The 57671-nt window shown below is 69.0% G+C and carries 47 protein-coding genes (1 of these 47 cut by a window edge); 36 read left to right on the top strand and 11 right to left on the bottom strand.

Annotated features, from left to right (window positions below; genetic code table 11):
* Positions 1-99 precede the first annotated feature (99 nt).
* Positions 100-1008: an HAD-IIA family hydrolase gene (locus NI1_RS25255; RefSeq protein ID WP_067825221.1), complete on the top strand. Its 909-nt coding sequence runs from the start codon at positions 100-102 to the stop codon at positions 1006-1008.
* Between the two features lie 15 nt (positions 1009-1023).
* Here the strand turns inward: NI1_RS25255 and NI1_RS25250 are convergent, their stop codons facing one another.
* A complete protein-coding gene (locus NI1_RS25250) occupies positions 1024-1782 on the bottom strand; it encodes a class I SAM-dependent methyltransferase (RefSeq protein ID WP_067825219.1) in 759 nt (252 codons plus the stop codon).
* Positions 1783-1971: 189 nt separating this feature from the next.
* Between NI1_RS25250 and NI1_RS25245 the strand changes: the two genes are divergently transcribed.
* Genes NI1_RS25245 through NI1_RS25225 form a run of 5 tightly spaced genes read left to right on the top strand, consistent with a single transcriptional unit; the run spans position 1972 to position 6288 of the window.
* Positions 1972-2232: a hypothetical protein gene (locus NI1_RS25245; RefSeq protein WP_245663390.1), complete on the top strand. Its 261-nt coding sequence runs from the start codon at positions 1972-1974 to the stop codon at positions 2230-2232.
* 1 nt (position 2233) lies between these two features.
* Positions 2234-3181 carry a TlyA family RNA methyltransferase gene (locus NI1_RS25240; protein ID WP_067825217.1) on the top strand — a complete coding sequence of 316 codons (948 nt, stop codon included), beginning with the start codon at positions 2234-2236 and terminating at the stop codon, positions 3179-3181.
* Positions 3178-4149: an NAD kinase gene (locus tag NI1_RS25235; protein ID WP_067825215.1), complete on the top strand. Its 972-nt coding sequence runs from the start codon at positions 3178-3180 to the stop codon at positions 4147-4149. Before NI1_RS25240 ends, NI1_RS25235 begins: the two co-directional genes overlap by 4 nt.
* Positions 4127-5899, top strand: coding sequence for a DNA repair protein RecN (recN, locus tag NI1_RS25230; RefSeq protein WP_067825213.1), 1773 nt, complete (start codon positions 4127-4129; stop codon positions 5897-5899). Before NI1_RS25235 ends, recN begins: the two co-directional genes overlap by 23 nt.
* 11 nt (positions 5900-5910) lie before the next feature.
* On the top strand, positions 5911-6288 hold the full coding sequence (locus NI1_RS25225; protein ID WP_067825211.1) for a hypothetical protein: 378 nt from the start codon (positions 5911-5913) through the stop codon (positions 6286-6288).
* A gap of 57 nt (positions 6289-6345) precedes the next feature.
* Here the strand turns inward: NI1_RS25225 and NI1_RS25220 are convergent, their stop codons facing one another.
* The gene (locus NI1_RS25220; protein WP_067825209.1) at positions 6346-6765 is read right to left on the bottom strand and encodes an SRPBCC family protein; all 420 of its coding nucleotides are present in this window, start codon (positions 6763-6765) and stop codon (positions 6346-6348) included.
* Between the two features lie 168 nt (positions 6766-6933).
* Between NI1_RS25220 and steA the strand changes: the two genes are divergently transcribed.
* The 11 genes from steA (at position 6934) to der (ending at position 19554) form a co-directional block, all read left to right on the top strand.
* Complete coding sequence (steA, locus tag NI1_RS25215) at positions 6934-8145, top strand: putative cytokinetic ring protein SteA (protein WP_067825208.1); 1212 nt, start codon at positions 6934-6936, stop codon at positions 8143-8145.
* 8 nt (positions 8146-8153) lie between these two features.
* Complete coding sequence (locus tag NI1_RS25210) at positions 8154-9074, top strand: copper transporter (RefSeq protein WP_067825206.1); 921 nt, start codon at positions 8154-8156, stop codon at positions 9072-9074.
* A gap of 141 nt (positions 9075-9215) precedes the next feature.
* The gene (gene pyrG, locus NI1_RS25205) at positions 9216-10943 is read left to right on the top strand and encodes a CTP synthase (protein WP_067825204.1); all 1728 of its coding nucleotides are present in this window, start codon (positions 9216-9218) and stop codon (positions 10941-10943) included.
* Positions 10940-11614 (top strand): NUDIX domain-containing protein, encoded by a 675-nt coding sequence (locus tag NI1_RS25200; RefSeq protein WP_067825202.1) that lies wholly within the window; start codon positions 10940-10942, stop codon positions 11612-11614. Before pyrG ends, NI1_RS25200 begins: the two co-directional genes overlap by 4 nt.
* 211 nt (positions 11615-11825) lie before the next feature.
* The gene (gene xerD / locus NI1_RS25195; protein ID WP_067825428.1) at positions 11826-12746 is read left to right on the top strand and encodes a site-specific tyrosine recombinase XerD; all 921 of its coding nucleotides are present in this window, start codon (positions 11826-11828) and stop codon (positions 12744-12746) included.
* Positions 12747-12940: 194 nt separating this feature from the next.
* The gene (locus NI1_RS25190; RefSeq protein ID WP_067825426.1) at positions 12941-13837 is read left to right on the top strand and encodes a ParA family protein; all 897 of its coding nucleotides are present in this window, start codon (positions 12941-12943) and stop codon (positions 13835-13837) included.
* A gap of 71 nt (positions 13838-13908) precedes the next feature.
* Entirely contained in the window at positions 13909-14805 is an 897-nt protein-coding gene (locus tag NI1_RS25185; RefSeq protein ID WP_218026828.1) for a segregation and condensation protein A, read from the top strand.
* A 122-nt stretch (positions 14806-14927) separates the two neighbouring features.
* Complete coding sequence (scpB, locus tag NI1_RS25180) at positions 14928-15665, top strand: SMC-Scp complex subunit ScpB (RefSeq protein ID WP_084523659.1); 738 nt, start codon at positions 14928-14930, stop codon at positions 15663-15665.
* A gap of 924 nt (positions 15666-16589) precedes the next feature.
* Entirely contained in the window at positions 16590-17408 is an 819-nt protein-coding gene (locus tag NI1_RS39500) for a pseudouridine synthase (RefSeq protein ID WP_439957295.1), read from the top strand.
* 65 nt (positions 17409-17473) lie between these two features.
* Positions 17474-18142 carry a (d)CMP kinase gene (cmk, locus tag NI1_RS25170; protein WP_067825418.1) on the top strand — a complete coding sequence of 223 codons (669 nt, stop codon included), beginning with the start codon at positions 17474-17476 and terminating at the stop codon, positions 18140-18142.
* The gene (der, locus tag NI1_RS25165) at positions 18139-19554 is read left to right on the top strand and encodes a ribosome biogenesis GTPase Der (protein ID WP_067825200.1); all 1416 of its coding nucleotides are present in this window, start codon (positions 18139-18141) and stop codon (positions 19552-19554) included. Before cmk ends, der begins: the two co-directional genes overlap by 4 nt.
* Positions 19555-19688: 134 nt before the next feature.
* Here der and NI1_RS25160 read toward each other — a convergent pair whose 3' ends face one another.
* Positions 19689-20426, bottom strand: coding sequence for a TetR/AcrR family transcriptional regulator (locus NI1_RS25160; RefSeq protein WP_067825198.1), 738 nt, complete (start codon positions 20424-20426; stop codon positions 19689-19691).
* Between the two features lie 100 nt (positions 20427-20526).
* Here NI1_RS25160 and NI1_RS25155 point away from each other — a divergent pair, with 100 nt between their 5' ends.
* Together NI1_RS25155 and NI1_RS25150 are read left to right on the top strand one after the other, a co-directional pair.
* Positions 20527-21480: an ATP-binding cassette domain-containing protein gene (locus NI1_RS25155; RefSeq protein ID WP_067825196.1), complete on the top strand. Its 954-nt coding sequence runs from the start codon at positions 20527-20529 to the stop codon at positions 21478-21480.
* Positions 21477-22244: an ABC transporter permease gene (locus NI1_RS25150; protein WP_067825194.1), complete on the top strand. Its 768-nt coding sequence runs from the start codon at positions 21477-21479 to the stop codon at positions 22242-22244. Before NI1_RS25155 ends, NI1_RS25150 begins: the two co-directional genes overlap by 4 nt.
* Positions 22245-22356: 112 nt before the next feature.
* Here NI1_RS25150 and NI1_RS25145 read toward each other — a convergent pair whose 3' ends face one another.
* The gene (locus tag NI1_RS25145; RefSeq protein ID WP_067825192.1) at positions 22357-23676 is read right to left on the bottom strand and encodes a hypothetical protein; all 1320 of its coding nucleotides are present in this window, start codon (positions 23674-23676) and stop codon (positions 22357-22359) included.
* A gap of 422 nt (positions 23677-24098) precedes the next feature.
* Between NI1_RS25145 and NI1_RS25140 the strand changes: the two genes are divergently transcribed.
* A complete protein-coding gene (locus NI1_RS25140; protein WP_169815630.1) occupies positions 24099-24947 on the top strand; it encodes a 1-acyl-sn-glycerol-3-phosphate acyltransferase in 849 nt (282 codons plus the stop codon).
* Between the two features lie 15 nt (positions 24948-24962).
* On the opposite strand, the gene NI1_RS25135 is transcribed toward NI1_RS25140, so the two are convergent.
* Together NI1_RS25135 and NI1_RS25130 are read right to left on the bottom strand one after the other, a co-directional pair.
* Entirely contained in the window at positions 24963-26180 is a 1218-nt protein-coding gene (locus NI1_RS25135) for a cytochrome P450 (protein ID WP_067825188.1), read from the bottom strand.
* 76 nt (positions 26181-26256) lie between these two features.
* The gene (locus NI1_RS25130; RefSeq protein ID WP_067825186.1) at positions 26257-27144 is read right to left on the bottom strand and encodes a LysR family transcriptional regulator; all 888 of its coding nucleotides are present in this window, start codon (positions 27142-27144) and stop codon (positions 26257-26259) included.
* Between the two features lie 111 nt (positions 27145-27255).
* Between NI1_RS25130 and NI1_RS25125 the strand changes: the two genes are divergently transcribed.
* Together NI1_RS25125 and NI1_RS25120 are read left to right on the top strand one after the other, a co-directional pair.
* A complete protein-coding gene (locus NI1_RS25125; protein WP_084523633.1) occupies positions 27256-28629 on the top strand; it encodes an MFS transporter in 1374 nt (457 codons plus the stop codon).
* A gap of 139 nt (positions 28630-28768) precedes the next feature.
* Entirely contained in the window at positions 28769-29635 is an 867-nt protein-coding gene (locus NI1_RS25120; protein ID WP_067825183.1) for a GNAT family N-acetyltransferase, read from the top strand.
* A gap of 57 nt (positions 29636-29692) precedes the next feature.
* Here NI1_RS25120 and NI1_RS25115 read toward each other — a convergent pair whose 3' ends face one another.
* A complete protein-coding gene (locus tag NI1_RS25115; protein WP_067825414.1) occupies positions 29693-30538 on the bottom strand; it encodes a 3-hydroxybutyryl-CoA dehydrogenase in 846 nt (281 codons plus the stop codon).
* Positions 30539-31231: 693 nt separating this feature from the next.
* On the opposite strand from NI1_RS25115, the gene NI1_RS25105 reads away from it, so the two are divergent.
* The 6 genes from NI1_RS25105 (at position 31232) to NI1_RS25080 (ending at position 39321) form a co-directional block, all read left to right on the top strand.
* Entirely contained in the window at positions 31232-32314 is a 1083-nt protein-coding gene (locus NI1_RS25105) for a polyprenyl synthetase family protein (RefSeq protein ID WP_067825412.1), read from the top strand.
* Positions 32315-32639: 325 nt separating this feature from the next.
* On the top strand, positions 32640-33668 hold the full coding sequence (locus tag NI1_RS25100) for a polyprenyl synthetase family protein (protein WP_067825179.1): 1029 nt from the start codon (positions 32640-32642) through the stop codon (positions 33666-33668).
* 89 nt (positions 33669-33757) lie between these two features.
* A complete protein-coding gene (gene ispH, locus NI1_RS25095) occupies positions 33758-34750 on the top strand; it encodes a 4-hydroxy-3-methylbut-2-enyl diphosphate reductase (RefSeq protein ID WP_067825177.1) in 993 nt (330 codons plus the stop codon).
* Entirely contained in the window at positions 34747-36771 is a 2025-nt protein-coding gene (locus tag NI1_RS25090) for a 1-deoxy-D-xylulose-5-phosphate synthase (RefSeq protein ID WP_245663389.1), read from the top strand. Before ispH ends, NI1_RS25090 begins: the two co-directional genes overlap by 4 nt.
* On the top strand, positions 36768-37883 hold the full coding sequence (ispG, locus tag NI1_RS25085; protein WP_067825175.1) for a flavodoxin-dependent (E)-4-hydroxy-3-methylbut-2-enyl-diphosphate synthase: 1116 nt from the start codon (positions 36768-36770) through the stop codon (positions 37881-37883). The genes NI1_RS25090 and ispG overlap by 4 nt, the downstream gene beginning before the upstream one ends.
* Before the next feature lie 13 nt (positions 37884-37896).
* Positions 37897-39321 (top strand): glycoside hydrolase family 76 protein, encoded by a 1425-nt coding sequence (locus NI1_RS25080; RefSeq protein WP_245663395.1) that lies wholly within the window; start codon positions 37897-37899, stop codon positions 39319-39321.
* Positions 39322-39329: 8 nt separating this feature from the next.
* On the opposite strand, the gene NI1_RS25075 is transcribed toward NI1_RS25080, so the two are convergent.
* A complete protein-coding gene (locus tag NI1_RS25075) occupies positions 39330-40124 on the bottom strand; it encodes a VOC family protein (RefSeq protein ID WP_067825171.1) in 795 nt (264 codons plus the stop codon).
* Between the two features lie 91 nt (positions 40125-40215).
* Complete coding sequence (locus NI1_RS25070; protein ID WP_084523632.1) at positions 40216-41979, bottom strand: sigma-54-dependent Fis family transcriptional regulator; 1764 nt, start codon at positions 41977-41979, stop codon at positions 40216-40218.
* 477 nt (positions 41980-42456) lie between these two features.
* Here NI1_RS25070 and NI1_RS25065 point away from each other — a divergent pair, with 477 nt between their 5' ends.
* The 5 genes from NI1_RS25065 (at position 42457) to NI1_RS25045 (ending at position 49633) form a co-directional block, all read left to right on the top strand.
* The gene (locus NI1_RS25065) at positions 42457-43944 is read left to right on the top strand and encodes a serine/threonine-protein kinase (protein ID WP_067825169.1); all 1488 of its coding nucleotides are present in this window, start codon (positions 42457-42459) and stop codon (positions 43942-43944) included.
* A gap of 22 nt (positions 43945-43966) precedes the next feature.
* On the top strand, positions 43967-45214 hold the full coding sequence (locus NI1_RS25060; protein WP_157535320.1) for a DUF7373 family lipoprotein: 1248 nt from the start codon (positions 43967-43969) through the stop codon (positions 45212-45214).
* Entirely contained in the window at positions 45215-46723 is a 1509-nt protein-coding gene (locus NI1_RS25055) for a serine/threonine-protein kinase (protein WP_245663388.1), read from the top strand.
* 30 nt (positions 46724-46753) lie between these two features.
* Positions 46754-48343 carry a serine/threonine-protein kinase gene (locus tag NI1_RS25050; protein ID WP_245663387.1) on the top strand — a complete coding sequence of 530 codons (1590 nt, stop codon included), beginning with the start codon at positions 46754-46756 and terminating at the stop codon, positions 48341-48343.
* Between the two features lie 123 nt (positions 48344-48466).
* Positions 48467-49633 (top strand): serine hydrolase domain-containing protein, encoded by a 1167-nt coding sequence (locus NI1_RS25045; RefSeq protein WP_245663386.1) that lies wholly within the window; start codon positions 48467-48469, stop codon positions 49631-49633.
* Here NI1_RS25045 and NI1_RS25040 read toward each other — a convergent pair.
* Positions 49626-50810, bottom strand: coding sequence for a PucR family transcriptional regulator (locus NI1_RS25040; RefSeq protein ID WP_169815629.1), 1185 nt, complete (start codon positions 50808-50810; stop codon positions 49626-49628). The two genes, NI1_RS25045 and NI1_RS25040, sit on opposite strands and share 8 nt — an antisense overlap.
* A 126-nt stretch (positions 50811-50936) precedes the next feature.
* Positions 50937-52130, bottom strand: a complete 1194-nt coding sequence (locus NI1_RS25035; protein ID WP_067825162.1) for a PucR family transcriptional regulator — start codon at positions 52128-52130, stop codon at positions 50937-50939.
* A 373-nt stretch (positions 52131-52503) separates the two neighbouring features.
* Here NI1_RS25035 and NI1_RS25030 point away from each other — a divergent pair, with 373 nt between their 5' ends.
* From NI1_RS25030 to NI1_RS25020, 3 genes are all read left to right on the top strand, one after another.
* Positions 52504-54306, top strand: coding sequence for an AMP-dependent synthetase/ligase (locus NI1_RS25030; protein ID WP_067825160.1), 1803 nt, complete (start codon positions 52504-52506; stop codon positions 54304-54306).
* Positions 54307-54320: 14 nt separating this feature from the next.
* Positions 54321-56075 (top strand): acyl-CoA dehydrogenase family protein, encoded by a 1755-nt coding sequence (locus NI1_RS25025; RefSeq protein WP_067825158.1) that lies wholly within the window; start codon positions 54321-54323, stop codon positions 56073-56075.
* 177 nt (positions 56076-56252) lie between these two features.
* On the top strand, positions 56253-57671 hold the 5' portion of the coding sequence (locus NI1_RS25020; RefSeq protein WP_084523628.1) for a thiamine pyrophosphate-binding protein. 576 nt of this gene lie beyond the right edge of the window; the window shows 1419 of its 1995 coding nt (coding positions 1-1419); the start codon lies at positions 56253-56255; its stop codon lies off the right edge, out of view.

The raw sequence follows: 57671 nt of genomic DNA, 5'->3' as shown, positions 1-57671 counted from the left end.
GGTACGAAAAGATGACGGGCGGGAACGATTCGGCGGGGGACGGCCGGGTCGGACAGTGCAGTTTTGGATCTGTTCGGTGAGAAATGGAGAGGCGGCGTAATGCGGCTACGGGATCGATTCGGGGCACTGCTGCTGGATCTGGACGGCACACTGTTCCGCGGTCACGATCCGATTCCCGGTGCGCCCGAGGCGCTTTCGGGTGACGGTGCGGATCAGAGCCTGGTGTATGTGACCAACAATGCGAGCCGGTCGGCGTCGGCGGTGGCGCAGCACCTGCGCGAACTGGGTTATCCGGCATCCGAAGACGAGGTGGTGACGAGCGCTCAGGCGGCCGCGCATCTGCTCGCCAAGCGGCTGGCCCCCGGCGCCACGGTGCTGGTGGTGGGCACCGAAGACCTGGTGGCGGAGGTGGAAACCGTAGGGCTGCAAGCCATCCGGCGATTCGACGGCGTAGTGCCGGACGCGGTGGTGCAGGGGCATTCGCCGCTCACCGCCTGGGCCGATCTCGCCGAAGCCGCCTACGCCCTGCGCGGCGGCGCGCTGTGGGTGGCCGCGAACACCGATGCCACGCTGCCCAACGAACGCGGCCTGGCACCGGGCAACGGTTCCATGGTGGCGGCCCTGCGCACCGCGTCCGGCCGCGATCCGATCGTGGCGGGCAAGCCGTTCGCCCCGCTGCTGGAGGAGGCCATCGCGCAGGGCGGGACCCGGGCCGCGCTGGTGGTCGGCGACCGCCTCGATACCGATATCGACGGCGCGCACACCGTCGGCCTGCCCTCGCTGATGGTGCTGACGGGCGTGAGCACGCTGGCCGATCTCCGCATGCAGCCGGCGTATCAGCTGCCCACCTATGTCGCGGAATCCCTCGACGGGCTCAACCATCCGGTCGCTGCCGCCCTGCCGGATCTCGGCGACGACGGCGATATCGCCGATCAGCTCACCGAGCTGCTGCGCGCGAATCCGGGCCGGGCGATCCAGGTGGCCGCCCCGCCCGCCGTGCGCGACTGATCGGGAGGCGAACGCTCAGAACGGCTTCCGCGCCTCGACCAGCGTGCGGGCCGAGTGGGCGACGAAGGGCCCGTCGCTCTTGATCAGCTCGTGCAGCGTGCGCAGCCGGTAGAGGTAGTCCTCGACGGTGAACCCGGGCACCATCCAGATCACCTTGCGCAGGAAGTAGATCACCGCGCCGATGTCGTGGAACTCCATCCGGAGTCGCTCGGTGCGCAGCTGCACGATGTCGAGTCCGGCGGCCCGCGCATCGGCCGCTTCCTGCTCCGGGTCACGTTTGGTGCGCGCCTCCGGCTGCGGGCCGAGGAAGTATTCGACGAGTTCGAAAACGCTGGCCGGGCCGACATGTTGGGCGAAGTAGGCCCCGCCGGGTTCGAGCACCCGGGCGATCTCGGCCCACCAGATGGTGGCCGGGTGCCGGCTGGTGACCAGATCGAAGGCATTGGCGGCGAACGGCAGTGGCGGTTCGTCCGGGTCGGCCACCACGACCGCGCCGCGCGGGTGCAGCAGCCGGGTGGCCTTCTCCAGATTGGGCGGCCAGGATTCGGTGGCGACCATGGTGGGCGGCAGCAGCGGCGCCTCGGCGAGCACTTCGCCGCCGCCGGTTTGAATATCGAGGGCGGCCCGTGCGACGGCCAGGCGCGCCGCCTGCTGCTTCTGATATCCCCAGGACGGTCGCGCTTCGGTCGCGCGCCCCGCGAGCCAGGAGAAATCCCATCCGTCCACCGATGCCGCGGCGGCCTCGGTCACCAGATCATCGAAGTTGCGGTCCATTTGCTCCATGCTGGCACAGCGCCGCAATCGATTTTTCCGGCGCGCGGCAACGAATTCGCGCACGTTCCTGCCTGTTGCGTCCGTGGCCGGTCGGGCCGGAGCCTGGACGCCCGTCGGCGACGGGATCGGATGCGGCACGGGTACGTGTGTTCGAATGGGAGTTCGGGTAGCGTTGTCGCCACGATGAACATGCCCACGCCTCGCCCGCCGATGCCCGCGCCGGGACCCCGCCCCGGGGTGCCGCTGCCCGGGCAGCATTTGCCGGGTGCGAATCAGGAGTTCGCCGACCCGCAGACGGTGCAGGCGGAGGTGGATGCGCTGCTGGCCGAATTGACGGCGGGAGCGCGGGATTCGACCGATGCGGGCACGGACCTGATGCGGCGCGCCAAGATTCTGGAGCAGGCGCACGACGTACTGGTGCAGGCCCTGGCCACGGTGGACAAGATCTGAGGTGGCCAGACGCGCACGAGTGGACGCGGAACTGGTTCGCCGTGGAATGGCGCGGTCGCGGGAGCACGCGGTCGAGCTGATCACGGCGGGCCGCGTCCTGATCAATGGAACGGTCGCCACCAAAGCGGCGACGGGCGTCGAGACCGGGACGCCGCTGCTGGTCCGGGAGGAACCGGACGAGGTGCAGTGGGCCTCGCGCGGAGCGCACAAACTCCTGGGCGCCCTGGAGGCTTTCGAACCGCTCGGTGTTTCGGTCGATGGCAAACGCTGCCTGGATGCCGGCGCTTCCACGGGCGGCTTCACCGACGTGCTGCTGTCCAAGGGCGCGAAGGAAGTGGTGGCCGCCGATGTCGGCTACGGCCAGCTCATCTGGCGGCTCCAGAACGATGATCGCGTCCAGGTGCACGACCGCACCAATGTGCGTTCCCTCACCCCCGAACTCATCGGCGGCACAGTCGATCTCGTAGTCACCGACCTGTCCTTCATCTCCCTCGCCCTGGTGCTCCCCGCGCTGGCGGCCTGTGCCGCCCCGGGCGCCGACCTGTTGCCGATGGTCAAGCCGCAGTTCGAAGTCGGCAAGGACCGCGTGGGATCCGGTGGCGTGGTACGCGATCCGGCTCTGCGCGCCGAGACCGTGCGCGAAGTCGCCGCCGCAGCAGCGAAACTCGGCCTGCGAACCATGGGTGTGACCGCCAGCCCGCTGCCCGGCCCCTCCGGAAATGTTGAGTACTTTCTCTGGTTGCGCAAAGCGGGGGGTTACCGCCCGGACGCGGCGGACGCGGCCCCGAACGGTTCGCTGCGCGGGGAGGCCGAATCCCGCGAATCCGGTTCCGGGGACGCGGCAGACCGCCGTGACGGCGCGCCCGTCGGCTCCTACGCATACGATTCTGACGAGGCGGCGCGGGTGGCTGCGCTGATCGAGCAGGCGGTGCAGGAGGGTCCACAGTGAACGCGGCGAGCACGACCAGGGAGATTCTGCTGGTCGCGCATCCGGGACGGCCCGAGCTCACCGAGACCGCGCACCGGGTGGCGAAGATCTTCGACGATGCGGGGATCAGGCTGCGGGTGCTCGAGGACGAGGCGTACAGCACGCGTTTCGATCTGGATGATCGGGGCGAACCGGACGGGTTTCCGTTCCAGGTGGTGACGCACGGCCCGGATGCCGCGGTCGGCTGCGAGATGGTGCTGGCGCTCGGCGGGGACGGGACGTTCCTGCGCGCGGCCGAATTGGCGCGCAGCGCGTCGGTGCCGGTGCTCGGCATCAATCTGGGCCGGATCGGGTTCCTGACCGAGGCCGAGGCCGAGCATCTGGACGAAGCGCTGGCGCAGGTCGTGCATCGCGATTACACCATCGAACAGCGGATGACCATCGATGTCAGTGTGCGCGTGGATGATCAGGTGGTGGAACGCGGTTGGGCGCTGAACGAGGCGAGCATCGAGAATGCCGCCCGCATGGGCGTGCTCGAAGTGGTGCTGGAGGTCGACGCCCGTCCGGTGTCGTCGTTCGGCTGCGATGGCGTGCTGATCGCCACGCCGACCGGTTCCACCGCGTACGCCTTCAGCGCCGGCGGCCCCATCGTGTGGCCGGAACTCGAAGCGCTGCTGGTCATTCCGAGCAATGCGCATGCCCTGTTCGCGCGGCCCCTGGTCACCAGCCCGGAGTCGCTGATCGCGGTGGAAACCGTTGCGACGGGCCACGATGCGATAGTTTTCCTCGACGGCCGACGCACCCTCGCACTGCCGCGGGGCGGCCGGGTCGAGGCGGTCCGCGGGACCGAGCCGGTGCGCTGGGTGCGTTTGGATTCCGCGCCCTTCGCCGACCGGATGGTGCGCAAGTTCCAGTTGCCCGTGACAGGCTGGCGGGGCCGCCCGTCTGCACGAACGGAGAGCACGAGTGCTGACAGAGATCAGGATTGACGGACTTGGCGTAATTTCCACCGCCACCGCGCAATTCCATGAAGGTTTGACTGTTCTGACCGGTGAGACCGGTGCGGGCAAGACCATGGTGGTCACCAGCCTGCACCTGCTCAGCGGGGCGCGCGCCGATGCGGGGCGGGTCCGGCTGGGCGCGTCGCGGGCGGTGGTCGAGGGGCGTTTCACCGTCGACGAAGTGCATGACAGCGCCCGCGCCGAGGTCGAGGAGGTACTCGAAGCCTCCGCGGCCGAGAAGGACGACGACGGCAGCATCATCGCGGTGCGCACCGTCGGCAGTGATGGCCGCTCCCGGGCACATCTGGGCGGGCGCAGCATTCCAGCGTCGGTGCTCTCGGATTTCACGACGCCGCTGCTCACCGTGCACGGCCAGAACGATCAGCTGCGATTGCAGCGCCCGGATCAGCAGCTGCACGCGCTGGACCAATTCGCCTCCGACGCGGTGGCTCCGCTGCTGTCGAAGTATCAGAAGGCGCGGCGCAAATGGCTCGATGCCCGCAATGAACTTCTGGAACGCACCGCGCGCAGCCGTGAACTGGCCCTGGAAGCTGATCGGCTGACCCAGTCGCTGGCCGAAATCGATGCCATCGCACCGCAACCCGGCGAGGACGTGCATCTGGTCGACGAGGTGCGCCGGCTGTCGGATCTGGACTCGCTGCGCGAGGCCGCCGCCACCGCCCACGATGCGCTCGCCGGTCCCGCCGACGCCCCCGGGGAGAGCTCGGGCGCGCTGGATCTGCTCGGCACCGCCCGCGCCCGCATCGAAGCCGCCGAGGATCCCGCCCTGTCGGTGCTGGGTCCCCGGCTGGGCGAGGCGATTTCGGTGGTGGTGGATCTGGCCACCGAACTCAGCTCCTACCTGTCCGATCTGCCGTCCGATCCGGGTGCGCTGGACACCATGCTGGTGCGTCAGGCCGAACTCAAGACGCTCACCCGGAAGTACGCCCCCGATATCGACGGCGTCATCAAGTGGGCCGACGAAGCCCGGATGCGCCTGGATTCGCTGGACGTGTCCGAGGAAGCCTTGTCCGCCATGGCGAAAGACGTGGAGACGGCGGCCGAGAAGGTCCGCGAGACCGCCAAGAAGCTGACCGCGGCTCGCACCAAGGCCGCGAGCAAGCTGGCCGCCGCGGTGAGCACCGAACTGGGCGGTCTGGCCATGGGCCGGGCGCGACTGGAGGTCCTCGTGCAGCCGATGCCCGCGGGCCCACAGGATTCCGCGCCGCTGACCATCGACGGCCAGGAACTGCACGCCGGGTCAACCGGGGTGGACGAGGCCGAGTTCCGGCTCGCCGCGCACTCCGGCGCGCAGCCGCTGCCCTTGAGCCGCAGCGCCTCCGGCGGTGAGCTCTCCCGCATCATGCTCGCCCTGGAAGTGGTCCTGGCCAGCTCCGAACACGGCACCACCATGGTCTTCGACGAGGTCGACGCCGGTGTCGGCGGTCGCGCCGCGGTCGAAATCGGCCGTCGCCTGGCCCGTTTGGCGCGTACCCATCAGGTCATCGTGGTCACCCACCTGCCGCAGGTGGCGGCCTTCGCCGACACCCACCTGGTGGTGGACAAGGTCGATGACGGCAAGGGCGTCAAGTCGGGTGTGCGGGCCTTGACACAGGACGAGCGCGTCGTCGAATTGGCGCGCATGCTGGCCGGTTTGGGCGATACCGAGACCGGCCGCGCGCACGCCTGGGAACTTCTCACCACCGCTCATGCCGAAAAGGTCGCGGCGGCAGGGTAGCTTCTTCGGCGATGACCGAAAATCCTTGGACCTTCGCCGATCCGCCGACCGTGGCGGTCTTCGTGGACCAGCGCATTTTGCGCGACGGCGACTGGATCGCGTATGTGACGCACGACGACAGCGACGCCGCCTGGCAGTTCCACACCGCCGGACCGGATCTGGCGCACGCCCTGCTGGTGCAATTGTCGGAAGTGGTGGACCGCGACCCCACGATCGCCGAACTGGCGAACCTCCCCTACGGCTGGATCGCGCGCCGCTCGGAGGCTGGCGCACCGTGGGAATGGGCGCCCAGCACTCCGGAAGCCGGCGTCGCGTGCGTCAATCGGCCGGGGGCGCTGCGGCTTCGGCGAGCGCGGCGCGGACGATGGCGCGGGAAGACCAGGCCATGAGCTCGGCCGCGGCCGCCTGAAACGACTTCTTCGTCAGCGAATTCTATCGGTGGGGAATTACTTGATGGCCTTGCGGACGCCGCCGATGAGGGCGTTCGTGAGGCCCTTCAGGCCGACCTCGAGGACCTTGCCGGGCAGGGGGAGGCTGGGCTCGGACTCCATGGTGTAGACGACCTTGGTGCCGCCGGGGGCGTCGGCGAAGGTGATGGTGCCGACGTGGCGCTTGACCGGGGCGCCGGCGACGACGCGGTAGACCATCTTCTCGCCGGGGACGAGTTCGGTGGTCTCTTCGGTGATGCCCAGGCCGGCCAGTCCGAGGAGGTACTGCGCGCCGACGCCCGAGGGGGCGCCCGCGCCGGGCTTCTTCAGCGAGATCTGGATGGGGAGATACGGGGTGAGGCTGTCGCGCTCGCTGAACAGCTTGAAGACGACGTCACGGGGGGCCGAGAGGACGGTCTCGACAGTGGTGCTGGTCATGGTCGGAGCATATCCTTACTCGCCGGTAAGGCGACAGGGTGCAAGACGGACAATCCGGCGTTAAAGGGACATTCGGGCGCGGACGGCTGGCATCACTGTGACGAATGGAGGCGACGATTCGGCGCGCCTCCACCAAAGGTTGAGACTTTCGAGCAATCATCGAGCGTTATGAAGATGCTGGCCTTGCTGTCGCGCAATACCGAAACATTGCCTGGTCTGACCGGGATGGCGCGGGTCGACCGCAATACCCGGCGTTTGCTGCAACGTGTCGGGCCCGGCGATGTGGTGGTCCTGGACGAGATGGATCTGGATCGGCTCACCGCCGACCGGCTCGTCGAAGCCGGGGTGGCGGTGGTGGTGAACGCCTCGCCGTCGATCTCCGGGCGCTATCCCAATCTGGGGCCGGAAGTCTTGGTGGCCAACGGGATCGTGCTGCTGGACGCGGTCAGCTCCGATGTCTTCACCAAGATCAAGGACGGCACCAAGGTGCGCGTCGACGAAGGCGTGGTCTACGCCGACAAGATCTCCAAGAAGGAACCCGAAGCGCTCGTCGAGGGCATCGAGCTCACCGAGGCCGGGATCGCGGAGCGCATGATCGAGGCCCGCAACGGGCTGGCCGACCACCTGGAAGCGTTCGCGGGCAACACCATCGAGTTCATCCGCACCGAAAGTTCCTTGCTGATCGATGGAATCGGGGTGCCGGAGGTCGTACTCGACATGAAGAAGCGGCATGTCGTGATCGTCGCCGACGCGCCCGACCATGCCGAGGACCTCAAGCGGATCAAGCCGTTCATCAAGGAGTACGCGCCGATCCTGATCGGGGTGGGCCGGGGCGCGGATACCTTGACGCGCAACGGTTACCGGCCGGATCTGATCGTCGGCGATCCGGAGGAGATCACCGCCACCACGCTCAAGTGCGGCGCGGAGGTGATCCTGCCGGCCGACACCGACGGGCACGCAAAGGGTTTGGAGCGCATCCAGGATCTGGGCATCGGCGCCACCACCTTCCCGTCCTCGGGCGCGCCCGCCGATCTGGCGCTGCTGCTGGCCGGGCATCACGGGGCCGCGCTCATCGTGACCGTCGGCGCGGCAGCATCATTGGACGATTTCTTCGACCGCGGCCGCCGCGACTCGAACCCGGCGACCTTCCTGACCCGGCTCAAACTGGGCACCAGGTTGATGGACGCGAAAGCCGTTGCGGCGCTGTACCGGCACCGGGGTTCCGGCTGGGCCGTCGCACTGGTGGTGCTGGCCGCGCTGGTCGCCATCGTGGTCGCCTTGCTGGCCACCCATATGGGCGGTGAACTGACGACTTCGGTCGCGCACACCTGGGACCGATTCTCGGCCTGGGTGCAGGGACTGCTCGACAGGCAGAGGTAGGAAACCGCATGATCTCGTTTCGCCATCACGCCGTGTCGCTCGCCGCGGTCTTCCTGGCTTTGGCGCTCGGCGTGGTGCTCGGCACCCGCACCCACGGTGACGGGTTGTTCCCGGGCACGGGGGACCGCCAGAAGCTGGACGCGCTGACCGCCGAGAACGAGCGGCTCGCCGAACAGGTGAAGGCCTCGGACGCTTTCCTCGCCGGCGCGGCGGGCAAACTGCTGGCGGGCAGCCTGGCCAATCGCAGCGTGCTGGTGTTCACCGCGCCCGACGCCGAGACCACCGACGCCGACGCGGTGACCGCCGCGCTGACCAATGCCGGGGCCACGGTCACCGGGCGGGTCGGGCTCACCGGTGCTTTCAGCGATTCCAGCGAAGGCGATCGGTTGCGCACCGCACTGGTGAACGTGGTGCCCGCGGGCGCCCAATTGAAGATCGACGCCGCCGATCAGGGCAGCCTGGCCGGTGATCTGCTCGGCCAGACGCTGCTGACCGATCCGTCCAGCGGGCAGGCGCGCGGCACCCAGCAGGAGCGCGGGCTCGCGCTGGAGACCTTGCGCGGCGGCGGTTTCCTGAACTTCACGGAGGTGCAGCCCGCGCAGCTGGCGGTGCTGGTGGTCGGCGACGGCGCGAAGGCCGATGAGAACAATCGCGGGACCATCCTGGCCCGGTTCGCCGGCGGGTTGCGTTCGCATAGCTCCGGCGTGGTGCTGGCGGGTCGCTACGGGGCCGCCGAAGGTCCGGGACCGATCGCGATCGCGCGCTCCGAGGCCGGGCTCTCCACGGTCACCACGGTCGACAATCTCGACCACGAGATCGGCCGCATCACCACCGTGCTCGGACTCACCGAGCAGTTGAGCGGCGGCACCGGCCGATACGGCACCGGCGCGAAGGCGACCTCGCTCACAGTCGCCGCCATGCCGCGCTGACCGAATCCGCACGCCGCGCCGGCAGACTCGGCCCAGGTGGCGGGAAATGTAGCCGGGCGGGCCGGAAATCGAGCCAATCGTGAGCAACCGACGTGCGTGGCATTCGATCGGCATCCCGAAGACGTGTTACCGTGAAGTCCCGTGGGTCAATCACGGATTCCGGCGCGCGCGGCCACGAAACACATCTTCGTCTCCGGCGGTGTCGCCTCTTCACTCGGTAAGGGTCTGACCGCCTCCAGCCTCGGTCAGCTGCTCACGTCACGCGGTCTCCGCGTCACCATGCAGAAGTTGGATCCGTATCTCAATGTCGATCCCGGCACCATGAACCCCTTCCAGCACGGTGAGGTGTTCGTGACCGAGGACGGCGCGGAAACGGACCTCGATGTCGGCCACTACGAACGCTTTCTCGATCGGGATCTGTCGGGCGACGCCAATGTCACCACCGGGCAGGTCTATTCGAAGGTGATCGCCAAGGAGCGCCGGGGGGAGTACCTCGGCGACACCGTGCAGGTGATCCCGCATATCACCGATGAGATCAAGAGCCGCATCCTCGCGATGTCGGGGCCGGACCTGCACGGGCAGGTGCCGGATGTGGTGATCACCGAAATCGGTGGCACCGTGGGCGATATCGAGTCGCAGCCGTTCCTCGAGGCGGCCCGGCAGATTCGCCACGAGGTGGGTCGCGACAATTGCTTCTTCCTGCACGTCACGCTGGTGCCCTACCTGGGTCCCTCGGGCGAGCTGAAGACCAAGCCGACCCAGCATTCGGTGGCGGCGCTGCGCAATATCGGTATCCAGCCCGACGCGCTGATCCTGCGTTGTGACCGGGAGGTGCCGCAGGGGCTCAAGAACAAGATCGCGCTGATGTGCGACGTCGATGTCGACGCCTGCATCTCCACCCCGGACGCGCCGTCGATCTACGACATTCCGAAGGTGCTGCACCGCGAGGGCCTGGACGCGTACGTGGTGCGCCGCCTGGGCCTGCCCTTCCGCGACGTGGACTGGACGGTCTGGGGCGATCTGCTCGATCGCGTGCACAACCCACGCGAACAGGTCACCGTCGCGCTGGTCGGCAAGTACGTCGATCTGCCGGACGCGTACCTCTCGGTCACCGAAGCGCTGCGGGCCGGCGGGTTCGGCGCGCAGGCCAAGGTGAACATCCGCTGGGTGCAGTCCGACGAGTGCGAGACCGAAGCCGGTGCCCGCCAGCATCTCTCCGATGTGGACGGGGTGCTGATCCCCGGCGGATTCGGCATCCGCGGCATCGAGGGCAAGGTCGGGGCGATCAAGTACGCCCGCGAACGCGGCATTCCGCTGCTGGGCCTGTGCCTGGGCCTGCAATGCGTGGTCATCGAGGCGGCGCGCTCGGTCGGTATGACCGATGCCAACTCGACCGAGTTCGAACCGGATGTGAAGTACCCGGTCATCTCGACCATGGCCGACCAGGAGCAGATCGTGGCCGGCGAGGCCGACCTGGGCGGCACCATGCGCCTGGGCGCGTACCCCGCTGTGCTGCAAAAGGGTTCGGTCGTGGCGGCGGCCTACGGCGCGACCGAGGTGTCCGAGCGGCACCGGCATCGCTTCGAGGTCAACAACACCTACCGCGACAAGATCGCCAAGAGCGGCCTGAAGTTCTCCGGCACCTCGCCCGACGGGCACCTGGTCGAGTTCGTCGAGCTACCGCAGGACAAGCACCCGTTCTTCGTCGCCACCCAGGCGCACCCGGAGCTCAAGTCGCGTCCCACCCGGCCGCATCCGCTGTTCGCCGCGCTGATCCAGGCCGCGTTGAAATACAAGGCCGCCGAACAGCTCCCGGTGGAGATCGCCGCTTCGGTTTCGGCCGAAGAGGGTGAGAAAGTGTCTAAATGACATCCTCGCAAGGCGATAAGGGCGCCGAGTCTCCGGATTCGGCGCCCGGTTCGCACGAGTTCGACATCGTCTCCAGCCGCACCGTCTACTCGGGCGCGATCCTGGCCCTGCGGCTGGATCAGGTGGTCATGCCCGGCGGCAAGATCGCCGAACGCGAAGTGATCGAACACCACGGCGCGGTCGCCGTCGCCGCGGTGGACGAGCACGACAACCTGGTACTGATCAACCAGTACCGCCATCCCATCGGCCGGCGACTCCTCGAGCTGCCCGCCGGGCTGCTGGACAAGCAGGGCGAAGATCCGCTCGAAGCCGCCAAACGCGAACTGGCCGAGGAGACCGGGCTGGCCGCCCGCGAATGGGCCGTGCTGGTGGATGTGGCGCTCTCGCCCGGCTTTACCGACGAGGCCCTGCGCGTCTACTACGCGACCGGTCTGTACGACACACACCAGCCGGACCCCGAAGGGGAAGAGGCCGACCTCCAGGTCCTGCGGGTGCCGCTCGCCGAAGCGGTCCGGCAGGCGCTGGCCGGTGAGATCACCAATGCCACTGCGGTAGCGGGCGTTCTCGCCCTGACCACCGCCCGCGCCACCGGCGCCGAACTCCGCCCGGCGGACGCGCCCTGGCCCGGCATGCCCACGGCCTTCCTGGATCGCAAGGCGGCACAAAGCTAGTCGCCTACTTCAACAGGGCAGGCACGAAGTCGGCTCGTTCCATGCCATGCCGTCCAGCCACCGCGAACAGGTGTGCCCGAGCTCGGTCGCCGGGAATTTCTCGCGGCTGAAGGGTTCTGCGGCCGACCATGCAAAACACACCGCGCGGTACGTGGTCGGCTCGGCTGTCGGTGGGTGCTGCCATGATGGGCGGCATGCCCGGAAGCGTGCCGTGCTGACACGGCAAATCGACGCCTACCTCGATCATTTGACGGTGGAGCGGGGTGCCGCGCGCAATACGCTCGCGGCTTACCGGCGGGATCTCGGGCGGTATCAAGCGTTTCTGAGCGGTCGGGGGGTCGAGTCCTTGGCACGGGTGTCGGAGACCGATATCGGTGAATTCATGGTCGCGTTGCGGGCCGGGGACGCGGATCATCCGGCGCTGGCGGCGAGTTCGGCGGCGCGGGCGCTGGTGGCGGTGCGCGGGCTGCACAAGTTCGCGGCGGCGGAGGGGATCACCGAGGGGGATGTGGCGCATCCGGTGAAACCGCCGACACCGGCGCGTCGGCTGCCGAAAGCACTGCCGTATGAGCAGGTTTCGCGATTGCTGGAGGCGGCCGGGGGCGACCTCGCCGAGGGGCCGCGCGGGCTGCGGGACCGGGCGCTGCTGGAGTTGCTGTACTCCACGGGGGCACGGATTTCCGAGATCACCGGGCTGGACGTCGACGATATCGACACGCCCGAACGGGCAGTCGTCTTGCGCGGCAAGGGCGGAAAGCAGCGGATGGTGCCGATCGGGCGGCCGGCGCTGGCCGCCGTCGACGCGTATCTGGTGCGGGGGCGGCCCGCGCTGGCATCGCACGGGCGCGGCAACAGCGCGCTGTTCCTGAATCATCGCGGTGGCCGGCTATCGCGCCAAACCGCTTGGCAGACCCTGCAATCCGCCGCCGAACGGGCCGGAATCGCAGCTCAGGTGTCCCCGCACACGCTGCGGCATTCGTTCGCCACGCATCTGCTGGACGGTGGCGCGGATGTACGCGTGGTACAGGAGTTACTCGGTCATGCCTCGGTGACGACGACCCAGATCTACACTCTGGTAACCGTCGGCACGTTGCACGAGGTCTGGGCGACAGCCCATCCGCGTGCGCGCTAGGTAGTCTGAAGTGCAGGTTTAGGGCGCGTGTCCGAACATAGGTCTTGCGCGAACAGACGGTAGCGTCTAGTAGGGACCGGTCCGCACACGCGGCCGGGCGCGCCGTCCACCGGCACACCAGCTGCGGGCGGGGCAAGGGCAGGAACGTCGAAGGAGCAGCGGACGTGACGACTACCGGTGGTGCGGGCCAGCGGATCGAAACCGCCGCGCAAACCCTGTGGGAGGCCGCGGATGTGGCCACCGGCAGCGCGGAGCTAGGTCCGACCGGACGTCCTTTGCGTGAGATTCCGGAGCCCGGCGAGGCGGATCACTCCGGTGACGCGCTGATCGTGGCCATGTGTAATCAGAAGGGCGGGGTCGGCAAGACCACCTCGACCATCAATCTCGGTGCGGCGCTGGCCGAATGCGGGCGCAAGGTGCTGCTGGTCGACCTGGACCCGCAGGGGGCGCTGTCGGCGGGTCTCGGTGTGGCGCACCATGATCTCGATCTGACCGTGCACAACCTGCTCATCGGCAACGGCAAGGTGCGCGTGGAAGACGTGCTGATGAATACCAAGGTCGAGAACATGGACCTGCTGCCGTCCAATATCGACCTGTCCGCGGCGGAGATCCAGCTCGTCAACGAGGTGGGCCGGGAGCACACCCTGGGGCGCGCGCTGGCGCCGCTGCGCAGCCGCTACGACTACATCCTCATCGACTGCCAGCCCTCGCTCGGCCTGCTCACCGTGAACGCGCTGGCCTGCTCCGACGGCGTCATCATTCCGATGGAATGCGAGTACTTCTCACTGCGCGGCCTGGCCCTGCTGAACGACACCGTCGAGAAGGTCAGGGACCGGCTGAATCCCGAGCTGACCCTGTACGGCATCGTTGTCACCATGTTCGATGCCCGTTTGCTGCATTCGCGTCAGGTGATGACGCGCGTGGTGGAGGTGTTCGGCGACCTCGTCTACGACACGGTGATCTCGCGGACCGTGCGCTTCCCCGACGCCAGCGTCGCCGGTGAACCCATCACCACCTGGGCGCCGAAATCCGGTGGCGCCGAGGCCTATCGCGCCATGGCGCGGGAAGTCATCCACCGGTCGGGCCGTTGAACGATCCTTCACACGCAGCGTCCGCGCCAGCATCGGCGGAGGCGGATACCGGCGTGCCCGAGGCGGGGGCCGTGGTCGCGGATATCGCGGCGGCGGGCGAGCCGGCACCCGCCGATACCGCTGAAACACCGGACAATTCGGGCAAGGATGGCAAGTTTCATCTGAACCTCAGCAACTTTCAAGGTCCGTTCGACCTGCTGCTGCAACTGATCAGCCAGCGCCGGCTCGACGTCACCGAGATCGCCCTGCACAAGGTGACCGACGAATTCATCGTCTACACCAAGGCATTGACCGCGAGCCTCTCCGAAGTACAGGGGCTGCGCGCCGACAAGATCCTGGACCAGACCACCGAATTCCTGGTCATCGCCGCCACCCTGCTCGACCTGAAGGCCGCCCGGCTGCTGCCCTCGGGCGAGGTGACCGACGAAGAGGATCTGGAGCTGCTCGAGGCGCGCGACCTGCTCTTCGCCCGGCTGCTCCAGTACCGCGCCTTCAAACAGGTGGCGGAGCTGCTCGCCGAACTGGAGGCGGCGGCGCTGCAACGGTATCCGCGCGCGGTCTCCCTGGAAGATCGCTATCTGGAACTGTTGCCCGAGGTTACGCTGGGTGTTGACGCCGCCGCGTTCGCGCAGGTGGCCGCGGCGGCGTTCCGGCCGCGTCCGGCGCCGCGCGTGGGCCTGGATCACATCCACGCCCACTCGATCTCGATCGCCGAGCAGGCCGCGCTGGTGCTGGAATTGCTGAAAAGCCGTGGGGCGGGCGGCTGGACGACCTTCCACGAACTCTGCGCCGATTGCGATGCGCCGATTCAGATCGTCGCCCGCTTCCTGGCGCTGCTCGAGCTCTATCGCGGCAAGACGATCGAATTCGAGCAGCCCGACCCGCTGGGCCCGCTGTCGGTCAGCTGGATCGGCGAACTCGAGGATCAGCCCGCCGCGCCGGTGACGATTGAGGAGGATTACGGGTGACCGAGGCAGTGCACGACGGCGCCACACCGCAAGACCACGACGCCGCCCCACCGCGGGACGCGGACCGGCCGGCCGAGACGGATATCACTGCCGCCGGGATCGACGCGGTTCCGGAGGTGATCATGGCGGATGCCGACGCGGCCGCGGCCGTGCTGGCGTTCGAATCCGACGAGGCGGAATCGGATGCGGGGGAGGCGGCCCGATCCGGGTTCGGCGCGGACGACGAGGAATCCGAGCAGCTCGACGACCACGACTTCCGATCGGCGCTGGAGGCCATGCTGCTGGTGGTGGACGCGCCCGCACCGGCGGAACTGCTGGCCGCGGCGCTGAACGATACGACGCGGCGGGTGACGCAGGTGCTGCGCGAGATCTCGGCGGAGTTGAATGTGCGCCGCAGTGGCATGGATCTCAGATTCGTGGGTGACGGCTGGCGTTACTACACGCGGAGTGAATACGCCCCTTACGTGGAACGTATGCTGTTGGACGGCGCACGGTCGAAACTGACCCGGGCCGCTTTGGAAACACTGGCGGTGATCGCGTACCGTCAACCGGTTACCCGAGCCCGTGTCAGCGCGGTGCGCGGCGTGAATGTGGATGGTGTGATCAGGACCTTGCTGGCGCGAGGGCTGATCACGGAGGCCGGAACGGACCCGGAGACCAACGGCACTTTGTACAACACCACCGAACTGTTCCTGGAACGGGTCGGCCTCGCGTCCCTGGCGGATCTGCCGCCGTTGGCGCCCTTGCTCCCGGGCGTCGACCTGATCGACGAGATCAACGAGAGCTTGGAGACCGACCCCCGGTTCACCAGGCTCAAAAAGCCCGCCGAGGCGGATATCGACCTCGGCACCGAAGATTGATTGGACAACGTGAATACTCCCGCTCGCCGAGATGGCACACCGGAACGTAGACAACGTGGATTCGAGCCGCAGGGCGGCTCGCGACCCACCCGCGGCCGGACCGACAGGTCCGCGCAGGGACGCGGTGGAAATTCGAACGACTCGCGCGGCGGCGCCGGCTACGGCGGTGGCCGTGGCGGTAGCGACTCGCGCGGTGGCAGTGGATCCTACGGCGGTGGCCGTGGTGGATCCGGATATGGCGATTCCCGTGGTGGATCCGGTTCGCGCGGTGGCGCGGGTTACGGCGATTCGCGCGGCGGATCGAGCTACGGCGCGGGCCGTGGCGGTAGCGACTCGCGCGGTGGCAGTGGATCCTACGGCGGTGGCCGTGGTGGATCCGGATATGGCGATTCCCGTGGTGGATCCGGTTCGCGCGGTGGCGCGGGTTACGGCGATTCCCGTGGCGGATCGAGCTACGGCGGCGGCCGCGGTGGCGATTCGCGCGGCGGGTCCGGTTCGTACGGCGGTGGCCGGGGCGGCGATTCGCGGGGCGGGTCCGGTTACGGCGGCGGCTCGGGTTATGGCGATTCGCGCGGTGGCTCCGGTTCCTACGGCGCCGGTCGCGGTGGCGCCGGTGCCGGAAGTTCGCGCGGCGGAAGCGGTTACGGGAACTCCGGCTCGCGAGGCGGCTCCGGTTACGGCGATTCGCGCGGTGGCGCGGCTTCGCGCGGCGGCTCCTCGTACGGGAACTCCGCGCGCGACAACCAGTCTCGCGGCGGCGATGCCCGGGGCGGTCAGGGGCGGACCGGGTTCGGTTCGGACCGTACGGGTTTCGGGCAGGATCGCAATGCGAGCCGGGGACGCATCGGTGGCGGACGGCCGCTGGCTCCGACCACCTCGCCGTCCCGCAAGAAGGCCAAGCCGGAGAAGCAGGTTCAGGGTCCGGTGCTGATCAGCAATGCCAAGCCGGCGCGGCACCAGTACGTGGAGCCGAGCGAGCAGCAGGGTCCGAAGAAGCTGCCGTGGGGCGAGGGCGAGCGGTTGCAGAAGGTGCTCGCCAAGGCCGGTGTGGCTTCGCGCCGCGCGGCCGAGGAGATGATCGAGGCCGGCCGGATCGAGGTCGACGGCAAGATCGTGCGCGAGCAGGGTCTGCGCATCGACCCCGAGAACGCGGTGGTGCGCGTCGACGGCGTGCGTGTCGTGGTCCGCGGCGAACAGGTCTACCTGGCGCTGAACAAGCCCAAGGGCTGGCAGTCCACCATGTCCGACGAGCACGGCCGCCCCTGCGTGGGTGACATCGTGGCCGAGCGGATCGCCGCCGGTCAGCGCCTGTTCCACGTCGGCCGCCTGGACGCCGACACCGAGGGCCTGCTGCTGCTCACCAATGACGGCGATCTGGCGCACCGCCTGATGCATCCGTCCTTCGAGGTCTCCAAGACCTACCTGGCCACGGTCGACGGCGAGGTCAACACCCGCTACGTCACCAAGCTGCTCAAGGAGGGCGTCGAGCTCGAGGACGGTCCCGCCAAGGTGGACAAGTTCGTGGTGCTCGAGGTCGGCCAGGGCAAGTCGCTGGTGAAGGTGGTGCTGCACGAGGGCCGCAAGCACATCGTGCGCCGCCTGCTCGCCGCGGTCGATCACCCGGTGAAGTCGCTGGTGCGTACGCACATCGGGCCGGTCGCGCTCGGCGATCAGCGCCCGGGCACGCTGCGGGTGCTGGGCCGGGACGAAATCGGGAAGCTCTACGAGGCGGTGTCGTTGTGAATGGTGTGGACAGTTTGATCGACACGACGGGTGCGCTGACCGGTTCCGCGCAGCTGGTCGTCGCCATGGACGGCCCGTCGGGCACCGGCAAGTCGAGCGTGTCGCGCTTGCTCGCCACCCGGCTCGGCGCCAGCTATCTCGATACCGGCGCCATGTACCGGGTCGCGACCCTGCGCGTGCTGCGCAGTGGCGTGGACCTCGACGATGCCGCCGCGATCGTGGTGGCGGTCAAGGAATTGCCGCTGACCATCGGCACCGATCCGAGCCGCGAGGTGATCGAGCTCGACGGTGAGGACGTGTCCAGCGAGATTCGCGGCAACGAGGTGACCAAGGCGGTGTCGGCGGTGTCGGCGGTGCCCGAGGTGCGCGAGCAGCTGGTGGCCTTGCAGCGCGAGATCGCGTTCGCCGCCGGGCGGATCGTGGTCGAGGGCCGCGATATCGGCACCGTGGTGTTGCAGGACGCGGATGTGAAGATCTATCTGACCGCGTCCGCGGAGGCGCGCGCGTTCCGCCGCAACGCCCAGAACATCGCCGAGGGCCGCGGCGACGATTACGAAGCCGTGCTGGCCGATGTGCAGCGCCGCGACAATCTGGACTCGACCCGCAAGGTGTCGCCGCTGCGCCCCGCCGAGGACGCGATTCTGGTGGACACCAGCGAACTGACCAAGGACGAGACCATCGACGAGCTGTATCGCGTGGTTGCGCAGCGGATTTCGGCAGGAGGCGGGCAGTGACCCAGGATACTTTCGCGGGTGACGGCATCTGGTCGGACGAAACCGATTGGGACGTAGCCGAATTCGAGGGCGAGCAGGATGCCGAACACATCCCGCTGCCTACGCTGGCCATCGTCGGCCGCCCGAACGTGGGCAAGTCGACGCTGGTGAACCGCATTCTGGGGCGTCGCGAGGCCGTGGTGGAGGATATTCCGGGCGTGACCCGGGACCGCATCTCCTATGAAGCCAACTGGGCCGGACGGCGTTTCATGGTGCAGGACACCGGCGGCTGGGAACCCGACGCCAAGGGCTTGCAGCAGTCGGTGGCGCGGCAGGCGCAGGTCGCCATGGACACCGCGGACGCCATCGTCGTGGTGGTGGATGCCACCGTCGGCGCGACCTCCACCGACGAGGCTGTCGCGAAGACGTTGCGCCGCTCCAAGACTCCGGTCATCCTGGTCGCCAACAAGGTCGACAACCAGAAGCTGGAGGCCGATGCGGCCGCGCTGTGGTCGATGGGCCTCGGTGAGCCGCACATGGTTTCGGCCGCGCACGGTCGTGGCACCGGTGACCTGCTGGACGAGATCCTGCGGGTGCTGCCCGAAACCCCGCGCGAGGGTACGGGTGTCAGCGGCGGACCGCGCCGTGTCGCGCTGGTGGGCAAGCCGAACGTGGGCAAGTCCTCGCTGCTGAACAAGCTGACCGGCGAGGAACGCTCGGTCGTGCACAATGTGGCCGGTACCACCGTCGACCCGGTCGATTCGCTGGTCGAATTGGGCGGCAAGGCATGGCGTTTCGTCGATACCGCCGGTCTGCGGCGCAAGGTCGCCAATGCCAGCGGCCACGAGTTCTACGCCTCGCTGCGCACCAAGGGCGCCATCGAGTCCGCCGAGGTCGCGGTCATGCTCATCGATGCCTCGCAGCCGCTCACCGAGCAGGATCTGCGCGTCATCTCCATGGTCGCCGAGACCGGCCGCGCCTTGGTGATCGCCTACAACAAGTGGGATCTGGTCGACGAGGACCGGCGCGAAATGCTGGAACGCGAGATCGACCGTGAGATGGTCCAGGTCCGCTGGGCTCAGCGCGTCAATATCTCCGCCCACACCGGCCGCGCCGTCCAGAAGCTCGTCCCCGCCATGGAAACCGCCCTGGAGTCCTGGGACAAGCGCATCCCCACCGGCCGCCTGAACAACTGGCTGAAGGAAGTAATCGCCGCCACCCCGCCGCCCATGCGCGGTGGCCGGCTCCCGCGAGTCCTCTTCGCCACCCAGGCTTCCACCCGCCCGCCGACGTTCGTGCTGTTCACCACCGGCTTCCTCGAAGCGGGCTACCGCCGCTTCATCGAACGCCGCCTGCGTGAGGAGTTCGGCTTCGACGGTTCCCCGGTACGCGTGAACGTTCGCGTTCGCGAGAAGCGGGAACGCAAGAAGTAGTCCGACCCCTCGGATCCCCCGAGCGCCCGGCACTCCGGCTCGACCGGATGTGCCGGGCGCTCGGCGTTTGACCGCCCGCGGACCCGGCGACGATCACGAACACGCGCGCCGACCTGGACCCGCGCCGGAGTTGTTCAGCCGACCGTGGCGGATTCGATGTAGCGCTCGTAGCCGTCGAGCAGGCGGTCCAGGGCGAAGCGGAAATCTGCTTCGTCCCAATGCATTTCGTCGTCGTCGAAGGCGCGGTTGGCGAGGGCGCTGCTGATGGCGGGGTAGCGCGCGGGGTCGAGGACCTGGAGCAGGACGGCGGTGTAGTCCTTCTCTTCCTTGGCGCGCTTGGTCATTTCGCGCAGGAAGCGGGTGCGGCCGATGACGTAGAGGGAGAGGTTGACCACGAGTTGGAGCCGTTGGGGTTCGGGGATGGGGACCTCGGTCAGGGCGCCGAGGCCGGCTTCGAGCCAGTCCATGTTGTTGGGGCCGGTCGGGGGGCCGGTCATGGCGATGTCGAGCCACCAGTCGTGGACGCGAATGGCGTGGAACTCGGCCCAGGCCCAGGCTTCCAGGGCGGCGCGCCAGCCCTGGCCGGTGGGCAGGGTGGGGGCGGGGCCGATGGCGCGGTCTAGCAGGAGCTCCAGCAGGGTTTCCTTGCTGTCCACGTAGCGGTACAGCGACATCGTGGTGAAGCCGAGTTGTTTGGCGACGCGGCTCATGGACAGGGCCGCATAGCCTTCCGTGTCGGCGACGGTGATGGCGGCGGCCAGGATCTGGTCCAGGCTCAACCCGCGTTTCGGTCCGCGGGTGCCGGCGCCGTCGAGATCCCAGAGCAGCTTCACCGACTTGGGTAGGACGCTCACATCGTCGCGATTGCCCATACGGCCTCCTGTCTTCGTTGCTTACATCTTGCGCCATCCCGGAAACTGTGTAGACTATACACCGAGTGTAGTTCATACACAGTTTCTGATCGGGGTTCCCATGACGACTTCCGGAATTTCCCCTGCCATCGAAGTGGCCGGGCTGACCAAATCCTTCGGCGAGCATCAGGTGCTGCGTGGCATCGACCTGAATGTGCCTGCCGGAACAGTGTTTTCGCTACTCGGGCCGAACGGCGCGGGCAAGACCACGGTGGTGCGCATTCTCACCACGCTCGGGCGGCCGGACGCGGGGGAGTTGCGGGTCGGCGGGCACGACCTGCGCCGCGAACCCGAGGCGGTGCGCGGGCTCATCGGGGTGACCGGGCAGTTCTCGGCGGTGGACGAGGTGCTCACGGGCGCGGAGAACCTACGGTTGATGGGCCGCCTGCTGCACCTGGGCGCCCGCGAAATCGCCGCGCGCACAACCCGGCTGCTGGAACAGTTCGACCTGGTCGAGGCGGCGGGCAAACGGGCGGGCGCGTACTCGGGTGGCATGCGCCGTCGCCTCGACCTGGCCATGAGCCTGATGGGCGGCCCGCGCATCGTTTTCCTGGACGAGCCCACCACCGGGCTTGACCCGCGCAGCCGCCGCGAACTCTGGACGGTGATCCGGCGCTTGGTGGCGGACGGCGTGACCATCTTCCTCACCACCCAGTACCTGGAAGAGGCCGATCAGCTCGCCGACCGCATCGCGGTGATCGACGACGGCCGCATCGTGGCCGAAGGCAGGGCCGACGAGCTGAAAACGCTGGTGCCCGGCGGGCATATCCGGCTGCGGTTCGCCGACGAACACGGGCTGGCGGCCGCGGCGCGCATGGTGCCGGTCGCCGAGGTGGATGCCGAACAGCTGGCCCTGCAAGTGCCCTCGGACGGCAGCATCACCGAATTGCGCGCTCTGCTGGACCGTTTCGACGATCACGCGGTCAAGGTCGATCAACTGGCCATCCACACCCCGGATCTGGACGATGTCTTCTTCGCCCTGACCGGATCCGCCGCGAAAGGCGCTCAGCGATGAACACTCTGGTCCGTGCGGCCGAGGACTCGGCCACCATGGTGGGCCGTAATCTGCGGCACGCCCTGCGCAGTCCGGACACCATGATCATGACGATCGCGGTGCCGATCACCATCCTGCTCATGTTCGTCTACGTGTTCGGTGGCGCCATGCGGGTGGACGGCGCGTACATCGACTACGTGGTGCCCGGAATCCTGTTGCTGTGCGCGGGTTTCGGATCGGGTGCGACCGCGGTGAGCGTGGCGACCGATCTGCACAACGGCATCGTCGACCGCTTCCGGGCCATGCCGGTCTCCCGCTCGGCCGTGCTCGCCGGTCACGTACTGGAGAGCCTGCTGCGCAATCTGCTCACCACCGGCCTGGTGGTGCTGGTGGCGGTGGCGCTCGGCTTCCGGCCGACCGCGGATCCGCTGCGCTGGCTGGGCGCGATCGCGGTGCTGGCGCTGTTCATTCTGGCGTTGTCCTGGGTGGCCGCCGCGCTGGGCGTGCTCGCGCCGAATCCGGAGGCCGCCAACGGTTTCATGTTCATCTTCATGTTTCTGCCCTATGTCAGTAGCGCTTTCGTGCCCGCGGAGACCATGCCGAGCTGGCTACGCGGCTTCGCCGAACATCAGCCGGTGACCTCGGTGACCGAGACGCTGCGCGGGCTGCTGATGGATACGCCGATAGGGGACAGCGCCTGGATCGCGGTGGCCTGGTGGGTGAGCGTCGCCTTGCTCGGCTATCTGGCGGCGGGTGCGTTGTTCGAACGGCGCGGTCAGGACTGACGGAGCAGCTCCGGCATTCGTATACGCCGATATGCGCATCTAAACATGAGATTCCGGGGGTGTCGGAGAACTTCAGCCAATTCAGCGTCGGTCGAAAAACCGGCAAGGAGGATCAGCGGCCCGAAGCGGGCCGCTTTTTCCACAGCGGCACGATGGCCAGCACGCATCCGAGCGCAATGGCGACGGCCGTCCAACCCGGGACATAGGTGTCGGGCGCCTCGGACCCACACGACCACATATCGGAACTCCAGGGCAGGCTGAGCGGCCGATCCCGCAGTGCGGCCAGCGCCGACGGCACGAACTGCACGGCTAGCGCCAGTACGGTGCCCGCCGCGATCGAGGGCAGTGCCGAACCGAAGCAATACCCGGAGATGGCGCACAGGACCAGGCTCCCCAGGATCGCGACGGTCGAATTCTCTGCTGCCGCACCGGCGGTGAAGACCGCGAAGACCGCGAGCACGATGATCGCGCCCCCTGCCGCGAGCGGTGCCGGGCGGCGATGACCGGCGTACAGTCCGGCGCCGATGACGGCGAGCCCCGCCGGCAGTATCCACGGCGGTGGGGGACTGGCGGTGATGGTGGTGGCGGTCGCGCCGGTGGCGACCATGAGCAGCACCAGGGTGCCGTCGCGGCGGGGCAGCAGCAGGGCGGCGAGCAGGGCCGCCGCGACGGTGACCAGTACGGCGATGCCGACGTCGCCGAGCCCCTCGGCCCGCCGGGTCAGCCACTCCGAGACCCCGGCGACGGCGGTGATGAGGATGGCGGCGGCGAAGATCGGCCCGAACGGCAGATCGACCGCGGTGGTGTGCGGCGCGGGCCCGAGCGTGCGGCACACCACGAGGCTCGCCGCGACCGCGACGGTCGCCGCCGCGATCAACCAGACCGGCGGCATGTCGACGAAGGCGCGATCCAGCACCGAGTGCGTATCACTCTGTCCGACAGCGTTTTCCACCACGCTGCCGAGCAGGGTGCTGCCGATGCCGCCGAGCAGGAAGCCGGCGGCGGGCCAGGTGAGCGTCGCGCCGGACTCACCGCGTTTCAGCGCCGCCGCACCGGCCGCGCCGAGCAGGATGCCGGCGAAGATGGAGTCGACGAAGTTGGCCGAGGCCAGTGTCCCGCCGACCGGGGTGTGCACGACCAGATGGTCGGCCAGCACCACCGCGGCCGCGCTCAGCGCCGTGCCCCAGGCGGCGCGAATGCCGAACATGCCGACGATGACCGCGGTGACGACGGCGACGAGCGCACCCGCCGCGCTGGCCCGGGGCACATTGAAGATGAGCAGGGTGGTTTGCAGTGAACCGGCCGTGGAGATGCATCGGAAATCGAAGGGCACCATGAGCGCCAGGCCCGCGACGGTGGCGGCCAGGAAGGCCGCCGCGGTTTGTACGGCGTCCCGGTATCGAGTTTCGACGGCGGCACGATACCGCGGCATGTGCGACTCCGAGCGATCGCAGTTACACGTCAGCTAGCGCGTGTACACCGTAACAGTGCCGGTGGCGTTCGGTCGGCAAATACCGTCTGTCTGGTTTGCCAACGGCGCAAGAGGTTTCCGCATCTTAGGACGGGGAATCGCTTGACGCCCGGGCTATATGCGCGAATGTTGGGTTTCGCACACTCCCTACCAAGCAAGCGCTTGGGTTGATACCGTCGGAGGTGCAGGAGGACGATGCAGGGGCATCCGATCGCAAGGTGGCGATCTGCGCACACACGCCGAACGGGACCGCGAAGACGCGGCAGTCGGGTTCTATCAATGGGGATGTGACCGGGGGCAATTCTGTTCTGCTCGACGTCGATTCGGACGTGGGGTGCATGGGCTCGCTCGTCCTCCGCACCGCGACAGGACAGGAAAGGCACATGAGCGAAACCATGAAACGCCCGGACCCGAACCACCCGCTGCTGCCGTTGGCCCGGGCCTACACCAAGTACTTCACGCCCACCGTGAGCGGTCTGGAGAATCTGCCCGCGTCCGGCCCGGCCCTGGTGATCGGCAACCACTCCTCCATCTACTGGGCGCCGGAGGTGTGGATCACCTTCATGTCCATGATGGAGCGCCGCCCGGACGAGCCCACCTTCGGCGTCGCGCACGAAATCCTTTTGCGCGCACCGCTGCTCGGCGACAGCCTGCGGGATTTCGGCGTCATCGCGGCCTCGCAGGAGGCGGCCTCGGCGGGGCTGAAGGACGGCGGCGCGGTCATGGTCTACCCGGGCGGCGACTGGGAGGCGTGCCGGCCCTGGACCGACCGCGGCAAGATCGACTTCGCCGGGCGCAAGGGCTTCATCCGGCTGGCCATGAAGCTGGGCGTGCCGGTGATTCCGGCGGTGGCGAACGGCGGCCACGATTCCATCTTCGTGCTCAGCCGCGGCGAACGCACCGCCAAACTCTTGCAGCTTGATAAGCTGGTGCGCGCCAAGGTGTTTCCGTACACCGTGGGTCTGCCGTTCGGCGTCGCGCCGATCCTCCCGCAGATTCCGCTGCCCGCACACGTGAGCGTCAGCTTCCTGCCCGCGCTGGAGTGGTCCACCGAGGTCGGGGATCCGGAGGACAGCGAGCTGGTCGACGCCGCCTACCAGCAGACGGTCGGCACCATGCAGGCCGAGCTGGACCGGCTGCGCGCCGAGACGCCGAATCCCGTTGTGACAGGACTGAAGAAGCACGCCGAGGCGCTGCCGGGGCCGCTGTCGGCGCTGGCCAACCTGCTCTGATACGGCGGGGCGGCGTCAGCGCGGTTCGATCCGTACCGGCATGTGCCGCACGCCGGTGTGCTTGTTGCTGCGGGTGTATTCGACCGGGCCGGTGCGGGTTACGGCGCGGACCCGGTCCAGCAGCACGCGGAAGATGACGCGCATCTCCATGCGGGCCAGGGCCGCGCCGAGGCAGAAGTGCCCGCCGCGGCCGAAGGCCACGTGCGGGTTGGGGCGGCGGGTGAGGTCGAACCGGTGGGGGTCGGCGAAGACCTCGGCGTCGCGATTGGCCGAAGCCCACCACAGCGTCACCTTGTCCCCGGCCCGGATGCGGCGGCCACCCAGAATGCAGTCGTGGGTGGCGGTGCGCCGGTTGTACGGGGTGGGCGAGGCCCAGCGCAGCATCTCCTCGATGGCGGTCTCCAGCTGGGCGGGGTTGTGCTGCAAGGACTTCCACAGCTCGGGGCGTTCGATGAGCGCGAGCATGCCGATGGCGATGGAGTTGCGGGTGGTCTCGCTGCCCGCCGCGATGAGCAGGCTGAACAGCATGTGCTGCTCCAGTTCCGTGAGCGGCGCACCGTCCACGGTGGCGTGCGCGGCGATCGACATCAGATCCTCACCGGGCCGGAAGCGCTTGTCCGCCAGCAGTTTCGTGGCGTACGCGTAGGTGTCGGCGGAGGCGCGCAGGGTGGCTTCGGTGCTCTGGCCGAGTTCGCGATCGGTGTAGTCGAGTCCGGTGGTGGCCCAGTCGAAGAGCTGGTGCCGGTCTTGCTGCGGCACGCCGAGCAATTGCGCGACGGCTTGCAGCGGGAGTTCGGCGGCCAGGTCGACGAGGAAATCGCAGTCGCCCTTCTCCAGTGCGGCGGCGACGATCTGCTCGGCCCGCCCGCGCAGGTCGGCTTCGATGCGGGTGAGGGTGCGCGGAGCGACGCTGGGCATCAGCAGTTTCCGGATCTGGGCGTGCCGGGGGTCGGGCATCATATTGAGCAGCGCCCCGGCGCGTTCCGGCGGCAGATCCTCGATGAGCGTGCCGCCGCCGTCGCGCCGTCCGCCGCTGTGGGAGGAGAAGGTGGTGCCGTCGCCGGCCGCGGCGACGATGTCGGCGTACCGGCTCAGGACCCAGAATCCTTCCCCGCCCGGGGTATTGGCGGTCGGCGGATGCCACCACACCGGCGCTTCGGAGCGCAGCATGTCGAATACCTCGTGCGGGAAGCCGTGCGCGAAGCGGTCGAGGGCGGTGAGATCGACATCCATGCAGCAAGGTTGGCACGCCACCGCGAATCAAGCAGCCGCTTGGTAGTTTTGGGTCTGGCGTGAATGCGCCCGCCCGTCACCGGGTTCCGCGCGCGCGGGCCCACTCCTCGGCGAAGTCCCGGAAACGCCGCACCGCGTCGGACGGCGTGGCGGTCGCCGACCAGATCAGCCCGACCTCGCGCACCGCGCCGGCATCGGCCAGCGGCACCATCGCGACCCCCGGCGGCACCGGTTCCGTCGCGGGCAGAATGCTCACCCCCAGCCCCGCCGCGACCAGTCCCGCCACCGTGATCAGATCCGTCGATTCGAAGGCGATCCGCGGCCGCAATTCCGCTGCGGCGCACAGTTCGTCGAAGATCCGCCGCATCCCGTACCCCGGCAGCATCGTAATGAAATCCGCGTCCCCCAGCTCGCTCAACCGCACCTGCCGCCGCCCCGCCACCCGATGATCGACCGGCACCGCCAACGCCAGCGGCTGCCGCGCCAGCATCCGCCATCCCAGTCCCGGATCGGTGGGCCGCGGCGAGACGATCGCCAAATCCGCCGCCCCGTCCACCACCTGCCGCGTAATCGCTTCTGCCGCCCCCTGCTCCAGGGTGAACGCGATCCGCCCGGCCTCCCGCCGGAAGTCCCCGATCAACCGCGGCACCATCCGACTCCCGAACGAATGCAGAAACGCCAGCCGCACCACCCCTTTCGCCGGATTCGCCAGATCCGCCACCGCCTGCTGACCGGCCGCCAGCTCCGCCCGCGCCCGCCGCGCGTGTTCGTAATACACCCGCCCGAACTCGTTGAGCGCCAGCCGTTTCCCCTGCCGCTCGAACAACCGCACCTCGAGCCGCCCCTCCAGCCGGGCGAGCATCCGCGACAAGGTCGGCTGCGCGATACCCAGCCGCTCGGCGGTAGCCGTCACGTTCTCCAACTCCGCGAGTGTCGTGAACCACTCCAGATCCGCCCCGAGCACCCCGCCTCCTCGCTAAATGCGACATTTGCATTACCAACTCGATAGTGATGCATTTCCGTTCTAAGCGCCACAAGTCCAGCCTGGTCTTATGCCGCCGTACACGAGCCCGCGATGACCGCCACGAATCGGTTCGCCCGTTCCCGTGCCAACGCCTCGGACGGGGCCGTCGTGGTGGTCGCTCCGCGTCCCGCGGCCCGGTCGGTCACGGAGTCGGGCGCTGCCGCCGCGCCGGTGGTGGCTCAGGCTGCCGCGGTGCCGACGCCGGATGGCTCGGCGCGATCGGTGCGGGCCTTCGGCTCGGTGGATCGGCGGCGGGAGAAGAGGATCATCACGGCGCTTTTCGCGGCCGGGCTGACCACCTTCGCGAGCATGTACAGCGCGCAGGCGTTGCTGCCGAGTTTGTCGGCGGCATTCGGGGTGCCGCCGGCGCATGCCGCGCTGGCGGTGTCGCTGACGACGGGCGTGCTGGCCTTGGCGATCATTCCGGTGAGTGCGCTGTCGTCGCGGGTGGGGCGGACGCGCGTGATGATCGGGTCGGCGATGCTGGCTTCGGGATTGGGGTTGCTGCTGCCGTGGTGCACCTCTCTCGACGCGCTGCTGGTGGTGCGGGCCGTGCAGGGGCTGGCCCTGGCCGGAGTGCCCGCCGTGGCGATGGCGTACCTGGCCGAGGAGATCGGGTCCGAGGGGCTGGGCGCGGCCATGGGGGTTTACGTGGCGGGGACCAGCGTCGGCGGATTGGCGGGGCGGCTGATTCCTTCGTTCACGCTCGCGGTGGGGTCGTGGCGCTGGGCCGAGGCCGCGGTGGCGGTGGCGGCGGCGGGGTGTGCGGTGTGGTTCGTGCGGACCTTGCCGCCGTCGCGGGGGTTCGTGGCCCGGCCCGCGGGATTGCGGACGGTGCTGGGTGATCTGGTGGCGCAGTTGCGGGATCGGCGGTTGAGGGCCCTGTTCGGCTTGGCGTTCGTCTTGATGGGCAGCTTCGTGTCGGTTTACAACTTTCTCGGATACCGGCTGATCCGCAGCCCCTTCGAGCTGCCCGCGGCGGTGGCCGGGTCGATCTTCGTGCTGTATTTGGCGGGCACGGTGGCCTCGGCCGTCGCGGGCCGGCTGGCCGATCGGCGGGGCCATCATCGGGTGCTGACCGCGTCGGTGCTGCTCATGGGGGTCGGTCTGGTGTGCACGATCCCGGATCGGCTGGCGGCGGTGCTCACCGGGGTGCTGCTGTTCACGGTCGGGTTCTTCGCGGCGCACGCGGTGGCGAGCGCGTGGGTCGGGGCGCTGGCGATCCAGCGCGGGGCGGCGTCGTCGCTGTATCTGTTCGCCTACTACCTCGGTAGTGCGGTGGTGGGCAGCGCGGCGGGCATCGCCTACGCGGCGGGCGGCTGGAACGGGGTGCTCGGCGCGGTGGCGGGACTGTTCGCGATCGCCGCGATATTGCTGGGCGTTTTGGCGATTCGCTCCGTCGAGACGGGCCCGATCGAGGCGTAACCAACGCGTGGCCGGCGCTTCGGCGAACTCACAGCGTCGACGGCCGCGAGGCCGCGAACCGGTGCCTGGCCGCGATTCCCCCAATCTCGCTCGCGCCTATGACCAGCACTTCGGCTACTGGACGCTAGCGTGGTTCGTTATGAGCGAGGGTGAGTCGCCGGTGGATACGAAGCGCGAGGACCGCACGAGTGAGTTGATCGAGCGGCGCGAGCAAGCATTGTGCAACTATCTCGATGCCAGTGCGGAGGTGGCGTCGGGCCGGATTCGCGCGAACCTCACCGGATGGAAGCGGTGGCTGCACTATCTGCCGGGTGCGCCGATCGCGGCGGCCGCCGCCCGGCGGGACGAGCTGCGACGGCAGCTGGCCCAGCACGGGGTGGGGGCGGAGGATCGCCGGTGGGGCGTGCTCTCCGGCGGCCTGTTGCGCAGTCGCGGGGTGTCGATCTGCCTGGAGAACACGCTCACCGAATTGATCGAGCGATACCAGGCCACCGATCCGCAGTGGGCGCGGCAATTGCGCGTGGTCGCGGCGGCAGCCGGGGAGGCGCGTCCGCTCGCGGCGGTGGGGGATCGGGTCGTGGTCTCCGAACTCACCGAGCAAGTGCTGGCCGTCACCCGCGCCGCGCCGGACGACGATGCGCGGCAACGACTCTCGGACCATCTACCCGGCGTGCTGCGCCCGCTGCCGGTCGATATCGAAGCCCTGCGCCGGGCCGACGATCTGGTCGAGGTGGATTTCGAGATCTACGCCGACACGGTGAAACTCGACGGCATCACCGTGAATCCGGAACTGCGCGGCACCGGTTTGGGCACCGCGACCTTGCAGCAGCTGTGCCGCGCCGCCGACGCCCAGCACCTGTATATCGTCGGCCAATTGGTGCCCACCTTCCGCGACGACGATTCCGCGGTCCCGCGCCTCGCGGATTGGTGCCGGCGCCACGGCTTCGTCGTCAACGAGCGCCTGGGCGGCCGAATTTCGCGCTCGCCCGCGAGCATCCCGCACTGAACCGGCGACGCGCGCGCCGCCCGATGAGCGGTCGCGCGCGCCGGAAATCCTTGCGGCTCAGTAGGTGTAGAAACCTCGCCCGGTCTTGCGGCCCAGGTAGCCGGCCTCCACCATGCGGCGTAGCAGCACCGGCGGCGCGTACTGCGGCTCACCGAATTCCGCGTACAGCGATTCGGCGACAGCCAGGGTGACATCCAGGCCCACGGTGTCGGTCAGGCGCAGCGGACCCATGGGATGCGCGCAGCCGCTGACCATGCCCTCGTCGATGTCCTCGGCGGAGGCGAAGCCGGTCTCGAACATGCGAATCGCGTTGCACAGGTAGGGAATCAGCAGCGCGTTGACGATGAATCCGGCTTGATCCTTGGATTCGATGGTGCGCTTGCCCAGCACGTCGCGGGCGTAGGCGGTGACCGCGTCGGCGACGGCGCGATCGGTCTTGAGCGTGACCACGATCTCGACCAGCGGCAGCACCGGCACCGGGTTGAAGAAGTGCACGCCCACCACGCGGCCCGGGTTCGAGGTCGCGTTGGCGATCCGGATGACCGGGATGGAGGAGGTGTTGGTGGCCAGGATGGTCTCCGGCGACACGATGGCGTCGAGCTTGGCGAAGAAGTCGGCCTTGAGCGACTCGATCTCCGGCGCGGCCTCGATGACCAGTTCCCGGTCGGCGAAGTCGTCGATGGACACGGTCAGGGTGATGCGTGCCCGCGCCTCGTCGGCGGCGGCCTGCTCGAGCCGGCCCGACTTCACCGCGCGGGCGAGGGACTTCTCGATCCGGTCGACGGCGGCGTCCGCCGCGGCGGTGTCACGCTCCAGGACCAGGACATTGCCGCCCGCCCGCGCCGCCACTTCGGCAATACCCGCACCCATGGTGCCGCCACCGATCACACCGATCCGTTGCACGTCGTCTTCTCCTTCATCGTTCCCTTTTCCGCAAACCGTATCGTGGCCCGATCTGCTCGGATTCCGGCGGGCGGCGCGGGTGAGCCCGGCCACACCCGCTCGGTGACTCTCACCGCGGAACAAATCGACCAGTGAGTCCGCCGGTGCTAGGCGGGTCGCCGGGCAGCTCGGGGGCGGCGCCCGGCGGGGCGGGGCGGTAGCCGTCCGAAAGCCGGTAGGGCGCAATGGGATCGGGGACGGTGGAAACGTCCGTGGTCGAATGTCCGGATGGTGGCCGACTTTCGATGGCTTTACCGTTGCTGTGCCGCCGTATTACACTTTTTCCCGGGTCGGATACGGCCGACCCGATCGGCCCTCGAGGTTTCGGAGTAGTTTCGAATACGGGGCATGCGGGCCCCATTGTGCTGAAACATGCTGGTGCACAACAGGATCGGTCGCGGGTGCGGTCGGGTGGCGGGCAATGTCACCGGCCGGTCGCCGGGCGGCGAGAATGGTCGGGCCATGAATACGGAAGTATTGCTGCGGGCATTGGTCGAATCGAATGGAGCGGGTGGCGCGGCGGCGCTCCAGCGGGGGTTTCCGGGTGACGAGGCCGCGAATCAGCGGCACCGATCCGCGGCCTAGCCGCGCGTCGAATCCTGTTCGTACGCAAGGTTATATCTCCTTGCGGGGGTGCCGCGGAAAGGTGACGACATGTCCGACCCGGTGAACGGCGAGCCGATGCTGCCCAGCGATCTACGCGGAGTGCGGGAACGGGTGGACACCGTGCTCGAAGGCTTTCTGTCGGAGAAGGCCCGCGGCTCCGACCGGGCACGATTACCCGCCGACTTCGTCGACGGGCTGCACTCCTTCGTCTTCGCGGGCGGCCGGCGCATTCGCCCGCTGCTCTGCGTGCTGGGCTGGTATGCCGCCGGGGGCAGCGAACGCCTGCCGGCGGCGGTGATCCGGGTGGCGGCCGCACTGGAGATGCTGCACGCCGCGGTGCTCATCCACACCGATGTCATCGAACGCCGCAGCACCCGGCGCGGGCACCCGACCATGCCGTGCGCGCTGGCGGCCCGCTACGCGGGCAAACCCGATCCCGATCGCTTCGGCCGGCAGGCCGCCCTGCTGCTCGGCGATCTCGCGCTGGCCTGGTCCGACGAGCTGGTGGGCACGGCGCATCTGAGCGCACGCCAGCGCGCGGCGGCCGGCACGGTGATCACCGCCATGCGCGTGGAGGTGATCTACGGTCAATATCTGGATCTGCTGGCCACCGGCGATCCCGCCGCCGACCTGGACCGCGCGCTGGAGATCATCCGGTACCGCACCGTCGCCTACACCTGCGAGCGGCCGTTGCAACTGGGTGCGCGGCTCGCTGGCGCGGACACCGAGGTGCAGGCGGCCCTGACGGCCTACGCCGCCGCCCTGGGCGAGGCCGTGCATCTGAACGAGGACCTGCACAGCGTCTTCGGTGATCGCGCCGCCGACGGCTCCCGGGTGGAAGATCTGCGCGCCGGCAAGCACACCGCGCTGGTGGCCGCCGCGCTCGGGCGGGCGCGGGGCAGCTCGGCGGTGGAATTGCGTGCGCTGCTGGGCAATCCGGGCCTGGATCATCGCGGCGCGACCATCTGCCGGGACATCATGATCGAGGTGGGGGCGCGCGCCGAGATCGAGCAGATGGTGGCGCGCCGCCGGGCGCAGGCGCTGGATGCCTTGGAGCACATCGGGATTCCGAGACCGGCCAAGCAATTCCTGAGTTCGCTGGCGCAACGGCTCACCTGTACCGATCGGTGACGGCGAGAGGTTCCGAGACGGCCGCCGGATAGTTGAGACCTTTACTGTAATTGCATTCGGAAGTAGACTTTGTTCACGCTTTGCGCACTCGCAGCGCTCTCACTTCCGGAGAGTCCGATCGGTCGCAGCATTCGCACCGTTGTGTAACTCCCTACAGCGCAGGACATTCCGCTTTGCCAATACGCGGAGAAATGCCGACCGGTATGAATACGGATTGCTGTCCGCCCGCAATCATCGAATAGTGGGCCCCGAATTCCGGGCATCGGATACCGAACTCGGACGCCACTGGGCAATTCCCGTTTCCCGCAGTGAAAGTAGCGTCATCATGACCGTGACAGCTTTCGTCCCGCCCGTTCACCGGCCCGCCGAAATCCTGGCGCACGCCCGAACCGTGCTCGAACCGGTCCTGCGTGACGCGGTGCTCACCCTGCCGGAACCGTTGCGCCGCATGGCCGGATACCACTTCGGCTGGTGGGATGCGCACGGGGCGAGCATCCGGGCCGACTCCGGCAAGGCACTGCGCCCGGCGTTGGCCGTCTCCGCCGCCCTGGCCTGCGACGGGACCGCCGCGGCGGCAGCGCCGGCGGCCGCGGCGGTGGAGTTGGTGCACAACTTCACCCTGATCCACGACGATGTCATCGACGGCGACGAACTCCGGCGCGGCCGGCCCGCCGTCTGGCAGGTGTGGGGGCTGGCCGATGCCGTCCTGCTCGGCGACGCCCTGCACGCACTCGCCGTCAAGATCCTCGCGACGCGCTTGCCGGGCGGCGCCGTGGTGCCCGCGGTGGATCGGCTGGAGCGCACCGTCACCGAGCTGTGCCGGGGGCAGCACGAGGATTGCGCGCTCGAAATCGGCTGCGGCACTTCGGTAGCGGCGTACGAGCGGATGGCGGTCGGTAAGACCGGCGCGCTCTTCGGCTCGGCCTGTGCGCTGGGCGGGCTCTGCGCGGGCGCGGATGCCGATACCGTCGACCGGCTGGACCGGTTCGGCCGTGAGCTCGGCATCGCGTTCCAGGCCGTCGACGATCTGATCGGCATCTGGGGTGATCCGGCGACCACCGGTAAACCATCCAGCGACCTGGGGCGGCGCAAACGATCGCTGCCGGTGGTGGCCGCACTGGAATCGGGCACCGAGGCGGCGCGTGCGCTGGCCGCCCTGTATCGCGTGCCGGGGCCGCTCTCGCCGAGTGAAATCGCCTGTGCCGCACTGCTGATCGACCAGTGCGGCGCTCGCCGGTGGACCGAGCAGGAGGCCGAACGCCGGATCCGGCAGGCGATCTCGGCCTTGCCCGACCGGCCCGGCTGCGCGGACCTGATCACGCTCGCCCAGCTGGTCGCGCACCGCGACAAGTGACAATGCCGCGAGCACCGGGGAAGTCCGCCGCCATGGCCGCCGGGATTCTCGAGCACATCAATGTGGCGGCACCGAGAGGATGACCGAAGATGAACGAAACAGCCTGCGCTACCGCGTTATTGGAGGCGAAGTCCGGGGACCGCCGGCGTACCGTGCTGCTGGCCGCGCCGCGCTCGTTCTGTGCGGGGGTCGAGCGGGCCATCGACGCCGTGGAACGCCTGCTGGCGGATCCGGAGCGCACCGGGCCCATCTATGTGCGCAAGCAGATCGTGCACAACACCCATGTGGTGGCGGACCTGGCGGCGCGCGGGGCGGTCTTCGTCGATGAGCTCGACGCGGTACCGCCCGGGGCCACCGTGGTGTTCTCCGCGCACGGTGTTTCACCGGCCGTGCGCGCGGCGGCCGCGGCGCGGCAGCTCACGGTAGTGGACGCGACCTGCCCGCTGGTGACGAAAGTGCATTCGGAGGCAAAGCGTTTCGCGGCGCACGGGAACACCGTGGTGCTCATCGGTCATCGCGGTCACGAAGAGGTGGAGGGCACCGCGGGGGAGGCCCCGGAGGCGACGGTGGTGATCGAAAGCCCCGCGCAGGCGCTCGCGCTCACCGTGCCCGACGACGAGCGGGTCTGTTTCCTCACCCAGACCACGCTGTCGGTGCAGGAGACCGCCGAGACGGTAGCCGCACTGCGGCAACGGTTTCCGCGATTGCACGGCCCCGCCGGCGCGGACATCTGCTATGCCAGCACCAATCGGCAGCGCGCGGTGGAGGAGGTGGCCGCCCGCAGCGATGTGTTCCTGGTGATCGGCTCGGTCAACTCCTCCAATTCGCAGCGCATGGTGGATGTGGCTCGCCGCCAAGGGATCCCGGCCCATCTGATCGACGACGGCACCGAGATCCGGGCCGAGTGGATCATCCCGGCGGGCACCGTCGGACTCTCGGCCGGGGCCTCCGCGCCGGCGCGGCTGGTGGAGGAGGTGCTGCGCGCGCTGCGCCGCTACGGCCCGCTCACCGTGCGTGAGCACGTCAGCTCACGCGAGCAGGTGTTCTTCGCGCCCCCGGCCACGGTACGGAGGCGGTCATGAAAACCTCGGTGACCTCGGCGGCGGTTTCCGGTCCGGCGCGGGTCACCGCCGCCGGCGCGCCCGCGGCGATGCCTTCCGGTGCGACCGCCATCGTGGACGAGCCGATCGCCGCTGCGGATCTTCCCGGCCGAGCGGCCGGGGCATTCGCGACCGCGCCCGCCGACACCGGCGAGCTGCCGCAGCCGCTGCGCGATGTCGAATCCCCGGAGGCGTTGCGCGCACTGCCCGCCGCGCAGTTGCCGATACTCGCCGCACAGATCCGGCAGTTGCTGCTCGGCACCGTGCTCGGCGTCGGCGGACATCTCGGACCGAACCTCGGTGTCGTCGAGCTGACCATCGCACTGCACCGCGTCTTCCGGTCACCCAGGGACACCCTGCTTTTCGACACCGGCCATCAGGCATACGTGCACAAGATCCTGACCGGTCGCCGTGCGGCGTTCGCGGCGAGCCTGCGGCAGCCGGGCGGGCTGTCCGGCTACCCCAGCCGTGCGGAGTCCGTCCACGACGTGATCGAGAACAGTCATGCCTCCACCGCCCTCGGGTATGCGGATGGGATCGCCAAAGCCCGTGCGCTGCAAGGGAAACGGGATCACGCGGTGGTGGCGGTGGTGGGCGACGGCTCGCTCACCGGCGGGATGGCGTACGAGGCGCTGAACAATATCGGAGCATCCCATCGCCCGGTGGTGGTGGTGCTCAACGACAACGGCCACTCGTATTCGCCCACCGCCGGTGCGATCGCCGCCCACCTGGCGGACCTGCGCGCGGGGCTCAGCACTTCGCGCACGGGCCCGGACGCCATGGGGCGCAACCTCTTCGAACACCTCGGCTTCACCTACCTCGGCCCGATCGACGGCCACGACTGCGCCGCCCTGGAAGCCGCGTTCCGCCGAGCCCGGCGACTGGGTCGTCCGGTGGTGGTGCACGCGGTCACCATCAAGGGCCTCGGCTACGAACCCGCCGGCCTCGACCCCGAACGCATGCACACCATCGGTCCCGCGCGGCCCGCCGCTCGCGGCACCGCGAGCGGGACGCGATCGGCCCCGTGCGGTCCGCCGCGCCCCGCCGAATCCACGTGGACCGATGTGTTCGCCGAGGAACTCGTGCGCATCGGCGCCGTGCGCGATGACATCCTCGCGATCACGGCCGCCATGCCGGGGCCGACCGGACTGCGCGAGTTCGCGCGGCGGTACCCGGATCGCTGCTACGACGTGGGCATCGCCGAGCAGCACGCGGTGGTGAGCGCGGCCGGATCGGCCATGGCGGGCATGCATCCCGTCGTCGCGATCTATGCCACGTTCTTGAATCGGGCCTTCGATCAGGTGCTGTGCGATGTGGCGATGCATCGTTTGCCGGTGACCTTCGTGCTCGATCGGGCCGGGATCACCGGGCCGGACGGGCCCAGCCATCACGGCATGTGGGATCTCGACCTGTTGGCCGGGGTGCCGGGAATGCGGATCGCCGCGCCCCGTGACGCCACTCGCCTGCGCGAACTGCTCGCCGAAGCGGTGGCGGACGAAAGTGGGCCGACCGCCGTGCGATATCCGAAAGCCGCTGTGGGCGAGGATATTCCGGCCGTCGAACGGTGCGGCGGACTGGATGTGCTGCGGCGGGCCGAGGGGCGTGAGGTATTGCTGGTGGCGGTCGGTCCGCTCGCGGGCAGTTGTCTCGAGGCGGCGGGACTGCTCGCCGCCTCAGGTATCGAGGCCACCGTGGTGGATCCGCGCTGGGTGCTGCCGATCGGGGTGCAGCTCACCCGACTCTGCGCCGAGCACCGCCTCGTGGTCACCGTCGAGGACGGCACCCGGCGCGGCGGTGTCGGGCCCGCCCTCGCGGAAGCACTGTCCGACAACGGCATCACCACTCCGATGCGATGGCTCGGGCTGCCGCATCGATTCCTGGCGCACGGCGAACGCGGCGCGCTGCTCGCCGAAGCCGGGCTCACCACCGCCGAGATCCTGCGCACGGTGCTGCGCGCCCGCGCCGGGATGGACGGCGCCGCGACGTCGGAGGTTTCACCATGACCATCGCGCACGTGGAGCTGCCGCGCCCGCTGCCGCCCCGGCGTCGCACCCGGCGCATCCGGATCGGCGGGGTGCCGGTGGGCGGCGGCGCGCCGATACCGGTGCAGACCATGACCACCACCCGCACGCGCGATCTCGACGCCACGCTGCGGCAGATCGCCGAGGTCACGGCCGCCGGCTGCGACCTGGTCCGGGTGGCGGTCCCGACACCCGACGACGCGGCGGCGCTGCCCGCGCTGGTGCGCAAGTCGCCGCTGCCGATCATCGCCGACATCCACTTCCAGCCCAGGTACGTCTTCGCCGCGATCGATGCCGGGTGCGCGGCGGTGCGGGTGAATCCGGGCAATATCAAGGAGTTCGACGACCGGGTCGGGGAGATCGCGAAAGCCGCTGCGGCGGCGGGCATTCCGATCCGGGTCGGGGTGAATGCCGGATCACTGGACCGGCGCATGCTGGCCAAGCACGGCGCGGCCACACCCGAGGCGCTGGTGGAGTCGGCGCTGCACGAGGCCGCGCTCTTCGCCGAGCACGGTTTCGAGGATTTGAAAATCGCGGTGAAGCACCATGATCCGCGCACCATGATCGCCGCCAACCGCCTGCTGGCCGCGCGCTGCGACTATCCGATTCACCTCGGGGTCACCGAGGCGGGGCCCGTATTCCAGGGCACGATCAAATCCGCGGTCGCCTTCGGAGTGCTGCTGGCGGAAGGTATCGGCGACACCATCCGGGTGTCGATCTCCGCGCCGCCGGTCGAACAGGTGAAGGCGGGCAATCACATTCTGCAATCGCTCGGCCTGCGCCCGCGCCAACTCGAGATCGTGTCCTGCCCGGGGTGCGGGCGGGTGCAGGTCGATATCCACCGCCTGGCCGCCGAAGTCGAGGCCGCCTTCCAAGGCTTCCCGCACCCCCTGCGCGTGGCCGTCATGGGATGCGTGGTCAACGGCCCGGGGGAGGCGCGGGAAGCCGACCTCGGCGTCTCCTCCGGCAACGGCAAAGGCCAAATCTTCGTGCGGGGTCGGGTGGTGCGCTCGGTACCCGAACACCGGATCGTCGATGCCCTCCTGGAGGAGGCGCTCGCCTTGACCGCCCACCACGATCGGGCGACGCCGTAGCGTGTCGGAGGTGATGGGAAGCAAGGCGGTTCGATGGGGCGCCGTCGCCGGCATCGTGGTGCTGGCGGCGGCGATCCACCTGCTGTCCCGTCCGGAACCCGCACGGGAGGTGGCCGCGCCGGTGCGGGTGTGGTCGCGGGTCATCACCCTCACGGCCGCGGACGGGCGGGCGACGGCGCGCATCGACAATGGCGCCCCGGGTGATTCGGTCTGGCTCGATCGTGGTGACGGCAAGGGACAGGTTCGCGACGGCGGCGTCGATGCCGCGAACGTTCCCGCGAACGGTGTCTCGGCCCGGACCGATTCGCACCGATACGGCGGTGATCGCTTGCGGGCCTGCGGGAAAGCGGGCGACCGCGCGGAGATCCGGTGCACACGCTGGACCGAGGCGGATGATCCGGCACCCGGCCGCCTCGAACGCGCCGTCGAACGGTTGCTCGATCGCTACGACCATCGAACCGGATTGTGGGAGAACGACTCCAGTACGTGGCAGAGCGCCGATGTGCTCACCACGTTGATCGGATACATGAACCGCACCGGCGACCGCCAATACCTGGGCTACCTCGACGAGACCTACCGCCACGGCGAGATCGCCGCCCGCGGCGTACCTCGCCGGACCGGCTACAACGACGACGAGCTCTGGTGGGCGGCGGCCTGGATTCGCGGCTACGACCTCACCCAGGAGCCCCGCTATCTCGACGCCGCGCGCCGCATCGTCGACGGGCTGGGCGATCAGCGGACATCCTTCTGCGACGGCGGATTGGCTTGGGCGAGAACCGGAGTCGATCCCGGTCTGCGCCCCTTCGATCAGGTGAACGCCATCACCAACGGCCTCTACCTGGAGGTCACGGCCGCGCTGTCCACTCGGGTCGAGCCCGCGCTGCGCGCCGGTTACCTCGAGCTGGCCGCGACCAGCTGGGGGTGGTTCGCGACGCCCTCGGGCCGCGCTCTTTTCGACGCGTCCGGTCTGGTGAACGATCACCTGGACCGTTACGGCGGCACCTGTGTCCTCGTCGATGCGGATCGGCGCTGGACGTACGGTCAGGCCGCGCTGATCGGTGGTCTGGTCGCGCTGTATCAGGCCACGAAATCCCCCGACCTGATCACCGCTGCCGACCGGATCGCCGCCGCGGCAACAGGTTCCGGGTCGCCCTTCCTTCGCGATGGCGTGCTGACCGAACCGGGTGCCGTCGATTGCCCCGGTTCGGGTTGTCGTGACGCGGAAATCTATAAGGGCGTCTTCGTTCGCGCGTATCGGGAACTGCTGGACAGCGGTGTATCGCGCGTAGCGGTCGCGGAATTCCTTGCCGGGCAGTCGGACTCGTTGCGGGGTGCCGGCGACGAGTACGGGTTTCGCTGGCAGGGCGGGCTCGGCGGCGATGACCGGCCCAATTTCGCTACCCAGGCCGCGGCAGTGGATGCGCTCGTGGCCGGGTAGCGGGGAGATCAGGGTTCGGTGGTGACCGTCGTATCGATGAGGCCGAACACCTCGTCCTGCGGTCCGCGCAGGATTCCCATCCGGCCGAACGGACTGTCGTCGGGGCCCATCATGACCGTCGCGCCGAGTTCGGTCGCCTTGTCCAGGGCCTGATCGGTTCCCTCGACCTGGAACCAGGTGAGCCAGTTCGGGGGCTGGTCGCCGCCCATCGGGCTGGTGTCCATGATGCCGCCGGCGGGCCGGTCGGAGCCGGGGGTGGCGAAGGTGGAGTAGACGAAGTTCTCGCCGTCGCCGATCTCGGTGTAGGTCCAGCCGAAGAGCGTGTTGTAGAAGTCCTGGGCGCGGGTGTAGGCGGGCGTGTGCAGTTCGTTCCAGCAGAGCGCGCCGGGTTCGTTGAAGATGCCCGCGCCGGTGTGCGCCTTGGCTTGCCAGAGGCCGAAGACGCCGCCGGTGGGGTCGGCGGCGATGCACATGCGGCCCACATCCATGACGTCGAAGGGCGGCATGAAGACCGCGCCGTCGGCGGTGGGGATGACACCCGCGATGGCGTCGATGTCATCGGCGGCCAGGTAGGTGGTCCACACCGAGGGCATGGCCACGTCGTCGCCCATCTTAGGGCCGATGCCCGCGGCGGGCTTGCCGTCGATCATGGCCATCAGGTAGCCGCCGGCTTCGGGTGGGCTGTCCAGGATTTCCCACCCCAGCAAACGGGAGTAGAAGTCGCGGGCGGCGGCGGGATCGTCGACCGAACAATCGACCCAGCACGGGGTTCCCTGCGGCCAAGCATTGTCGCGAGTGGGCATTGCGATCCTCCAGAGAGTGATTCAACAAGGCCCGTTTCAGAGTACGGCACACTTTTGGCAAACGCTGCTCGCCGGTTCGGACCGGCCTGGTTCAGCGGATCGGCTTGATGCCGTACAGCTCGATCTTGCGGTACAGCGACGAACGCGCAATGCCCAGCTGCTGGGCCGCGCGATGGCGATTGCCGCCGGTCTCGGTGAGCGCACGCACGATGGCCGAACGCTCGGCGGCCTCCAATCGCGACAGGGTGCGGCGGCCGGTGACGAAGCAGGTCTCGGGCAGATCGGTGCGCCGCAGTTCGCCTGCGGGACGGCGGGTCAGGGCGGTGTGCAGGGCATCGCGCAGCTCGGCGATATTGCCGGGCCAGTCGTGACCGAACAGCACCCGCATGGCGTCGGGGGCGCAGGCCACCTCGCGGCGGGGCGCCAGCGTGCGCAGCAGGTGGGGCACGAGTTGGGTGAGGTCGTCGAGGCGATGTCGCAGGGCGGGGACCGTGACGGAGTGCCCGAAGTGGCGCAGGACCTCCTCGGCGCGGGGGCGGCCGGTGACGGCGTCGGTGGTCATGGTGGCGACCAGCCAATGCCGCAGGTGATCGGTGCCGTGCAGGCGGGCGGCGAGGGCGGGGGCGTGCGCGGGATCGAGTTCGTCGAGGTGGGCCAGCACGATGGTGGCCGGCTCGCCGGTGGGCCATTGACTATCGAATCTCGGTGCACCCGAACGGCATTCGATGAAGACCAGCGGCCGGGTCGGGTGGACGCGCCGGTGCGCGGCGGTGATCAGGGTGAGTTTGCCGGTGCCGGATTCGCCGTTCACCACCACGGGGCGGGTGGCGCGGGCGGCCTCCAGCATTTCGGCTCCGGCGGCCCGCCAGACCGGGGAGACGCCCGGAAGTTCCGGGATGCCAACGGTTTTGGTGTGCCGGCGCTCGCTGCGTAGCTCGGGGACGGCCAAGTCGATCTGGAGGACCACCCCGGCCACCTCGGTGCCGGCGAGCACGGTGCTGGCCTGTACCCGGGCGGTGCGGCCGGTGGGCAGGTCGACCAGCACCTCGGTGCCGTCGCGGGCGCCGGCCAATTCGACCGCCACCTCGCGCAGGCGGCCCCGATCGTGGGCGCTCAGTTCGGCATCCGCGCGGGCATCGGTCATGAACACGTCGCCGCCCAGCGCCACCACCGGGCCGCGGCCGTTGCGCGCCAGGCGCAGGAACCGATCCAGCACCGCCTGCTGCCGCAGCGATCCTGTGGTCCGCAATTCCGCTTCGATATGCCGGGCGGCCTCGCGGATCAGCACCGGCATCAGCGGATTCGCGTCCTGCGCCAGGCAACTCAGGTCCAGCACGCCCTGCACGGTGCCGGTCAGCGGGTCGCGCACCGGCGCGCCCGCACAGGCGAATACGGTGATGTTCTCCGCGAAATGCTCAGGGCCCTGGATGAACACGGGCTTCCCGGCGGCCAGCGCGGTGCCGACGCCATTGGTGCCCACCGAATCCTCGCTGTAGACGAACCCCGGAGCGAAGTACACGCCATCGAACAGCTCGCCCAGGAAGCGCTGGTTATCGCGCCGCACCAGCACCCGCGAGCGCTGATCGGTGAGCGCGATGGTCACCGGCAGCTCCGCCAATTCCGTTTGCAGCCGCTCGATCACGGGCACCGCGCAGTTCACGAACCGCGTGGTCAGATCCAATTCACCCTGATAGCCGCGATCGAGCACGTTCACCAGATCGCTGACCCCCGCATCGAGCGAGCGCCGCCAGGAGGCCAGCACCAACCCCGACACCGCGCCGGATCGCACCTCACCATCGGTGACGAACGTCTCTCGCGCCCGCTCGACTCGGACGACCTCATCACCCGGGTCCACCGCACTCCTAAAAGCATCGGATCATCCACGTACGGCCAGGCCGCGCCGCCATGCTCGGATTCTCCGCAGCCACCCCGCCCGCCGTCAAGGCGTAACTGTCCCAAAGTAGGACAGCGAATCCATCGCGCACTGTGGAAACTGATACCACCGACGGCAGATCCAGCCGCAGCGCAAAAAGCAGACCGAGCGCCGCGGCCGCCGTTCGGCGGATCTGCCCCGGACCGTGGCGACAACGACGTCGCCCGCGATTCCCCGCCCAAGGTCGCGTCCCGGTCCGGGGCAGCGTTGCGCCACGGGAAATCGCCCCCCGAAGGCGAACCGGCCCCGCTCGCCGCGAGCGGGGCCGGTTGTCGTTGTGGATAGTCGCCGAATCAATTTCCCAGCTCGGCCGCCCCCGAAAGTCGCTGAAGCGCATGGCAACCGCGTGCCGGCTGCAATAGGCTGCTGACCTGGCATCCGGATTCGGGGGGTGGGCAGTTGGCCGATACGGGCGAATCCGACTTCGGCGGGTACCGCATCGAGCGTGAGCTGGGCAGCGGCGGGATGGGCACGGTGTACCTCGCGCGGCACCCGCGCCTGCCGCGCGAGGACGCTCTCAAGGTGCTGTCGGACACTCATCACGACGACCCCGGCTTCCGGGCGCGGTTCCTGCGTGAGGCCGAAATCGCGGCGCGGCTGCAACATCCGAACCTGGTGGCGGTCCGGGACCGGGGTGAACACGCCGGCCAGTTGTGGATCGCCATGCAGTATGTGGCCGGAATCGATTGCGCCGCATTGGTTCGGCGCGGGCCGGTCGATCCTGCACGCGCGGTGTGGATCGTGGCCCAGGCGGCGAGCGGTCTCGACGAGGTGCACCGGGCGGGACTGTTGCACCGGGACGTGAAGCCGGCCAATATCCTGATCTCCGAACAACCCGGCGTGGCAGATCGGGTGCTGGTCACCGACTTCGGAATCGCCCGTCCCGCTGACGATTCCAGCACCCTCGACGGTGCTATCGGATTCAGCGCCACCCTGGCCTACGCGGCTCCGGAGCAGATCAACGGCCGGCCGGTGGACCAGCGCACCGATGTCTATGCGCTAGGTTGCACGCTGTATCAGCTGCTCACAGGCAAACTGCCGTTTCCTCGCGACACTCCGGGCGCGGTGCTGTACGCCCATCTGAACGAGCCGCCGCCGCTGCCGTCCAGCGGAAATCGGTCAGTGCCCGTGGGATTCGACGCGGTGATCGCCATCGCCATGGCGAAGGATCCGGACGCACGCTTCCGGAGTTGTGGGGCGCTCGCGGCGGCAGCGCGGGAGGTGCTGACCCCGACCGTCGTCGCCGATACCTTCGCGCCTGGGCGTCGCCGCCGGAAATGGGCGGCCGCGTTATCGGTGATCGTCTTTGCCGGGGCGGCGCTGACCGCCTTCACGGTCCTGGACGGGCGGCAGCGGGCACCGGAGGCGAATCAGCCCCACGCCGACGGCTTCGATCCGGAGCAGTGGGGTGAATACGCCGATATGGTCAAGGTTTTCGCCGAACTGTTGCCGCCGTCGTCGTATACGACCGGCTACCAGGACCTCAGTAACTGTGTTCCGGTCGAGTACGGCACCAGCGGTGAGGTGCTGCCGTTCGAGCAGAAGGTCACGGTCGGCGACCTGATGTGCTACGGCGACCAGACCCCGGTGTTCACCCTCGATGTGATCTGCCGGACCGATCGCACTCCGCTGCAACCCGATCACTCGCTCATCAACAAACTCGAAGGAGACGAGGCGTGGACCCGGGGCGGCGGGGCGGGCCACCTCTTCTGGGGCAGTGCCACCTTCTCCAAGAAGCTCGACGAGGTGGTGCTGGCGGGCCGCACCTTCGGAATGCTCGAGGTGTACTTCGATGACACGGCCCGCAGCCACTGCCGAGTGGAGGTGATGGGCGTCTCGACCGGCGCCGAACTCCGGGACCGGTGGTGGGCGCAGGCACCCCTGTGACCGCTCGAGGCAGAGAATGCGGATGATCAATCGAACCATCGAAATACGCACGGTCGCAGTCATACTGGCGCTTGCGTTCGTCAGCGCCTGCGCCACGACCGGGCATCCGGTTCCGCGGCATCCGGACCCGGCCACGTTCGACACCGGGATCCACGCGATCCGGCCACTGGAGCGGCCCGACGCCGGCAACGAGCAGTACGGGCGGGTGGAGGAATCCGTGCGGATGGCCGAAGCGGTGATCGATCCCGGCGAGGCCGATCCCACGCTGACCCAGACCATCGGTACCGACGGGCTGGCGCTGATGCCCACCCCGGCGCGCGCCGCGACCCTGCTCGCCACCCAGGTGCGTGTGGTGCTGGAACGGGAAGGGATGATCGCAGGGGTCGCGGTCGGCGGTGCGGATCGGGAGGTCTACCGGCCGAAGGCGGGCGAGTTCCACGGCCTGACCCTGTTGCTGCTGCGCTTCCCGGACGCGGATGCGGCGGCCCGGGCGGCCCGTGACATCGATGCCGTCGACAAGGCGGTGAATGCCGAGAATGTCTCGGTCCAGATCCCCGGATACACCGCGGCGGTGGCACATTGGCGGCCCACCGTAGCGAGCCTGGCGGCCACCGTTGCCCATGAATCCTACGTGCTGCACGCGCTCGCTTCGCATACCGCCACCGACCTGTCCGCGTTGACGACGTTGGCCCGCAATGGATTCGACAAACAGATCGCACGACTACGGGACTTCACCCCCACTCCGGTTGCCGAGATCGCCTCGCTCCCACTGGATCGCGACTCCATGCTGAGTCATATGGTTCCCGCCGCGCCGGGCCGCTGGCCCTATCCAGCGGTGTTCTCGCTGACCCGGCAGGTGGTGGCGGGCTGGGAGGCCTCGCTGTACCCGGCCGGTGTGGTGCTCGGTCCGCGTGCGGTGCGCCTGTGGGCCATGCACGGTACTCCGGAAGCGAGTGCGCCTGAACTGCACGCCGTGAACGGACTGGATGCACTGTTTCGCTACCGAACCGCGGCCGCGGCCCGAACCGCGTTCGAACACGCGGAACAGAAGGATTCCGAGGGCCACCATGTGGTGGTGGCGCCCCAAGGCGTCCCCGCCGAGGACATGCGCTGCGGGGCCGAGGATCAGGTCGGCAAGGGGGGATTCACGCAATTCTTCTGCAGGGTGAGATACGGGCGCTATATCGCGATCTTCTTCGCGCGCACCGAACAACAGATGCGGCAGCGCGCGGCGGCGCAATACGCGTTGCTGATCGGATGGGTGGACTGAATGATGGCCGGATCGCTCACCGCCGGGGTTATTTTCGCGGGATACCGGATCGAACGGGTGCTGGGAACCGGTGGCATGGGCACCGTCTATCTGGCCCGCCATCCGCGTCTGCCGCGCTACGACGCGCTCAAGGTGCTGCCGAAACCATTCGGTTCGGACCCCGAGTATCAGGCGCGGTTCCTGCGCGAAGCGGAGACGGCCGCTCGGATCGACCATCCCAATGTGGTCGCGGTGCACGACCGAGGCGTGGCGGACGGACGGCCGTGGATCGCCATGCAGTACGTGGAGGGTATCGATGCCGCCGAACTCGTGCGGCGGCACCCGGACGGCTTGCCCCCGGAGCTGGCGCTGCGCGTTACCGCCGAGGTGGCGAACGGGCTGGACGAGGTGCATCGAGGCGGGCTGCTGCATCGGGATGTGAAACCGGCGAACATACTGTTGCGGCAGGGCGGTGACGACCGGGCGCTGGTGACGGATTTCGGGATCGCCAAGGCGGCAGGGGAATCCACCGCGCTGACCCAAACCGGGGCGGTGCTGGCCACTCTCGCTTACGCGGCACCGGAGCAGCTCATGGGCCGCGCGATCGACCATCGAGCGGATGTCTACGCCCTGGGGTGCGCGTTCTTCGAACTGCTGACCGGGCAGCAGCCCTTCCCTCGCACCAATACCGCCGCCGTCATGCACGCGCACATAGCGGCTGAACCGCCTCGGCCGAGTCTGATGAATCCGGCGCTGCCGCAGGCGATCGACACCGTTATCGCACGGGTGTTGGCCAAGGATCCGGCCGACCGCTACGACTCGTGCGGTGGGTTCGCCGAAGCGGCCGCGGCCGGCTTGCGCGGTGTCCCGGACCGCCACCGGCCTGCTGCCAGGGCTCGGGCCCGCCGGCGGCGTGGCTATGCCATCGGCGCGCTGCTGGCGGTGATGGGGCTGATTTGGTCCGGTGTGCTTGTGCTGCAACGTGATCCGGAATCCGGGACCGCTGTCGCACCGCCGTCCGCGACCGCCGGCACCACCACTTCCGCGACCCCGGCGGGAAGCGCGCCTTCCTGGGGCAACTTTGCTTTCGTCGCCGAGGCGTTCCCGAAGCTGCTGCCCGCCACCCCGACCGGCAGCGGATATCAGGGCATCCGCTGCAAGCCGCTCAACGAGGACGTCGAAGTTGCCGACGTGAACTCCCAACCGGGCCGGATCGCCACCCTGGATTGCCAGGGTAACGATAATCCAGCGCAAGGGGTCAGCGCGTACTGCAACAGCGATCGAGTGCCGGGGCGCGTCCGAGCGTTGACGAGACCTGACTGGACGCAAGGCGGTGAGGAGACCTGGGAGCGCGCGGGCCGGCGCGGCCGGATCATTTGGGGTCAGGCGAGTACGGGAAAGTTCGGCGGGACGCTTCAGATCCAATTCGACGATGCGGCCCGGAACTTCTGTGAGGTGATCGTTTGGGGCGCGGCGGGCACCACCGGCGCGGACCTGATGCAACGGTGGTGGCCCAATGCGCCGCTGTAGTCGCGTTCCGGATCGATCGGCGGGCGTGTGGTGAGCGAGTCGTCGCTGCTACCGGGCACGGTTTTCGCCGGATATCGGATCGAGCGGGAGCTGGGCAGCGGTGGTATGGGCGCGGTGTATGTGGTCCGGCATCCGCGGCTGCCCCGCCGCGACGCGCTGAAAGTGCTGGCCGCCCAGTACGGGTCCGATCCCGAATTCCGGGCGCGGTTCGTGCGCGAGGCGGAATTGGCTGCCCGCCTGGATCATCCGAATATCGTGGCGGTGCACGATCGCGGGGTGGAGCAGGGGCGGCTGTGGATCGCCATGCAGTTCGTGGACGGCAGCGACGCGTCGGCGCTCATCCGTGCCGCACCGGAAGAGCGTGCGCCGCAACGGATACTGCGCGTCATCACGGAGGCGGCGCGCGGTCTCGACGAGGCGCATCGGAACGGTCTGCTGCACCGCGACGTCAAACCCGCCAATATTCTGCTGGAATCCCGGTCCGGCCGGCCCGAACGGATCCTGGTGACCGATTTCGGAATCGCCAAGGCCGCCGCCGGATCGACGGCGCTGACCGAGACGGGGACGGTGCTGGCCACCCTCGCCTACGCGGCCCCGGAACAGCTCACCGGCCGACCCGTCGATCATCACGCGGATGTCTACGCGCTCGGCTGCACCGCGTTCGAATTGCTCACCGGATACAAGCCGTTCCGCCGCGCCAATCCCGGTGCGCTGATGGCCGCCCACCTCTATGAAGCAGCCCCGGCCGCCACCGCCCTGCATCCCGGCCTGCCGCCGGCCGTCGACGATGTGCTGGCGCGAGCCCTCGCCAAAGCGCCCGGCGACCGGTATCCGTCCTGCGGCGTGCTGGCGGCGGAATTGGCGGGCGCGCTGGGCTTCCCGGCGCAGGCCGCGCACGTCGTACCACTCTCCGATCGCCTCGCCCGCACCGCGGTCGCCGGAAGTGCCTGGGCGGCGGGGCTTTCCGCCCCGGATACCGGACCCACCGCTGTGTTGCGCGCCCGGCCGGCCTCGCGGCGACGTAGCCGGCTGATCGGCCTCGGGGCGGTGATCGCGGTGGGGCTGCTGATCGGCGGAATCGGTGTGTGGTGGTATCGATCCGGCGAACCGGCCGCCGATCCGCTGGTTGCCGGCACCACCCCGTCGACCACTGCGACCGTCAAGACCTGGGGCAGTCACGATTACATCGCACGGGCCTTCGCGAATCTGCTGCCCGTGAGCCCGGATGCGGCAGGTTACCAAGGCATCCGGTGCGCGGCGGTGGACGACGATCAGCGGCCCGCCTCCCTGACCGCGCCCGCGACCGGAGTGAACCACCTGTCCTGTAGCGGAAACAAGGATCCGGTGGAGCTGCTGGTGGCCAGTTGCAATGCTGACCGCACCGCTGAAGAGATGGTGCATTTGAACAAGCGCACCACGGTCACCGGCGACGAAGACTGGCACCGGTCCTGGGGGAGGGGTCATCTGGCCTGGGGAGATGTCGATAACTCGGACTGGACGATCGGGATACTCAGCATCAACTTCCTCGACAACGCCCGTAAGAACTGCTGGTTGGAAGTGTTCGGATCGACGTCCGGCGCGCAATTGCGCGAACAATGGTGGCCGGACGCCCCGCTTTGAAATCGGTTCGCGGCCAATGGTTCCGAAGTCCATCGAAGCAATGGGCATGTGCCCAGTGCGGCGGCAGGGGCATTGGTTTCGGGCACAGTGACCCGCGAACGGGTCGGTCGTATGGTCCGGAGGGTGCGAGGGCCGAAGATTCACGGTGCGGTGGCGGAGGGGTGGGGGCATGTCGCGGATGCCTTTCGGGAGAATTTCACGCGGCGGGGGGAGATCGGCGGGGCGGTAGCTGTTTTCGACGGGGACCGTGCGGTGGTGGATCTGTGGGCGGGGTGGCGGGAGGTGGGGGCGCGGTTGCCTTGGGAGCGGGACACGGTGGTACCGGTGTTCTCGGTGACGAAAGGTGTTGCGGCGCTGGTGGTGGCGATGCTGGTGTCGGCGGGGCGGCTCGAGTACGACGCGGCGGTGGCGGGGTATTGGCCGGAGTTCGCGGCGCACGGGAAAGAGCGGATCACCGTGCGGGAGTTGATCGATCATCGGGCGGGGTTGCAGGTGCTGCGGGGGCATACGCTGCGGTTGGAGCAGTTCGGTGATCTGGACGCATTGGCGGAGGTGCTTGCCGGGCAGCGGCCGGCGGCGGTGGCGGGGCACGGGTATCACCCGGTGACGGCGGCGCTTTATCAGAACGAGCTGGTGCGGCGGGTGGATCCGGCGGGGCGGAGCATCGGGCAGATCGTGGCGGCGGAGCTGGGGCCGTACGGGGTGGATTTCACGCTGGGGTGGCCGGATTCGGCGAGCTTGGCGCGGGTGGCGGTGCCGACCCGGGCCGCTGGACTGGCGCTGCGGCATGAGCGGGAGGTGGCGTGGCGGGTGCTCGGTGCGGCGCAGCTGGGATTCGGGGCCTTCCGGAAAACGGTGGGGAACCTGGGGTTGCCGATGCCGGACGATTCGGTGCGGCGAGACTATCTGCGGGTGGAATTGGCCGGCACCAACGGGGTTGGTGACGCGCGCTCCATTGCCCGGATGTACGCGGCCGCGATCGGCGGGCTGCCGATGGTGCCGCTCTCGGCCGAGGTGCGGGCGGCGCTGGCCGAACCCGGTCCGCCGGCTGCCCGGGATGCCGTGCTGCACACCGAGACCCGATTCCATCTCGGCTTCCGCAAGTCGTGCGATGTCTTTCCGTTCGGGTCGGCGGATCGACGCGCGTACGGGACGCCCGGGCTGGGCGGATCGCTCGGATTCGCCGATCCGGCAACGGGTCTCGGCTTCGCCTACGTCACCAACCGGCTGGGGTTGTCGATCAATCTGGACCGGCGCGCGGGGGCGCTGTGCCGGGCGGTGTTCAGTTGAGCCGGAGGGTGCGATACGCCTGGAGCGCGAGGTAGAGCTCGGCGGCTTCGGCGGGGGCGGCGAAGCGGCGGCCGGTCAGATCGGTGATGCGGTTGAGGCGGAAGCGGACCGTATTGCGGTGGCAGAACAGGGTTTCGGCGACGGCCGCCACCTCGCCGTCGGAGGCGAACCAGGCCGACATGGTGTCCAGCAGGGTGCCGCGGTCGTGATCGGGCAGGGCGAGTACGCCGCCGAGGATGCGGTCGGTGAGGGCTTCGGCGATCTCGGTGGCGTCGGCGAGCAGTACGGGGATCAGCGCCTGTTCGTAGCGGACGATCCGGGCTGTTTCGCATTGCGCTGCGGTGCAGGCCAATTCGGCTTGGCGCAGGGCGGCGGGGGTGGCTTCCAGACTGTCGTAGACGGTGCTCAGGCCGGCCGGACCGGTAGCGCGTTCGGACAACAGCTGGACCAGGCGTTCGGGGGTGAAGGTGTCGGTGATGGCGACGATGCCGAGCTGGCAGTCCACCCGCAGCTGCCAGGCGGAGCGGACGCCGAGCGTGGACAGGGTTTCGCTGATGCCCGGAATCGCTTCCGCCGCAGTGCTTTCCGATGTGGCCGCCACCATCAGGTAGCGGCCCTGGCGGGGCAGGCGCAGCAGGTCGGCGTATTCGCCGAGCCGGGGTGCGTCGCCGCCGGTGAACAGGGCGTCCAGCGCCGCGTCCCGCAGCCGGGCGTCGCGCCGCTGCATCTCGTTCTCGACCTCCTGGTAGCCGAGGGTGAGCGCCTCGGAGTAGTCGTCGACCAGCTGCCAGACGTCCGAGGCCAGGCGCAGCAGCGCGCGCTCGTCGCCCGGATTCTCGGTCGCGTAGCCGAGCGCCCGCTCCCAGGTCACCCGCGCGCCGATGCGATACGAGCGCAAGGCCACCGGCAAGGGAATGCGCTGCTGCGCCCGCAACCTGCCGTTGGCGCGCGCCACCTCGGTGCCCGCGTCGGGGTCACCGGCCAGGTGCGACAGGATCGCGACCAGATGCTCGCGGTTGTTCTGCCGCAACCCCTCCGGCGTGGCCAGTTCGGGATACGCCGGTTCGGCCTGCTCGATGGCCGCCGCCACCTCCGCCACCAGCGCGTCGATATCGGCCAGCAGTGCACGGCCCGCCTCGGCGATGAAGGCATTGCTGGCGGATGACCGATCGTTCACGAGCATCGATGCTAGTCAGACGGCCGCGAGCGTCCAGTCCCCGCGCGGTTCGTTGTGCGGCGGCCCGCTCGCAGCCGGTCGTCGCTGGTCCCGGGCACAGCGGGACCGCTGTCGCAGGCGTCCGGCTCAGCGCGCGGAGTCGGTACGGCGCGAGCGGTAGGCGTGCAGCGCGAGGAACAGTTCGGCGGATTCGGCCGGCGCGGTGAAGCGGCGGCCGGTGAGATCGGTGATCCGGTTGAGCCGGAAACGGACCGTATTGCGATGGCAGAACAGCACCCCCGCCACGGCCGCCACCTCACCGTCCGAGGCGAACCACGCCGACATGGTCTCGAGCAGTGTGGCGCGGTCGTGTTCGGGGAGTTCGAGCAGCGGGCCCAGCACGCGCTGGATGAGCGCGTCGGCGATCTCGGGGGCTCCGGCGAGCAGCACCGGAATCAGCGCCCGGTCGTAGCGGACCACCCGATCGCTGTCCGATTGTGCGGTGGCACAGGCCAATTCGGCTTGCCGCAGGGCGGCGGCGGTATCGGTGAGCATGCCGTAGGCGGCGCTGACCCCGACCGCACCGGTGGCGCGCTCGCCCAGCAGCGCGGTCAGCCGCTCCAGGGTGAAGGTGTCGGTGACCGCCACGATGCCGATCTGGGTATCCACCCGGACCCGCCACGCGGACCGCACCCCCAGCGCGGTGAGCGCCTCACCGACCCCCGGAAGCGGTTCGGCCGCAGCCGATTCCGAGGCCGCGGCCACCACCGCGTAACTGCTCTGCACCGGCAGCCGGACGATATCGGCGTATTCACGCAGGTTCCCGCCGTCCACCCGCCCGGTCAGCAGGGCGTCCAGGGCCGCGTCCCGCAGCCGGGCGTCGCGCCGCTGGATCTCGCTCATCGCCTCCTGATATCCGATGGTCATCGCCTGCGAATAGTCGTCGACCAGCCGCCACACCTCGGACGCGGTGGCCAGCAGCGCCCGCCCGGCCCCGAGTTCGTCCCCGGTCAACGCCATGGCCCGATCCCAGGTGACCCGCGCCGCGATGCGATAGGTGCGCAGCACCACCGGCAATGGAACACCCTCGGCCGCGCTCTCGCACCCGGTTTCGCGCGCGATCGGCAGCCCGGTTTCGGGCCCGCCCGCGAGATAGGTCAGCACCGCAGTCAGATGCCGCCGGTTATTGTCGCGCAGCCGTTCGTAGTTGGGCGCCGGCAGCAGCGTCCGCTCGGCCGCCGCGATCGCGCCCGCCACCGCATCGGAGAGCGCGTCGATATCCGCGAGCAGCAGCGCGCTGATCCGCGCGACGGCGGGGGAGACGGCGGGTCGGTCGGTCACGGACGAGATGCTAGCGGCGTTCACCCGCAGGTCACGACAGCGCGGTGACTCTCGCGCGGCCACCGGCGAAGTTCGTGCGCGGGCACAACCGCGCTTGTCATGTCGTGTACGCGAGCACATTGCGGGCGGCCCCGCGCGCGCCGACAATCTGGCTCGACGCCGGTGGGCCTCCCCGGGCACCCCGGCCGGGGCTGCGGATTACGCGCGGCCCGAACGATTTTCGCGCGCCGCTGCCGCGGGCAATGCCCGCTTGATTGTGCACCGGCACAATCCGCGCTGGGCGTGAGTCCATTGTGACCTGGCCCTCACGCACCCACCATTGTCAGCTGACCGTTCGGACTATGTCGTCCGGCACTGCGCGTAGAGGAACTGCATGCGAACCACTGTGTCCGCCGGCCGTGAGCTGGTGGTGCCCGCGTCCTACACCATCGCCCCCGACGCGGCGCTGCCCGATCTCGTCACCGGGAACGCCCGCGACTGGCCGGATTTCGTGGCCTTCCAGGTGCCGGCGGACAACGGGTGGCGCGATATCACCGCGGCCGAATTCGCCGCGCAGGTGGCGGCCGTCGCCAAGGGGCTCATCGCCAGCGGGATCGAGGCGGGCGATCGGGTGGCCATCATGTCCGGCACCCGCTACGAATGGTCGCTGCTGGACTTCGCGGTGTGGGCCGCGGGCGGCTGCACCGTCGCCATCTACGACAGCTCCGCGCCCGATCAGGCCGAATGGATTCTCACCGACTCCGGCAGCAAGCTGGTCGTGGTCGAGCATCTCGGCCACGCGCGCACCATTTCGATGGTGACCGCGCCGCTGGTGGGGGAGATGCTGCGCATCGACTCGGACGCGATCGACGAATTGATCCGGCGCGGAACGCAGATCGGCGATGCCGAGCTGGCGGCCCGGCGCGCGGCGGTCACCGCGGACGCCCCCGCCACCCTCATCTACACCTCCGGCACCACCGGACGACCCAAGGGCGTCATCCTCACCCATCGCAATCTGCTCGCCGAAGCCCTGTCCGGGCAGCGCGCCCTCACCGACGCGCTGGTCGCGGGCGGGCGCACGCTGATGTTCCTGCCGCTCGCGCACGTCTTCGCCCGGGCCATCTCGGTGGCCTCGCTCTCCGCGCGGGTCACCGTCGCGCACTCCAGCGACTGGTCCACGCTGCCCCAGCAGTTCGCCGCCTACCAGCCGGATTTCATTCTCGCGGTGCCGCGCGTGTTCGAAAAGGTTTACAACGGGGCCAAGCAGCGCGCGCACGACAGCGGTAAGGGCCGCATCTTCGATGCCGCCGCGGCCACCGCCATCGCGTGGAGTCAGGCGCAGGAGACCGGTGGCCCGGACCTGCTGCTGCGGATCAAGCACGCGGTCTTCGATCGCCTGGTCTACACGAAACTCCGTGCGGCCATGGGCGGCCGGTGCTCGCGGGCGGTCTCCGGCGGCGGGCCGCTGGGCGCGCGGCTCGGGCACTTCTTCCGAGGTGCGGGTGTGCCCATCTACGAGGGGTATGGGCTCACCGAGACCAGCGCGGCGATCACCGTCAATACGCCGAGCGCGATCCGGGTCGGGACCGTCGGGCGGCCCGTGGAAGGGCAGGCGGTGAAGATCGCCGAGGACGGTGAGGTGCTGCTGCGCGGTTCGCTGGTCTTCTCCGGCTACTGGCACAACGACGCCGCCACCGCGGAGGCGTTCACCGAGGACTGGTTCCGTACCGGCGATCTCGGCGCGCTGGACGACGACGGGTATCTGCGCATCACCGGGCGTAAGAAGGAGATCCTGGTGACCGCGGCCGGCAAGAACGTCTCGCCCGCCCCGCTTGAGGATTCGCTGCGGGCGCATCCGCTGATCAGCCAGTGCATGGCGGTCGGTGACGGGCAGCCGTTCGTCGGCGCGCTCATCACCCTCGATCCCGAGGCGCTGCCGGGCTGGCTGGAACGCCACGAGGTGGATGCCGCGACGCCGCTCGAACGGATCGTGGAGCTACCCGAGCTGCGCGCCGAACTCGACGCCGCCATCGCCGAGACCAATGCGAAGGTCTCGAAGGCGGAGGGCATCAAGAAGTTCCGGGTGCTGACCGTCGACTGGACTCAGGAAAGCGGCGAACTGACGCCGAAGATGTCGCTCAAGCGCGCGGTGGTGGCGGAGAAGTACGCCGCCGACATCGCCGCCCTCTACAACTGAATCAGGAGCATCCCGTGAGTGGACTCGCCGACCCGGCCTCCGGCCTGCTGAACCCGAACACCGTCGACCTGTCGGGGTACGACCCGCAGACCCAGCGCCTGCTGCGCGCGACCATCGACTGGTTCGAGCAGCGCGGCAAGCGCACGCTGCTCCGGCAATACAATGAAACGACCTGGTACGCCGACTATCTGGAGTTCGCGGCCAAGGAGAAGCTGTTCGCGACGCTGCTGACGCCGGCGCTCGAGGGTGAAGGGGATCCCGACAAGCGCTGGGACACCTCGCGGATCGCGGCGTTCAGTGAGATCGCGGCGTTCTACGGGCTCGGGTACTGGTACGCCTGGCAGGTCACCATTCTGGGGCTGGGACCGATCTGGCAGAGCGCGAACGCACAGGCCAAGCAGCGGGCGGCACGCCTGCTCGACGCCGGTGAGGTGTTCGCGTTCGGGTTGTCCGAGCGCACCCACGGGGCCGACATCTACTCCACCGATATGGTGCTCACGCCGGTCTCCGACGGCGGGTTCACCGCCACCGGCAGCAAGTACTACATCGGCAACGGCAATGTGGCGGGCATGGTTTCGGTGTTCGGCCGCCGCGCCGACGTCGACGGGCCGGACGGCTACCTTTTCTTCGCCGTGGACAGCCGGCACCCCGCCTATACGGTGGTCAAGAACACCGTGCACGCGCAGATGTATGTCAGCGAATTCCGGCTGGACGAGTATCCGGTGACGGCGGAGGACATTCTGCACACCGGGCAGGCGGCGTTCGAGGCCGCGCTCAATACCGTGAACGTGGGCAAGTTCAATATCGGGTTCGCCTCCATCGGCATGTGCGAGCACTCCTTCTACGAGGCCGTCACGCATGCGCACAACCGGGTGCTGTACGGCAATCGGGTCACCGAATTCCCGCATGTGCGCAGGGCTTTCGTCGATGCCTACGCCCGGCTGCGGGCCATGAAGCTGTTCTCCACCCGCGCCATCGACTACTTCCGGTCGGCGCATGCGCAGGACCGCCGGTATCTGCTGTTCAACCCGGTCACCAAGATGAAGGTGACCACCGAGGCCGAGCGGGTGGTGGCCGAACTCTGGGATGTGATCGCCGCCAAGGGTTTCGAGAAGGACACCTACTTCAACCAGGTGGCCAAGGACATCTCCGCGCCGGCGAAGCTCGAGGGCACGGTGCACGTGAACCTCGCGCTCATCCTGAAGTTCCTGCCCAACTACCTCTTCGGCGCGACCGAACGCCCCGAGGTGCCGGTGCGCGACGATGCGGCCGACGACGAGTTCCTGTTCGCGCAGGGACCGACGCGCGGACTGGGCTCGATCACCTTCGCCGACTGGCGCGATGCCTTCGAACCGTTCGCCGAGATCGCCAATGTGACGGTCTTCCGCGAACAGGCCGAGGGCCTGACCCGCTTGCTCGGCAGTGAACCGCCCACCCCGGAACAGCAGCGCGACACCGATTTCCTGCTCGCGCTGGGCGAGTTGTTCACGCTGCTCGTCTACGCCCAGCTGATCCTGGAGCAGGCGGCCGTGGACGGCACCGAGGCGGCGATCATCGATCAGATCTTCGACGTGCTGGTCCGCGATCTGTCGGTGCGCGCGGTCGAACTGCACAATCGCGCCGCCGCGACCGAGGCTCAGCGCAATCACGCACTGGCCCTGGTGCGCTCGGCGATCACCGATCCCGCCCGCGCCGATACGGTCTGGTCGCGGGTCGTCGCCCTCGCGGGGGCCTACGAAATGAACCCCGGGGACGGCGAGATCGTATAACCGCATACCCCGACCGATCGTCCGGGCGTCGCCGCGACCCGGACCGCGCGGCCCCACCGGCCCCTCGCCGGTGGGGCCGTCGCGCGTTCCAAACACTTTGCACCGCAAAGTATTTCGTCCTGATTGTGAGATGGCACACATTGTCTCAGTCAGTGTGAGGCAGTTACATTGTGTGCGATGTATCGCACACGATCAATCTCAGCGCAGACCGCGAAACCCCATGCGCGGCCGGTAGTTCCGACCGTCGCCGACCTGATCGTCACCCGCCTCGCCGCCCACACCACCCACGTCTTCGGTGTAGGCGGTGCGAATATCGAAGACCTCTACGATGCCCTGCACCGCACTCCCCACCCCCTCACCGGCATCGTCGCCAAACACGAATTCGGCGCGGCCACCATGGCGGACGGCTACTTCCGCGCCACCGGCCGCCTCGGCGTAGTAGCGGCCACCTCCGGCGGCGGAGCCATGAACCTCCTCGCCGCCCTCACCGAGTCCTACGACTCGCGAATCCCCCTGCTGGCCTTGGTCGGCCAGCCGCCCCTCGCCCTCGAACGCCGAGGCGCCTTCCAGGACACCAGCGGCGGCCCCGGCCTCCTCGACGCCGAACGCATCTTCACCGCGGTCAGTCGCCACTGCGAAAAAGTCGTCACCGCCGGGGATATCGAGGCGGCACTGGACCGTGCACTCGCCGCCGCATACGCCGCTGGCCCGGCGGTTCTGTTGCTGCCCAAAGATATTCAGGCCGCGCCCGCGCTCTACCCCCGGGTGCAAGCCGACGCGGATCCCAGCGGGTATCCCCACGAGACCGTCGCCGGATCTCGCCGTGGGACCGCCGCCGCCTCATCGAGCGGGGATGCCGGGAGCAGCCTGACAGCGGGCCACGCCGTACGCCACAGTGGCGCAGCGCCGCGCGGTGGTGCCGGAGTGACCCCGGAAGGCATTCATTCCCAACATCTTCCGGCCGGGCCGACCGGTTCGGAAGCCACGCCGAGCCGAATCGCCCTGCGGGACGGTGACAGCGCGGCGCACGCGCTGGCCCAGTTGCTCGGGTCGCTGCGCGGTCCGGTGGTTTTCATCGCCGGGCCGGAGGTGGCGCGGGCCGACGCGCGGGCCGAACTCGCGGCGCTGGCGCGCGCGGTGGACGCCACGGTGCTGGTGACGCCGGACGCCAAAGACGCGTTCCCGAACGGGGATTCGAGATTCGGCGGTATCACCGGGATCATGGGGCATCCGCATGTCGCGGAGCTGGTGGCCGGGGCGGCGGTGTGCGTCCTCGTCGGTGCGACGCTGCCGATGACGGCGCGCGCGGGACTCGACGACGCGCTGCTCGCCTGCACGCATGTGGCGAGCGTGGGCGATGAAAAGCCGTATGTGCCGGCGGAGGTGCACGTGCCCGGACCGCTACGGAGTCGCCTGCGTGAACTCGCCGCGCAATCGCGTCGAGGTGTTCCGATTTCCGGCTCCGACATCGAAACGCCTCCCGTCGACGGCCCCGCTGACCCTGCGGCGGGAGCCGGCCGGGAATTCCGGGCCCGAGGGAACACGGGTGGGTGGAACTCCTTGCCGGAGTTGCCGGTTCCGGAGGGGAGCGGCCCC

This window comes from Nocardia inohanensis NBRC 100128, assembly GCF_001612945.1.
Lineage (GTDB): Bacteria > Actinomycetota > Actinomycetes > Mycobacteriales > Mycobacteriaceae > Nocardia > Nocardia inohanensis.
The sequence above is the reverse complement of the archived record's forward strand: the minus strand, read 5'-3'. Positions and strand labels throughout refer to the sequence as shown.

Coding starts and splice junctions, on each gene's coding strand:
- NI1_RS25255 (WP_067825221.1), top strand. CDS start 100: ATGCGGCTACGGGATCGATTCGGGGCACTGCTGCTGGATCTGGACGGC.
- NI1_RS25250 (WP_067825219.1), bottom strand. CDS start 1,782: ATGGACCGCAACTTCGATGATCTGGTGACCGAGGCCGCCGCGGCATCG.
- NI1_RS25245 (WP_245663390.1), top strand. CDS start 1,972: ATGCCCACGCCTCGCCCGCCGATGCCCGCGCCGGGACCCCGCCCCGGG.
- NI1_RS25225 (WP_067825211.1), top strand. CDS start 5,911: ATGACCGAAAATCCTTGGACCTTCGCCGATCCGCCGACCGTGGCGGTC.
- NI1_RS25220 (WP_067825209.1), bottom strand. CDS start 6,765: ATGACCAGCACCACTGTCGAGACCGTCCTCTCGGCCCCCCGTGACGTC.
- steA (WP_067825208.1), top strand. CDS start 6,934: ATGAAGATGCTGGCCTTGCTGTCGCGCAATACCGAAACATTGCCTGGT.
- NI1_RS25210 (WP_067825206.1), top strand. CDS start 8,154: ATGATCTCGTTTCGCCATCACGCCGTGTCGCTCGCCGCGGTCTTCCTG.
- NI1_RS25200 (WP_067825202.1), top strand. CDS start 10,940: ATGACATCCTCGCAAGGCGATAAGGGCGCCGAGTCTCCGGATTCGGCG.
- scpB (WP_084523659.1), top strand. CDS start 14,928: ATGGCGGATGCCGACGCGGCCGCGGCCGTGCTGGCGTTCGAATCCGAC.
- cmk (WP_067825418.1), top strand. CDS start 17,474: ATGGACGGCCCGTCGGGCACCGGCAAGTCGAGCGTGTCGCGCTTGCTC.
- NI1_RS25160 (WP_067825198.1), bottom strand. CDS start 20,426: ATGGGCAATCGCGACGATGTGAGCGTCCTACCCAAGTCGGTGAAGCTG.
- NI1_RS25155 (WP_067825196.1), top strand. CDS start 20,527: ATGACGACTTCCGGAATTTCCCCTGCCATCGAAGTGGCCGGGCTGACC.
- NI1_RS25150 (WP_067825194.1), top strand. CDS start 21,477: ATGAACACTCTGGTCCGTGCGGCCGAGGACTCGGCCACCATGGTGGGC.
- NI1_RS25145 (WP_067825192.1), bottom strand. CDS start 23,676: ATGCCGCGGTATCGTGCCGCCGTCGAAACTCGATACCGGGACGCCGTA.
- NI1_RS25140 (WP_169815630.1), top strand. CDS start 24,099: ATGAGCGAAACCATGAAACGCCCGGACCCGAACCACCCGCTGCTGCCG.
- NI1_RS25135 (WP_067825188.1), bottom strand. CDS start 26,180: ATGGATGTCGATCTCACCGCCCTCGACCGCTTCGCGCACGGCTTCCCG.
- NI1_RS25125 (WP_084523633.1), top strand. CDS start 27,256: ATGACCGCCACGAATCGGTTCGCCCGTTCCCGTGCCAACGCCTCGGAC.
- NI1_RS25120 (WP_067825183.1), top strand. CDS start 28,769: ATGAGCGAGGGTGAGTCGCCGGTGGATACGAAGCGCGAGGACCGCACG.
- NI1_RS25105 (WP_067825412.1), top strand. CDS start 31,232: ATGTCCGACCCGGTGAACGGCGAGCCGATGCTGCCCAGCGATCTACGC.
- NI1_RS25100 (WP_067825179.1), top strand. CDS start 32,640: ATGACCGTGACAGCTTTCGTCCCGCCCGTTCACCGGCCCGCCGAAATC.
- ispH (WP_067825177.1), top strand. CDS start 33,758: ATGAACGAAACAGCCTGCGCTACCGCGTTATTGGAGGCGAAGTCCGGG.
- NI1_RS25090 (WP_245663389.1), top strand. CDS start 34,747: ATGAAAACCTCGGTGACCTCGGCGGCGGTTTCCGGTCCGGCGCGGGTC.
- ispG (WP_067825175.1), top strand. CDS start 36,768: ATGACCATCGCGCACGTGGAGCTGCCGCGCCCGCTGCCGCCCCGGCGT.
- NI1_RS25080 (WP_245663395.1), top strand. CDS start 37,897: ATGGGAAGCAAGGCGGTTCGATGGGGCGCCGTCGCCGGCATCGTGGTG.
- NI1_RS25075 (WP_067825171.1), bottom strand. CDS start 40,124: ATGCCCACTCGCGACAATGCTTGGCCGCAGGGAACCCCGTGCTGGGTC.
- NI1_RS25060 (WP_157535320.1), top strand. CDS start 43,967: ATGATCAATCGAACCATCGAAATACGCACGGTCGCAGTCATACTGGCG.
- NI1_RS25055 (WP_245663388.1), top strand. CDS start 45,215: ATGATGGCCGGATCGCTCACCGCCGGGGTTATTTTCGCGGGATACCGG.
- NI1_RS25030 (WP_067825160.1), top strand. CDS start 52,504: ATGCGAACCACTGTGTCCGCCGGCCGTGAGCTGGTGGTGCCCGCGTCC.